Annotated in this window: 36 protein-coding genes; 12 read left to right on the top strand and 24 right to left on the bottom strand. The window is 71.2% G+C overall.

Features of this window, described 5'->3' with window-relative positions; all coding sequences use genetic code 11:
- Positions 1-314: 314 nt before the first annotated feature.
- Entirely contained in the window at positions 315-584 is a 270-nt protein-coding gene (locus tag AC07F0_RS39015; protein WP_478984993.1) for a helix-turn-helix domain-containing protein, read from the bottom strand.
- A 73-nt stretch (positions 585-657) separates the two neighbouring features.
- On the opposite strand from AC07F0_RS39015, the gene AC07F0_RS39010 reads away from it, so the two are divergent.
- Positions 658-1,041, top strand: a complete 384-nt coding sequence (locus AC07F0_RS39010) for a hypothetical protein (protein ID WP_478984992.1) — start codon at positions 658-660, stop codon at positions 1,039-1,041.
- Between the two features lie 160 nt (positions 1,042-1,201).
- Positions 1,202-1,612, top strand: coding sequence for a VOC family protein (locus tag AC07F0_RS39005; RefSeq protein WP_436730286.1), 411 nt, complete (start codon positions 1,202-1,204; stop codon positions 1,610-1,612).
- Between the two features lie 47 nt (positions 1,613-1,659).
- Here the strand turns inward: AC07F0_RS39005 and AC07F0_RS39000 are convergent, their stop codons facing one another.
- Positions 1,660-3,018 carry an MFS transporter gene (locus AC07F0_RS39000; protein WP_478984990.1) on the bottom strand — a complete coding sequence of 453 codons (1,359 nt, stop codon included), beginning with the start codon at positions 3,016-3,018 and terminating at the stop codon, positions 1,660-1,662.
- Positions 3,019-3,211: 193 nt separating this feature from the next.
- Entirely contained in the window at positions 3,212-3,883 is a 672-nt protein-coding gene (locus AC07F0_RS38995) for a TetR/AcrR family transcriptional regulator (protein WP_478984988.1), read from the bottom strand.
- A 141-nt stretch (positions 3,884-4,024) separates the two neighbouring features.
- Between AC07F0_RS38995 and AC07F0_RS38990 the strand changes: the two genes are divergently transcribed.
- Together AC07F0_RS38990 and AC07F0_RS38985 are read left to right on the top strand one after the other, a co-directional pair.
- Entirely contained in the window at positions 4,025-4,900 is an 876-nt protein-coding gene (locus tag AC07F0_RS38990; RefSeq protein WP_478984987.1) for a shikimate dehydrogenase, read from the top strand.
- Positions 4,901-4,914: 14 nt separating this feature from the next.
- The gene (locus AC07F0_RS38985) at positions 4,915-6,711 is read left to right on the top strand and encodes a bifunctional sugar phosphate isomerase/epimerase/4-hydroxyphenylpyruvate dioxygenase family protein (RefSeq protein WP_478984985.1); all 1,797 of its coding nucleotides are present in this window, start codon (positions 4,915-4,917) and stop codon (positions 6,709-6,711) included.
- Here the strand turns inward: AC07F0_RS38985 and AC07F0_RS38980 are convergent.
- The 8 genes from AC07F0_RS38980 to tkt all read right to left on the bottom strand — a co-directional run bounded on the left by AC07F0_RS38980 (position 6,698) and on the right by tkt (position 17,208).
- The gene (locus AC07F0_RS38980) at positions 6,698-8,164 is read right to left on the bottom strand and encodes a membrane-associated oxidoreductase (RefSeq protein WP_478984983.1); all 1,467 of its coding nucleotides are present in this window, start codon (positions 8,162-8,164) and stop codon (positions 6,698-6,700) included. The two genes, AC07F0_RS38985 and AC07F0_RS38980, sit on opposite strands and share 14 nt — an antisense overlap.
- A gap of 73 nt (positions 8,165-8,237) precedes the next feature.
- A complete protein-coding gene (locus AC07F0_RS38975; RefSeq protein WP_478984981.1) occupies positions 8,238-8,825 on the bottom strand; it encodes a histidine phosphatase family protein in 588 nt (195 codons plus the stop codon).
- A 3-nt stretch (positions 8,826-8,828) separates the two neighbouring features.
- The gene (gene gnd, locus AC07F0_RS38970; protein WP_436730279.1) at positions 8,829-9,713 is read right to left on the bottom strand and encodes a phosphogluconate dehydrogenase (NAD(+)-dependent, decarboxylating); all 885 of its coding nucleotides are present in this window, start codon (positions 9,711-9,713) and stop codon (positions 8,829-8,831) included.
- A gap of 1 nt (position 9,714) precedes the next feature.
- Positions 9,715-11,379: a glucose-6-phosphate isomerase gene (gene pgi, locus AC07F0_RS38965; RefSeq protein ID WP_478984980.1), complete on the bottom strand. Its 1,665-nt coding sequence runs from the start codon at positions 11,377-11,379 to the stop codon at positions 9,715-9,717.
- Positions 11,372-12,307, bottom strand: a complete 936-nt coding sequence (opcA, locus tag AC07F0_RS38960) for a glucose-6-phosphate dehydrogenase assembly protein OpcA (RefSeq protein ID WP_354744699.1) — start codon at positions 12,305-12,307, stop codon at positions 11,372-11,374. Before opcA ends, pgi begins: the two co-directional genes overlap by 8 nt.
- A complete protein-coding gene (gene zwf / locus AC07F0_RS38955; RefSeq protein ID WP_478984979.1) occupies positions 12,304-13,971 on the bottom strand; it encodes a glucose-6-phosphate dehydrogenase in 1,668 nt (555 codons plus the stop codon). Before zwf ends, opcA begins: the two co-directional genes overlap by 4 nt.
- Positions 13,968-15,113, bottom strand: a complete 1,146-nt coding sequence (gene tal, locus AC07F0_RS38950) for a transaldolase (protein WP_478984978.1) — start codon at positions 15,111-15,113, stop codon at positions 13,968-13,970. Before tal ends, zwf begins: the two co-directional genes overlap by 4 nt.
- Before the next feature lie 19 nt (positions 15,114-15,132).
- Positions 15,133-17,208 carry a transketolase gene (gene tkt, locus AC07F0_RS38945; RefSeq protein WP_478984977.1) on the bottom strand — a complete coding sequence of 692 codons (2,076 nt, stop codon included), beginning with the start codon at positions 17,206-17,208 and terminating at the stop codon, positions 15,133-15,135.
- Positions 17,209-17,374: 166 nt separating this feature from the next.
- Between tkt and AC07F0_RS38940 the strand changes: the two genes are divergently transcribed.
- Positions 17,375-18,262 carry a helix-turn-helix domain-containing protein gene (locus tag AC07F0_RS38940; protein WP_478984976.1) on the top strand — a complete coding sequence of 296 codons (888 nt, stop codon included), beginning with the start codon at positions 17,375-17,377 and terminating at the stop codon, positions 18,260-18,262.
- A gap of 62 nt (positions 18,263-18,324) precedes the next feature.
- On the opposite strand, the gene AC07F0_RS38935 is transcribed toward AC07F0_RS38940, so the two are convergent.
- Entirely contained in the window at positions 18,325-19,719 is a 1,395-nt protein-coding gene (locus tag AC07F0_RS38935; protein WP_478984974.1) for a glycoside hydrolase family 16 protein, read from the bottom strand.
- 474 nt (positions 19,720-20,193) lie between these two features.
- On the opposite strand from AC07F0_RS38935, the gene AC07F0_RS38930 reads away from it, so the two are divergent.
- The 3 genes from AC07F0_RS38930 (at position 20,194) to AC07F0_RS38920 (ending at position 21,934) form a co-directional block, all read left to right on the top strand.
- Positions 20,194-20,751 (top strand): DUF3291 domain-containing protein, encoded by a 558-nt coding sequence (locus tag AC07F0_RS38930; RefSeq protein ID WP_478984972.1) that lies wholly within the window; start codon positions 20,194-20,196, stop codon positions 20,749-20,751.
- A gap of 41 nt (positions 20,752-20,792) precedes the next feature.
- Entirely contained in the window at positions 20,793-21,320 is a 528-nt protein-coding gene (locus AC07F0_RS38925; RefSeq protein WP_478984970.1) for a hypothetical protein, read from the top strand.
- Between the two features lie 158 nt (positions 21,321-21,478).
- Positions 21,479-21,934, top strand: a complete 456-nt coding sequence (locus AC07F0_RS38920) for a VOC family protein (protein WP_478984969.1) — start codon at positions 21,479-21,481, stop codon at positions 21,932-21,934.
- A 57-nt stretch (positions 21,935-21,991) separates the two neighbouring features.
- Here the strand turns inward: AC07F0_RS38920 and AC07F0_RS38915 are convergent, their stop codons facing one another.
- The 4 genes from AC07F0_RS38915 to AC07F0_RS38900 form a co-directional block, all read right to left on the bottom strand.
- Entirely contained in the window at positions 21,992-22,783 is a 792-nt protein-coding gene (locus tag AC07F0_RS38915; RefSeq protein ID WP_478984966.1) for an IclR family transcriptional regulator, read from the bottom strand.
- Complete coding sequence (locus AC07F0_RS38910) at positions 22,780-24,150, bottom strand: alpha/beta hydrolase family protein (protein ID WP_478984965.1); 1,371 nt, start codon at positions 24,148-24,150, stop codon at positions 22,780-22,782. The genes AC07F0_RS38915 and AC07F0_RS38910 overlap by 4 nt, the downstream gene beginning before the upstream one ends.
- Positions 24,147-25,496, bottom strand: a complete 1,350-nt coding sequence (locus AC07F0_RS38905; protein WP_478984963.1) for an MFS transporter — start codon at positions 25,494-25,496, stop codon at positions 24,147-24,149. The genes AC07F0_RS38910 and AC07F0_RS38905 overlap by 4 nt, the downstream gene beginning before the upstream one ends.
- A gap of 79 nt (positions 25,497-25,575) precedes the next feature.
- Positions 25,576-26,001 (bottom strand): MarR family winged helix-turn-helix transcriptional regulator, encoded by a 426-nt coding sequence (locus AC07F0_RS38900; RefSeq protein ID WP_478984994.1) that lies wholly within the window; start codon positions 25,999-26,001, stop codon positions 25,576-25,578.
- A gap of 230 nt (positions 26,002-26,231) precedes the next feature.
- Between AC07F0_RS38900 and AC07F0_RS38895 the strand changes: the two genes are divergently transcribed.
- From AC07F0_RS38895 to AC07F0_RS38880, 4 genes are read left to right on the top strand one after another with little or no spacing between them, the layout of a single operon-like run.
- Entirely contained in the window at positions 26,232-27,149 is a 918-nt protein-coding gene (locus AC07F0_RS38895) for an SDR family NAD(P)-dependent oxidoreductase (protein WP_478984961.1), read from the top strand.
- Positions 27,149-28,024, top strand: coding sequence for an amidohydrolase family protein (locus tag AC07F0_RS38890; RefSeq protein WP_306961402.1), 876 nt, complete (start codon positions 27,149-27,151; stop codon positions 28,022-28,024). The genes AC07F0_RS38895 and AC07F0_RS38890 overlap by 1 nt, the downstream gene beginning before the upstream one ends.
- Before the next feature lie 10 nt (positions 28,025-28,034).
- Complete coding sequence (locus tag AC07F0_RS38885) at positions 28,035-29,543, top strand: acyl-CoA synthetase (protein WP_478984959.1); 1,509 nt, start codon at positions 28,035-28,037, stop codon at positions 29,541-29,543.
- A gap of 11 nt (positions 29,544-29,554) precedes the next feature.
- On the top strand, positions 29,555-30,010 hold the full coding sequence (locus tag AC07F0_RS38880; protein ID WP_010043036.1) for a MaoC family dehydratase: 456 nt from the start codon (positions 29,555-29,557) through the stop codon (positions 30,008-30,010).
- Between the two features lie 16 nt (positions 30,011-30,026).
- On the opposite strand, the gene AC07F0_RS38875 is transcribed toward AC07F0_RS38880, so the two are convergent.
- From AC07F0_RS38875 to AC07F0_RS38840, 8 genes are all read right to left on the bottom strand, one after another.
- On the bottom strand, positions 30,027-30,866 hold the full coding sequence (locus tag AC07F0_RS38875) for a PaaX family transcriptional regulator (protein ID WP_478984958.1): 840 nt from the start codon (positions 30,864-30,866) through the stop codon (positions 30,027-30,029).
- Positions 30,867-30,890: 24 nt separating this feature from the next.
- Positions 30,891-31,739 (bottom strand): hypothetical protein, encoded by an 849-nt coding sequence (locus tag AC07F0_RS38870; protein ID WP_478984957.1) that lies wholly within the window; start codon positions 31,737-31,739, stop codon positions 30,891-30,893.
- Between the two features lie 4 nt (positions 31,740-31,743).
- Entirely contained in the window at positions 31,744-33,444 is a 1,701-nt protein-coding gene (locus AC07F0_RS38865) for a PHP domain-containing protein (protein ID WP_478984955.1), read from the bottom strand.
- A gap of 17 nt (positions 33,445-33,461) precedes the next feature.
- On the bottom strand, positions 33,462-35,297 hold the full coding sequence (locus tag AC07F0_RS38860; RefSeq protein ID WP_478984953.1) for a LamG-like jellyroll fold domain-containing protein: 1,836 nt from the start codon (positions 35,295-35,297) through the stop codon (positions 33,462-33,464).
- Positions 35,298-35,392: 95 nt separating this feature from the next.
- Positions 35,393-38,326 (bottom strand): glycoside hydrolase family 2 TIM barrel-domain containing protein, encoded by a 2,934-nt coding sequence (locus AC07F0_RS38855; protein WP_478984952.1) that lies wholly within the window; start codon positions 38,324-38,326, stop codon positions 35,393-35,395.
- Positions 38,323-39,231: an alkaline phosphatase family protein gene (locus tag AC07F0_RS38850; RefSeq protein WP_478984951.1), complete on the bottom strand. Its 909-nt coding sequence runs from the start codon at positions 39,229-39,231 to the stop codon at positions 38,323-38,325. Before AC07F0_RS38850 ends, AC07F0_RS38855 begins: the two co-directional genes overlap by 4 nt.
- A 155-nt stretch (positions 39,232-39,386) precedes the next feature.
- The gene (locus tag AC07F0_RS38845) at positions 39,387-40,256 is read right to left on the bottom strand and encodes a carbohydrate ABC transporter permease (protein ID WP_478984949.1); all 870 of its coding nucleotides are present in this window, start codon (positions 40,254-40,256) and stop codon (positions 39,387-39,389) included.
- A complete protein-coding gene (locus AC07F0_RS38840) occupies positions 40,253-41,137 on the bottom strand; it encodes a carbohydrate ABC transporter permease (protein WP_478984948.1) in 885 nt (294 codons plus the stop codon). Before AC07F0_RS38840 ends, AC07F0_RS38845 begins: the two co-directional genes overlap by 4 nt.
- Between the last annotated feature and the right edge of the window lie 130 nt (positions 41,138-41,267).

The following is a 41,267-nucleotide window of genomic DNA, read 5'->3' as shown; positions in this document are numbered from 1 at the left end:
GCCCTGAAACTTTCCCTGCCTCCGAAGAGATGCACGGGAAATTTTCCGCAAACCGGGCGGACATATGGGGGTGATCTACGGCAATCTGGGCGGCGTGCAAAGCAAACCGGACTGGCGACTACCGCCACCCCGAAACCTCAAGTTCCGCTCAGCTCCCGCGGAACCGCATTGGATCGGCTCTGCCGGTGACAGCGTGCAGGCACGTGAAAACGTCACACCGGTCAGTCCTGAGCCTCCCTGGGGCGGTCGAGACCGGTACGGATGTGCGATGTCCGGGACCTGGACCATCCACCCCAGGGCTGAGGATCGCTCCTTCACGCCGCCCACCGCAAGGTCCGCGCGCACACGGTCGCCGGTGAGACGCCGAACAGCGGGGCGAGTTGGCGCATTGTGAGGTTGGTACGCCAGTACGCCGCGACCCGTAGGGCCCGGTCCTCCAGCGGCAGGCTCCAGGGTCGGCCCTTGCGGACCGGGTCCGCGCTTTCGCGCCGTAACGCGGTGATCAGCTTGTTGAACTGCCGCGGGCTCAGCCCGCTGAACGGGGCTATCCAGGACGGCTCCGACGCCGTGATGACACCAGCCACGGCGAGATCATTTCAGTTGCCGTCGCTCTTTCCTGAGGCCGATCCTAGGCGCTCGGTCAACGAGGAGGACATCGTGGGGCTCGTTGTGTTCCCAGGAGACGACGACAGCAGCAGCCCGGACGTGTCCTGGTCCTACACCGGCTTCGGAGTGTTCCGGCGGTGGCTGGCCCAGGCCGAGGGGTTGGCACTCGACGAGATGCACGGCTTCGGTGGACAGCGCCCCTGGAACGACGTCTCCACCACCCTGGCACCACTCCTCAATCATCCCGACGACGACGGCCCTGACCTCACGCCGCTCCAGTGCGCTGCAATCCTGCCCCGCCTGCAGGAGATCGCCGACCAGCCTCAAGAGGGAAGCATCGACCCGCCCTTCCAGCGGAACATCAACAACGCCCGCCAATTGGTGGTCGTCCTGCAGCTCTGCATCGACAAGGACGTCGACCTCCTCTTCGGCTGACGTCGGCCAGGGTCAATGGCTCACTGTGACAGCAGTTACGGGACAGCCCTTAGGTTCCGGGTCGCAGGACCGATGGCCGATGTCAGGCGGCGGCCGGCTTCCTAGGCTGCGAGGCGGGTCGCCGCCGCAACAGACCTGGACGCCACGAGAAGAGGTCGCCATGCCCGTGAACGGTCGCAGTCACATCCGGATCGCCCGTCCCTCCCGCGACCTCGCGGCGGCCGAGCGGTTCTGGCGCGAGGGGCTCGGGCTGAGTGTCGTGTGGCGGTCCGAGGGCGGATCCGCACCGGGCCACCACGACCTGCTGATGCTCGGCTGGCCCGACGCCGACTGGCATCTGGAGCTCGTGCACGAGCCGGCCCGGCCGGTGGAGCCCCGCCCCACCGAGGAGGATCTGCTGGTCGTCTACGCCGACGACCCGGTCCCGGACGACCTGATCGCCCGCCTGGAGCGGCACGGCGGCAAGCGGGTCGAATCCCCCAACCCCTACTGGAACGAATGGGGCGTCACCATCGAGGACCCCGACGGCTATCGCCTGGTGCTGTGCCGTCGGGCCTGGTCCAACAGCTGACGGGACCCCGCCGGGCCCGTGAGGGCCCGGCGGGGAGTGGCCCGGGATCAGGCCGTCACCTTCTCCGGCTCCGTGGCCGCCCGGGCCGGGCGCACGCCCAGCGCCTGGGTCGGAACCCGGTGCGTCTCGCGGGCCGACAGCGCGGCGATGACCGGCGGCACGCACAGGGCCGCCGTGAACAGGGCCACGGCCGACCAGTCGTCGCCGCCCGGCCCGGCGATCCGCGCGGCGAACGTCACCGCGAAGCCGGCCGCCGCGAAGCCGATCTGCGTGCCGATGGCCACCCCGGACAGCCGGACCCGGGTCGTGAACATCTCGCCGTAGAAGGCGGGCCACACGCCGTTCGCGGCGCTGTAGACCACGCCGAAGCAGACGATGCCCAGCACGAACGTCAGCGCGTACGAGCCCGTGGAGACGGCCCACAGGTACAGGAACATCGTCACCGCGCTGCCGGCCGCGCCGATCAGGAACACCGGGCGGCGGCCGATCCGGTCGGACAGGGTGGCCCACAGCGGGATCGCGGCGAGTGCGACGAGGTTGGCCAGGGCGCCCACCCACAGCATGGCCGTGCGTGACATGTTGACCGCGTCGCTCGTGGCGTACGCCAGCGCCCACACCGTGAAGATGGTGCTGACCGAGGCGATGAGCGCGCCCCCGATCACCCGCAGTACGTCCGCCCAGTGCTCGCGCAGCAGCACCACCAGCGGCAGTTTGACGACGCCCTGCTCGGCGGCCTGCCGGGCGAAGGCCGGGGTCTCGTCCAGCCTGCGCCGGATGACCCAGCCGACGACGGCGACCGCGACGCTCAGCCAGAACGGCACCCGCCAGCCCCAGGACAGCAACTGGTCCTCGGGCATCGCGGCGACCGGGATGAAGACCAGCGTGGCCAGCAACTGGCCGCCCTGCGTGCCGCTGAGGGTGAAGCTGGTGAAGAAGCCGCGCCGGCCCGGCGGCGCGTGTTCCAGTGTCATGGAGTTGGCGCTGGCCTGTTCGCCCGCCGCCGAGATGCCCTGGAGCACCCGGCACAGCACCAGCAGGACCGGGGCGAGCGTGCCGACCTGGTCCCTGGTCGGCAGACAGCCGATGAGGAACGTCGACAGGCCCATCAGCATCAGCGTGAAGACCATGATCTTCTTGCGGCCGAGCTTGTCGCCGAAGTGCCCGAGGACCAGGGCGCCGACCGGGCGGGCGGCGTACGCGACGCCGAACGTGGCCAGCGACAGCAGGGTCGCGGTGGCCGGGTCCGACTCGTCGAAGAACACCTCGGGGAAGATCAGCGCGGCGGCGCTGCCGTAGATGAAGAAGTCGTAGTACTCCAGCGCGCTGCCGATCCAGGCGGCGGTCGCGGCTTTCCTGGGCTGACCGGGCGGGGCTGCGGCCCCTGGGGGCGTGGCGGGGACGGACACGGCGGCTCCTTTGGCGGCTCCACCATAGGCGGAGTGAACAGAAGGACGAGGTGAACAGAAGGACGAGCGAAGGGGGAGGTGCCGGATCGCGGCTAATTAACCCACTGGGTAGTTAGTAGGCGGTGGCTAGGGATGCTGCGCCGGTGTGCCGTCAGTGTCAAGGGGTCGTGCGCCGGGTCTTCGGCGCCGGTCTTCAGCCGGCCGCGCGTTCCGCCGTCAGATAGGCGATCACCATGTCGCCCAGCATGGTGCGGTAGTGCGCGCGCTGCGCCGGGTCGACGAGGTCGCGGCCGAACAGCGCGCCGAAGGTGTGCCGGTTGGAGACCCGGAAGAAGCAGAAGGAGGAGATCATCGCGTGCAGGTCGACGGCGTCGACCTCCGCCGTGAACAGCCCTGACCTGCGGCCTTCCTCCAGGATGCGGCGGATCACGTCCAGGGCGGGGGAGCCGATCCTCGCCAGCTTCTCGGAAGCGGCGATGTGCTGGGCCTCGTGGATGTTCTCGATGCTGACCAGGCGGATGAAGTCCGGGTGCTGCTCGTGGTGGTCGAAGGTCACCTCGGCCAGCCGGCGGATGGCCGCCACCGGATCCAGGTGCTCGACGTCGAGCCGCTGCTCGGCCTCCCGGATCACGCCGTAGGCCCGTTCCAGCACGGCCGTGAACAGCTGTTCCTTGCCGCCGAAGTAGTAGTAGATCATCCGCTTCGTGGTGCGGGTGCGGGCGGCGATCTCGTCCACGCGGGCCCCGTCGTAGCCGGCCCGGGCGAACTCCTGCGTGGCGACGTCGAGGATCTCGGCCTGGGTGCGGGCGGCGTCACGGACACGCTCGCGCTCGCCAGGACGGGCCGGTTCGTCGACGCTTGTCATCAGGTTCCTTCGGGCGGAGGGGCCGGTGCCGGTGATTCTAGGAGCAGGGGCCGGATCCCACCGGGGTCTTCCTGTGGTCGAGCGCGGCTGATATAGCTAACGTACTAGTTCGTACATTAGAGAGCCGCTCGGGAGGCCCGTGTGCCCAAGGACTCGTATCTCGTCGGACTGATCGGTTCCGGTATCGGCCCGTCGCTCAGCCCGGCACTCCACGAGCGGGAGGGCGACCGGCAGGGCCTGCGCCTGCTGTACCGGCTGATCGACATCGACCCGCTCGGGGTGCCGCCCGAGGCGGTGGGCGATCTGGTGCGGGCCGCCCGTGACCTGGGGTTCGACGGGCTCAACATCACGCACCCCTGCAAACAGCTCGTCATCGAGCACCTGGACGCGCTCGCCCCGCAGGCCGAGGCGCTGGGCGCGGTCAACACCGTCGTCTTCGAGGACGGCCGCGCCGTCGGCCACAACACGGACGTCACCGGATTCGCCGCGTCCTTCGCGCGCGGGCTGCCCGACGCCCCGCTGGAGCGGGTCGTGCAGCTGGGCGCCGGTGGCGCGGGTGCGGCCGTCGCGCACGCCCTGCTCACCCTCGGCGCCGAGCGGGTCACCGTCGTCGACGCCCTGCCCGAACGGGCCGCCGCCCTGGCCGCCGTCCTGAACCGCGCCTTCGGCCAGGAACGTGCCGCCGCCGCGGCCCCGGACCGGCAGGCGCGGCTGCTCGCGCAGGCCGACGGCATCGTCCACGCCACGCCCACCGGCATGGCGTCCCACCCCGGCCTGCCGCTGCCCGCCGGACTGCTCCACCCCCGGTTGTGGGTCGCCGAGGTCGTCTACCGCCCGCTGGAGACCGAACTGCTGCGCACCGCCCGCGCGCTGGGCTGCGCCACCCTCGACGGCGGCGGCATGGCCGCCTTCCAGGCCGCCGACGCGTTCCGCCTGTTCACCGGACGGGAACCCGACGCCGCGCGGATGCTGGCGGACCTGACCGAACTGGCCGGAGCCGTAGGGGCATCGAACTGAAGAGAGGAACCGACGTGCGTACGTCCATCGCCACCGTCTCCCTCAGCGGATCCCTCACCGAGAAGCTCACGGCCGCCGCCCGGGCCGGCTTCGACGGGGTGGAGATCTTCGAGAACGACCTGCTGGCCAGTCCCCTCACCCCCGAGGAGATCCGCGCCCGCTGCGCCGACCTCGGCCTCGCCATCGACCTGTACCAGCCGATGCGGGACATCGAGGCCGTCCCCGAGGACGAGTTCGCCCGGAACCTGCGGCGGGCCCGGCACAAGTTCGAGCTGATGCGCAGGCTCGGCACCGACACCGTCCTCGTCTGCTCCAGCGTCTCCCCGCGGGCGGTGGACGACGACGCCCTCGCCGCCGAGCAGCTGAGCCGGCTCGCCGGCACGGCCCAGGAGTTCGGCATCCGGGTGGCCTACGAGGCCCTGGCCTGGGGGCGGCACGTCAGCACGTACGACCACGCCTGGCGCATCGTCGAGTCGGCCGGGCATCCCGCCCTCGGTACCTGCCTGGACAGCTTCCACATCCTCTCGCGTGGCTCGGACCCCAAGGGCATCGAGGACATCCCCGGCGAGAAGATCTTCTTCCTCCAGCTCGCCGACGCCCCGCTGCTCGCCATGGACGTCCTCCAGTGGAGCCGCCACTACCGCTGCTTCCCCGGCCAGGGCGGCTTCGACGTCGCCGGCCTGCTGCGGCACGTGCTGCACACCGGCTACGACGGCCCGCTCTCCCTGGAGGTCTTCAACGACGTCTTCCGGCAGGCCGAGGCCGGCCCGACCGCCGTCGACGCCCGGCGTTCCCTGCTGGTCCTCCAGGAGTCGGTGGGCCGGGCCGCCCTGCCCGAGCCCGTCGTCCCCACCGGCGTCGCCTTCGCCGAGCTGGTCACGCCCGACGCCGAACCCCTCACCGCCCTGCTCGGCGCCCTCGGCTTCACCCGCACCGCCCGCCATCGCGGCAAGCCCGTCGCCCTGTGGGAGCAGGGGGACGCCCGGATCCTCGTCAACACCGGGCCGATGGTCCGCCGCGACGGCACCCAGCTCGCCGCCGTCGGGCTGGAGTCACCGGACCCGGCCGCGGCGGCCCGGCGTGCCGAGGCGCTGCTGGCCCCCGTCCTGCCGCGCCGCCGGGCACCCGAGGACGCCCCGCTCGACGCGGTCGCCGCTCCCGACGGCACGGAGCTCTTCTTCTGCGCCACCGGCCGTGCGGGCCTGCCCGACTGGCGGGCCGACTTCGAGGACACCGCCCCGGCACCCGCGCCCGCGACCGTCCGCGGCATCGACCATCTCGCCCTCACCCAGCCCTGGCACCACTTCGACGAGGCGGCCCTCTTCCACCACGGTGTGCTCGGCCTGCACGCCCAGGAGAGCGTGGACGTCGCCGACCCCTACGGCCTGCTCCGCAGCCGCGCCGTCACCAACACCGACGGCAGCGTCCGGATCGCCCTCACCGTCGGCCCCGCGCCCACGGACGACACCGTCCACGCCCAGCACATCGCCCTGGCCACCGACGACGTGGTCGCCTCGGCCCGCCGCTTCCGGGACGCCGGCGGCGCTCTGCTGCCCGTCCCGGCGAACTACCACGACGATCTCGCCGCCCGCTTCGAGTTCGCCGACGGCGAGCTGGAGACCTACCGCGACCTCGGCATCCTCTACGACCGCGACGCCCACGGCGCCTTCCGCCACTGCTACACCCGCACCGTCGGCCGCGTCTTCTTCGAACTGGTCCAGCGCGACGACGGCTACCGGGGCTACGGCGCCCCGAACGCCCCCGTCCGGCTGGCCGCCCAGCACGCGGCACGGGCACTCACTGGCGGCTGACCGAGCGGGTGATGCCGGTGACGACCGTCGTGGCCAGGATCCAGCCCGTGAGCACCAGGGTGTAGGAGAGCCACTGGTACCCGCCGGTCGGTGCGAACGCGCCCTCCTGCCCGAAGGAGATCACCGGCAGCAGCAGGTCGAGCGTGTAGAAGACCGGGTTGAACTGCGGGGCCTCGTCCGCCTTCAGCGGCTGGGGGTGGTGCAGCGCGTAGGTCAAGGAGCCGATCACCAGCAGCGACACCAGCCAGCCGGCGGCGCGCAGGGGCCGGAAGCCGTAGCCGACGGCCGCGTCCTGGACGTAGCCCCACAGCCGGCCGTACCACGGCAGGGTTGCGCGGCGGCGGCGCTGCTTGGCGAGCTGGACGACGCGGGCGGCGTCGTCGTCGCCGATCCGGCGGTAGGCCGCGGTCAACTGCTCGTAGGCGTGCGGGACATAGCCCTCGCGGTCCCGCTCCAGCATCGCCAGGCGCCGCTCGGCGGGTTCGTGCGGGGTGAGGGAGGCGTAGACGAGGCTGTTGAGCAGGACCTCGTCGGGGACCACGTCCGGTTCGAGGAACAGGACCTCCAGCTGGGCGCGGCGCAGGTTGAGGGCGCCCGTCATGGGCGGGCTCCTGCGCAGCCAGAGTTCCCCGACGGTGCAGCTGCTGGCGCGCAGTGCCGTGTCACCGGGGTTCGCCAGGCGGGCGTGGGAGAGGTCGAGGCGGCCCGCGATCCGGGCGCCGCGCAGGCCGATCCAGCCGAGGACGTCCACGTCGCGCAGCAGGACGTCGCCCTCCACCGTGAGCGTCTCCGCGTCAAGGGCGGCCGCACCGGTACCGGCCTCCAGCCGCGCCCCGTTCAGATCGATCGTCCCGGCGACCGAGGCACCCGTCAGGCGCACTTCGCCGCGGGTGCGCAGGTCCTGCGCCGACAGGCCGTCGCCGATGGTCACGTGGTTGAGCTGGAGCGCGGGCTGATCGATGGGCCGCTCGTCGATCTCGGCCCTGTCCATGAACAGCGCCCCGGAGATCTGTGCCCCGCCGAGCCGGACGGGCCCCTCGAACAGGCAGTCCGACAGGCGCAGCACGCCGTCCACGCGGAGGGTGGCTGCGTCCAGCCCGGGCAGGGCGGATTCGCGCAGGTTCAGCTGCCGCAGCCGCGCCCCGTACAGGACGGGGACGTCCTCGAAGTAGCAGCCGCTGAGGCGCACGGCGCGGTCGACCTCTGAGTACTTGAGGTCCAGCACGCCCGTGATCCGCGCGCCCGCCAGCCGGAGGGCGGCCGTCTCCCCGTCCTCCTGCGGTGCGCCCAGCAGCAGGGCCCGCACCACGGCCGCCCGTACGGTCCGTTCGGGTCCCCAGTCCGCGCCCCGCGCCGGGTCCTCGTCCGCCGAGCCCCGGAAGTCCACGTCGTCCCCGCGCGGAAAGGCCCGCCACACCCGCTCCTCGGCGGGTGTCATGTCCTCGATCTCCATCAGCGGGGACTCTGACGGGCCCGGCCGGAGGCTGTCAACTCACCTCCGGCCGGGGCTGGTTACGCGGTGCTGTTCACGCCCTGGTGTTCCACTCCGCGATCACGGGCCGCCCGTGCTCGGTCGACAGCCGGCAGACCGTGCCCGTCTCCAGCCGGAACAGCCGGCCCTCCGACGGCGGCAGGCCCAGCCGGCGGGCCGTCAGGACGCGGAGGAAGTGGCCGTGCGCCACCAGCAGTACATCGCCCTCGGGCAGCGCGTCGGCCACCCGGGACAGCACCCGGTCGGCGCGCTCGCCGACCTCCTCGGGGGACTCGCCCGGCTTGCCGTCGGGGCCGGGCGGACCCCCGTCCGTCCACAGGTCCCAGTCGGGCCGGGTGCGGCGTATCTCCTCGGTGGTGACACCCTCGTAGGCGCCGTAGTACCACTCGTGCAGGTCCGCGTCCCGCACGGTCCCCGTCAGGCCCGCGAGTTCGGCGGTGCGCACCGCGCGGCCCAGCGGGCTGGTGAGGACCAGCGCGAAGGAACGGCCCGCCAGGAGCGGAGCCAGCGACTTGGCCTGCTCCTCGCCGTGCGGGGTGAGGGGCAGGTCGGTGAAGCTGGTGTGCTGTCCGCTCCGGCTCCACTCCGTCTCGCCGTGGCGGACCAGCAGCAGATCTCCCACGTCCTACGCCTTCTTCGCGGACTCGACGGCGTGGCCGCCGAACTGGTTGCGCAGCGCCGCGATCATCTTCATCTGCGGAGAGTCGTCCTGCCGGGAGGCGAACCGGGAGAACAGGGAGGCGGTGATCGCGGGCAGCGGCACGGAGTTGTCGATCGCGGCCTCCACGGTCCAGCGTCCCTCGCCGGAGTCCTGGGCATAGCCCCGCAGGCCCTCCAGGTGCTCGTCCTCGTCGAGCGCGTTGACCGCGAGGTCCAGCAGCCAGGACCGGATGACGGTGCCGTCCTGCCAGGAGCGGAACACCTCGCGGACGTTGTCCACGGAGTCGACGGCCTCCAGCAGCTCCCAGCCCTCGGCGTAGGCCTGCATCATCGCGTACTCGATGCCGTTGTGGACCATCTTCGCGAAGTGCCCGGCGCCCACGCTGCCCGCGTGGACGAAGCCGTACGGGCCCTCCGGCTTGAGCGCCTCGAAGATCGGCCGGAGCCGGTCGACGTACTCCTTCTCGCCGCCGACCATCAGGGCGTAGCCGTTCTTCAGGCCCCACACGCCGCCGGAGACGCCCGCGTCGACGAAGCCGATGCCGCGCTTGCTCAGCTCCTCGGCGTGCTTCTCGTCGTCCGTCCAGCGGGAGTTGCCGCCGTCGACCACCGTGTCGTACGGCTTGAGGAGGTCCGCCAGACGGTCGATGACGTGCTGGGTGGGGTCGCCGGCCGGGACCATGACCCAGACCGTGCGCGGGGCCTCCAACTCGTTGACGAGGTCGGCCAGGCTGGCGACGTCGGACTTGTCCGGGTTGGTGTCGTAGCCGATGACGGTGTGGCCGGCGTTGCGCAGGCGCTCGCGCATGTTGCCGCCCATCTTGCCGAGACCCACAAGACCGATCTGCATGTCAGTTCACTTCCCGAAGATTGCGGTAGGCGGCCACCAGCGCGGCCGTGGACGGATCGAGACCGGGGACGTCTGCGCCCTCGGTCAGGGCGGGCTCGACGCGCTTGGCGAGTACCTTGCCGAGCTCGACGCCCCACTGGTCGAAGGAGTCGATGTTCCACACCGCGCCCTGCACGAACACCTTGTGTTCGTAGAGGGCGACCAGCTGGCCGAGGACCGACGGGGTCAGTTCGGTGGCCAGGATCGTCGTGGTGGGGCGGTTGCCCTGGAACGTGCGGTGCGGCACCTGCTCCTCGGGCACACCCTCGGCCCGCACCTCGTCGGCGGTCTTGCCGAAGGCGAGCGCCTGCCCCTGAGCGAACAGGTTGGCCATCAGCAGGTCGTGCTGTGCCTTCAGTTCGTCGCCCAGCTCGGCGACGGGCTGCGCGAAGCCGATCAGGTCGGCCGGGATCAGCTTGGTGCCCTGGTGGATCAACTGGTAGTAGGCGTGCTGCCCGTTGGTGCCGGGCGTGCCCCACACGACGGGCCCTGTCTGCCACTGCACGGGACGGCCGTCGCGGTCCACCGACTTGCCGTTGGACTCCATGTCGAGCTGCTGGAGGTAGGCGGTGAACTTCGACAGGTAGTGGCTGTACGGCAGCACCGCGTGCGACTGGGCGCCGTGGAAGTTGCCGTACCAGATGCCGAGCAGGCCCATGATGAGCGGCGCGTTGGCCTCGGCGGGGGCGTTGCGGAAGTGCTCGTCGACGATGCGGAAGCCGTCGAGCATCTCCCGGAAGCGGTCCGGGCCGATCGCGATCATCAGGGACAGGCCGATCGCGGAGTCGTACGAGTAGCGGCCGCCGACCCAGTCCCAGAACTCGAACATGTTGTCGACGTCGATACCGAAGTCGGTGACCTTCCGGGCGTTCGTGGACAGCGCCACGAAGTGCTTGGCGACCGCCTTCTCGTCACCGCCCAGCCCTGCCAGCAGCCAGGAGCGCGCCGAGGTCGCGTTCGTGATGGTCTCGATCGTGGTGAAGGTCTTGGACGCGACGATGAACAGCGTCTCGGCCGGGTCCAGGTCGCGGGTGGCCTCGTGGAGGTCGGCGCCGTCCACGTTCGACACGAAGCGGAACGTCAGCTCCCGGGCGGTGAACGGCCGCAGCGCGTCGTAGGCCATCGCCGGGCCCAGGTCCGAGCCGCCGATGCCGATGTTGACGACGTTGCGGATCCGTTTGCCGGTGTGCCCGGTCCACTCACCCGAGCGCACCCGGTCCGCGAAGGCGGCCATCTTGTCGAGCACGGCGTGCACACCCGGGACGACGTTCTCGCCGTCGACCTCGATGACGGCGTCCCGCGGGGCGCGCAGCGCGGTGTGCAGTACGGCCCGGTTCTCGGTGACGTTGATCTTCTCGCCGCGGAACATGGCGTCGCGCTGCCCGAACACGTCGGTGGCGGTGGCCAGCTCCTGGAGCAGGGCCAGCGTCTCGTCGGTGACCAGATGCTTGGAGTAGTCGATGCGCAGGTCGCCGACGTGCACGACGTAGCGCTCGGCGCGTCCCGGATCCGCGGCGAACAGCTCTCGCAGGTCCGGCTGCGGCAGGGCGTCCGCGCGGTGGTCCTCCAGAGCGGTCCACTCGGGCCGCCGCGTGAGGCGGGGGGAGCCGGAGGGGGAGTCAGACATGAGCAGGGGTCTCCTCGGTTGCCTCGCCGTTCAGGGCGATGGCGTACATCTCGTCCGCGTCGAGGCGCCGCAGCTCCTCGGCGATGAGCTCGGAGGTGGCACGGACCTTCAGGGCGAGGGTGCGGGAGGGCTGGCCCGGCAGGGTCAGCGTGGCCAGCGGTCCCTCGGGGCGGTCGATGACGATCTCACCGTTCTCCGTGCCCAGCCGGACCGCCGTCACGACCGGCCCGGCGGTGACCACCCGGTCGACCCGGACGTGCAGCCGCGCCTCCAGCCAGCGGGCCAGCAGCTCGGCGGCCGGGTTCTCGGCCTCGGCCTCGACGGCCGCCGAGATCACCTTCGCGCGGGCCTGGTCCAGCGCCGCCGCCAGCATCGAACGCCAGGGCGTCAGCCGGGTCCAGGCGAGGTCGGTGTCACCGGGCGCGTAGGAGCGGACCCGGGTCTCCAGCATCTCCAGGGGGTTCTCCACCGCGTACAGGTCGGTGATGCGCCGCTGGGCCAGCGCCCCGAGCGGGTCCTTCGAGGGCACCTCCGGCGCCTCCATCGGCCACCACACCACCACCGGCGCGTCCGGCAGCAGCAGCGGCAGCACCACCGAGTCGGCGTGCTCGGACACCTCGCCGTAGGTCCGCAGCACCACCGTCTCGCCGGTGCCCGCGTCGGCGCCGACCCGGACCTCGGCGTCCAGCCGGGACTGGGTGCGGTCGCGCGGCGTGCGGGCGTGCCGCTTGATGACGACCAGGGTGCGCGAGGGGTGCTCGTGCGAGGCCTCCTCGGCCGCCTTGATCGCGTCGTAGGCGTTCTCCTCGTCCGTGACGATCACCATCGTCAGGACCATGCCCACGGCGGGCGTGCCGATGGCGCGGCGGCCCTGCACCAGCGCCTTGTTGATCTTGCTTGCCGTGGTGTCGGTCAGGTCGATCTTCATGGCCTGCGCCAGCTCCGTCCGTCTCGTGCGAGCATCTCGTCGGCTTCCGCGGGTCCCCAACTGCCCGAGGCGTACTGCGCGGGCCGGCCGTGCTTGGCCCAGTACTGCTCGATCGGGTCGAGGATCTTCCAGGACTCTTCCACTTCCTGGTGACGGGGGAACAGGTTGGCGTCGCCCAGGAGGACGTCCAGGATCAGCCGTTCGTACGCCTCGGGGCTCGATTCGGTGAACGACTCGCCGTAGGCGAAGTCCATCGTCACGTCGCGGATCTCCATCGACGTACCCGGCACCTTGGAGCCGAACCGCACCGTCATGCCCTCGTCCGGCTGGACGCGGATGACGATCGCGTTGGAGCCCAGCTCCTCGGTGGCGGTGGAGTCGAAGGGGGAGTGCGGAGCCCGCTGGAACACCACCGCGATCTCCGTCACCCTGCGGCCCAGGCGCTTGCCGGTGCGCAGATAGAACGGCACACCCGCCCAGCGGCGGTTGTCCACCTGGAGCTTGATCGCGGCGTAGGTGTCGGTCGAGGAGGCCTGGTCGATGCCCTCCTCCTCCAGATAGCCGCGGACCTTCGTGCCGCCCTGCCAGGCCGCCGCGTACTGCCCGCGCACGGTGTGCCGGCCCAGGTCCTCCGGCAGCCGTACGGCCCGCAGCACCTTCAGCTTCTCGGTGAGCAGCGACGCCGCGTCGAAGGCGGCGGGTTCCTCCATCGCGGTGAGCGCCATCAGCTGGAGGAGGTGGTTCTGGATGACGTCACGGGCGGCACCGATGCCGTCGTAGTACCCCGCGCGGCCGCCGATGCCGATGTCCTCGGCCATGGTGATCTGCACATGGTCGACATACGACCGGTTCCAGATCGGTTCGAACATCTGGTTGGCGAAGCGCAGCGCCAGGATGTTCTGGACGGTCTCCTTGCCCAGGTAGTGGTCGATACGGAAGACCTGCTCCGGGTCGAACACGTCGTGCACGATCGCGTTCAGCTCGCAGGCGCTGTCGAGGTCGTGTCCGAACGGCTTCTCGATGACCGCACGGCGCCAGGAGCCCCCCTGGGCGTCGGCCAGCTTGTGCTTCTTCAGCTGCTGGACGACCTTGGGGAAGAACTTCGGCGGCACCGAGAGGTAGAAGGCGTAGTTGCCGCTGGTGCCCCGGGAGGCGTCCAGCTCCTCGACGGCGGAGCGCAGCTGCTTGAACGCCGTGTCGTCGTCGAAGTCACCCGGGATGAACCGCATGCCCTCGGCGAGCTGCTGCCAGACCTCCTCGCGGAAGGGGGTCCGCGCGTGCTCCCGGACCGCGTCGTGCACCACCTGCGCGAAGTCCTGGTCCTCCCAGTCCCGGCGGGCGAAACCCACCAGCGAGAAGCCCGGCGGCAGCAGGCCGCGGTTGGCCAGGTCGTACACGGCCGGCATCAGCTTCTTGCGGGACAGGTCACCGGTCACACCGAAGATGACGAGCCCGGACGGGCCCGCGATCCTGGGCAGACGACGGTCGCGCGGATCGCGCAGGGGATTGGCGAAGTCGGTGCCGGCGTACCGCGGGCGCGGCACGGCCCGGCCGCTCACCCCGGTCTGCTCCACCCCGGCGGACTCCTGCGCCGCCCGGGCCTCCTTGTCCTCCTTGGTGCCGATGGTCTCCTGCTCGGCCGTCTGGGGGATTCCCTCAGTCATTCCGCGTCAACTCCCTTGCTGTTCAAGGACTTGGTGACCGCGTCCAGCAGGTCCTGCCAGGCCACCTCGAACTTGGCGACGCCCTCGTCCTCCAGTTGCCGCACCACCTCGTCGTAGGAAATGCCGAGCCGCTCGACGGCCGCCAGGTCGGCACGCGCCTGGGCGTAACCGCCGGTGACGGTGTCGCCCTGGACGTCACCGTGGTCGGCGACGGCGTTCAGCGTGGCCTCCGGCATGGTGTTGACCGTGCCGGGGGCGACCAGTTCGTCCACGTACAGGGTGTCCTTGTAAGCGGGGTCCTTCACACCGGTGGAGGCCCAAAGGGGGCGCTGCCGGTTCGCGCGGGCACCGCCCAGGGCCTGCCAGCGCGGCCCGGCGAATACCTGTTCGTACGCCTCGTAGGCGAGCCGCGCGTTGGCCAGGGCCGCCCTGCCCTTCAGGGCGAGGGCCTCGTCCGTGCCCAGCAGCGTCAGCCGCTTGTCGATCTCGGAGTCGACCCGGGAGACGAAGAAGGACGCGACCGAGTGGATGGCCGCCAGGTCGTAACCGGCCGCCTGTGCCTGCTCCAGGCCGGCGAGGTAGGCGTCCATCACCTCGCGGTAGCGCTCCAGCGAGAAGATCAGCGTCACGTTCACGCTGATGCCCGCGCCGATCACCTCGGTGATCGCCGGCAGGCCGGCCTTCGTCGCCGGGATCTTGATCATCACGTTGGGGCGGTCCACCAGCCAGGCCAGCTGCCGGGCCTCGGCGACGGTCGCCGCCGTGTCGTGGGCCAGTCGCGGGTCGACCTCGATGGACACCCGGCCGTCCCGCCCGCCGGTGGCGTCGTACACCGGCCGCAGGACATCGGCGGCGGCCCGGACGTCGGCCGTCGTCATCATCCGGACGGCCTCGTCGACGGTGACGCCCCGCACCGCCAGGTCGGCGAGCTGCTCCTCGTAGCCCGCGCCGGAGCCGATGGCGGCCTGGAAGATGGACGGGTTGGTGGTGACGCCGACGACGTTCCCCGTCGCCACGAGCCCGGCCAGGCTGCCGGACTCGATCCGCCGGCGGGACAGGTCGTCCAGCCAGATCGACACGCCCTCGTCGGACAGGCGCTTGAGTGCTCCCGCGTTCGCGGTCGCTTCGGTCACAGTGATCATCTTCTTTCGGGCGGTCGGATCAGCCACGAGCCGCGGTCAGGGACTCGCGGGCGGCGGCGACGACGTTCTCGGGGGTGAAGCCGTACTCGGCGAAAAGGATCTTCGCGTCGGCGGAGGCGCCGAAGTGCTCCAGGGAGACGATGCGTCCCGCGTCCCCCACGAACCGGTGCCAGGTCAGGCCGATACCGGCCTCGACCGCGACCCGGGCCTTCACGGCCGGCGGCAGGACGCTGTCCCGGTAGGCGCGGGGCTGCTCCTCGAACCACTCCACGGACGGCATGGACACGACCCGCGTGGGCACGCCCGCCGCCTGGAGCCGCTCACGGGCCTCGACGGCGATGTGCACCTCGGAACCGGTGGCGATCAGGATCACCTGCGGCTCGCCGCCTTCCGCCTCGGCCCGCACGTAACCGCCGCGGGCCACGTCCGGGTCCGGCTCGTACGTGGGCACGCCCTGGCGGGTGAGCGCGAGACCGTGCGGGGCCGGGTCGGTGGTGTGCCGCCGGAGGATCTCGGCCCAGGCGAGCGCGGTCTCGTTGGCGTCGGCCGGGCGTACGACGTTCAGGCCGGGGATGGCCCGCAGCGCGGCCAGGTGCTCCACCGGCTGGTGGGTCGGGCCGTCCTCGCCCAGGCCGATGGAGTCGTGCGTCCACACGTACGTCACGGGCAGCTGCATCAGGGCCGACATCCGGACGGCGTTGCGCATGTAGTCGGAGAACACCAGGAAGGTGCCGCCGTAGACGCGCGTGTTGCCGTGCAGCGCGATGCCGTTCATCTCCGCGGCCATGGAGAACTCGCGGATGCCGAAGTGGATCGTCCGGCCGTACGGGTCGGCCTCCGGCAGCGGGTTGCCCCCGGGCAGGAAGGACGACGTCTTGTCGATCGTCGTGTTGTTCGAACCGGCCAGGTCGGCCGAGCCGCCCCACAGCTCGGGGACGACCGCGCCGAGGGCCTGGAGCACCTTGCCGGACGCGGCACGGGTGGCGATCGCCTTGCCCGGCTCGAACACCGGCAGGGCGTCCTCCCAGCCCGCGGGCAGCTCGCCCTTGCTGACCCGGTCGAACGTGGCGGCGCGCTCCGGGTTGTCACCGCGCCAGGCGGCGATCCGCTTGTCCCAGGCGGCGTGCGCCTCGGCGCCCCGGTCCAGGGCCCTGCGGGTGTGCGCCAGCACCTCGTCGGCGACCTCGAAGGTCTTGTCCGGGTCGAAGCCGAGGAGGCGCTTGGTGGCGGCGACCTCGTCCTCCCCGAGCGCCGAGCCGTGGGAGGCCTCGGTGTTGCGCGCGTTCGGGGCGGGCCAGGCGATGATGGTGCGCATGGCGATGATCGAGGGGCGCCCGGTCTCGGCCTGAGCCTCCTTCAGCGCCGCGTACAGCGCGTGCACGTCGACGTCGCCGTCCTCCCGCGGCTCGATCCGCTGCACGTGCCAGCCGTACGCCTCGTACCGCTTCAGCACGTCCTCGGAGAACGCGGTCGCGGTGTCGCCCTCGATGGAGATGTGATTGTCGTCGTAGAGGAAGACCAGGTTGCCGAGCTTCTGGTGGCCGGCCAGCGAGGAGGCCTCGGCGGAGACGCCCTCCTGGAGGTCGCCGTCGGAGACGATCGCCCAGACGGTGTGGTCGAAGGGGGACTCGCCCTCGAGTGCGTCCGGGTCGAACAGGCCGCGCTCGTAGCGGGCCGCCATCGCCATGCCGACGGCGTTCGCGACGCCCTGGCCGAGCGGGCCCGTGGTGGTCTCCACGCCCGCCGTGTGCCCGTACTCGGGGTGCCCGGGCGTCTTCGAGCCGTGCGTGCGGAACGCCTTCAGGTCGTCCAGCCCCAGCTCGTAGCCCGCGAGGTACAGCTGCGTGTAGAGGGTCAGCGACGTGTGGCCGGGGGAGAGGACGAAGCGGTCACGGCCGGTCCACTCCGGATCGGCCGGGTCGTGCCGCATCACCTTCTGAAAGATCGTGTAGGCGGCCGGAGCCAGGCTCATCGCGGTGCCGGGATGGCCGTTTCCGACCCGCTGGACGGCATCGGCCGCCAGCAGACGGGCGGTGTCGACGGCACGCCGGTCGAGTTCGGTCCATTCGAAGCTGTCCGCTGTCTGCGTGCTCATCTTCAAGAAGTCCTCGATAGGAGCGAAGTGGCTGGTCTGACGTCTTCAAAGTTAAAAGTCTGACTTTTTCGAGGGAAGGTCGCCGTGTGCCAGCCTGTGGTGAAAGTGGGACACCCGGAGGCAACGCGGCGCGCGAACGCCGTGGCACGAGGCGGACATGGCGGATATGGCAGACAGAAGCGCCCAAGGCGGCGACGGGATCAGAACGTTCCCCTTCCCGGTCGAGCTGAGTGTCGGCGGCGTCGGCATGCAGGTCGGCCCGATGGGCACCGGCCGCACCTGGCACGCCGACGCGCCCCTGGAGCGCGTGCATCGCATCGACTTCCACGTCGTGCTGCTCTTCGGCGAGGGCCCGGTCCGGCACATGGTCGACTTCACCGAGTACGAGGCCACGGCCGGGGACCTGCTGTGGATCCGCCCGGGGCAGGTCCACCGCTTCTCCCGCACGAGCGAGTACCGCGGAACCGTGCTGACCATGCAGCCGGGCTTCCTGCCCCGCGCGACCGTCGAGGCCACCGGCCTGTACCGCTACGACCTGCCGCCGCTGCTGCGCCCCGACGCGGCCCAACTCGCCGGTCTGCGCGACTCGCTCGGCCAGCTGCGACGCGAGTACGAGGACACGGACACGCTGCCGCTGAGCCTGCACACCGCCGTCCTGCGCCACTCGCTGACGGCGTTCCTGCTGCGGCTGGCCCATCTCGCCGCCAGTACGGCGGAGTCGGTACGGCAGACGTCCGACTCCACCTTCACCCTCTTCCGGGACGCCGTGGAGAAGGACTTCGCCACCAACCACAGCGTCAGCGCCTACGCCGACGCACTCGGCTACTCCCGCCGCACCCTGGTCCGCGCGGTCCGCGGCGCGACCGGCGACACGCCGAAGGGCTTCATCGACAAGCGCGTGGTCCTGGAGGCCAAACGGCTCCTCGCCCACACCGACCTGCCGATCGGCCGGGTCGGCGCGGCGGTCGGTTTCCCCGACGCCGCGAACTTCTCCAAGTTCTTCCACCAGCACACGGACCAGACGCCGGCGGCGTTCCGGGCGGAACTGCGCTAGAACACGAAGACCGGGCAGCGAAAAGGGGCTCCACGCGCGCGTGGAGCCCCTGCCGGGGATCGTCAGTGTCCGAAGGTGAACCAGTTGACGTTCACGAAGTCGGCCGGCTGTCCGCTGGTGAAGGTCAGATACACATCGTGCGTGCCCGTCACGGAGGCGATGTTCGCCGGAACGGTCCGCCACGCCTGCCAGCCGCCGGTGCTGCCCACCGCGAAACTCCCGATGGGCGCGTTGCTCCGGCTGTCCAGCCGCACCTCCACCAGTCCGCTGACGCCGCCCGGCGCGCCGCTCGCGACCCGGGCGCTGAACTGCCGGGCCGCGGTGGAGCCGAAGTTCACGCCCTTGAAGTGCAGCCAGTCGCCGTTGGCCAGTGAGCCGACGTTCTGGCCGCCGCCCGAGTCGGACGTCGTCTCGGTCATCACACCGGACTGGCCGTCGTAGGACTCGGCCTCGATGGTGGAGTAGGCGTCGCGGTTGCCGGTCGGGGGAGGCGTGGTGCCGCCGCCGGACGACAGCACCTGGACGTAGTCGACGACCATCGCGTGACCGGGCTGCGTCCCGGCGTCCGGGCCGCCGCCGAACGCGTCCGGGAAGCCGCCGCCCATCGCGACGTTCAGGATGATGAAGAAGCCGTGGTCCGTGGCGTTGCGCCAGGTCGTCGCGTCGACCTGGTCGGCGCGCACCGTGTGGAAGGTGACGCCGTCGAGGTAGAAGCGGATCTCCTCGACGCTCGTCGAGCGGTCCCACTCCATCCGGTAGGTGTGGAAGCCGGCCTGGCATGTGGTGCCCTGGCAGGTGGTCGAACTGCCGATGCCGCTCGTCTCGTTGCAGGGGCCGCCCGGCGAGGTGCCGCAGTGCATCGTCGCGAACACCGTGTTCTGGCCCTGGGTGTTCTCCATGATGTCCAGCTCGCCGACGGCCGGCCAGTTCCAGTAGTTGCCGCGGTAGGGGGAGCCCAGCATCCAGAACGCGGGCCAGTAGCCCTTGGCCGCGGCTCCGGTGACGTTCGGCACCTGGATGCGCGACTCCACGCGGAGCTTGCCGCCGGCCGGGGGCTGGAAGTCGGTGCGGTTGGTCTCGATGCGGCCGGAGGTCCAGGTGCCGGCGCCGTCGCGCCGGGGGGTGATGCGGAGGTTGCCGTTGCCGTCGAGGGAGACGTTGTCGGTGCTGCTCGTCATCGTCTCGATCTCGCCGGTGCCCCAGTTGGCGGGGCCGCCCGGGTAGCCCTTGCCGGTCGCGTACTGCCAGTTGGACGTGTTGACGCCGCTGCCGGCCGGGCCGTTGAAGTCGTCGAGGAAGACCTGGTTCCAGCCCGACGGGGGCGGCGGCGCGGAGGCGCTCGCGGAGGGCGTCGCGGCGGTGGCGGCGACCGCGGCGAGGCCGAGTGTGCTGATGACGGCGACGAGCGCCCGCCGCAAGGGGCGCCGTGCGCGGGGTCTGCCGGAGGTGTCACTCATGTGGGGATGCCTCTCGGGTACGGATACGGGTGCGGGGAGGATGAGAGCGCTCTCAAAGTGCCGCCAATGTGCTCCACGCCACGGGGGCCGTCAAGAGTTGACGTGCTCCCTGGCTTGAAGTCCTGGTATTCCGGCCTGGGTCGTCCGACCCTTCCGGGGACTTCCTGCTTCACCGGCGATCGGCCGAAGCGGATCACTGGTGCCCCGCAGCCTGCCCAGCTCGTCACCGTCCCAGCCCCCGGTAACGACCTGTGCAAGAGGCCACTTGGACAGGGAAATTGCAACTTCGACAGGGCCCGCGGAGGCAGCTACCTTCATCTGGTCTTCGGTGGTCGCCACGATCGTCACAGGGGTTCCATCAGGCTGGGCCGGCCGCGACGGGACGAGTTGGCCACGCCCCAGGAATCCTCGCCCCCCGCCGCGTAAGCCACCGAACCGGGTCCACGCCAGGCACCCCCAACCAGGGAGAGACGCATGCCCCATCTTGCTCTGTACACATTCGGCGTCCTGAAGTCACCTCTCGCCGATCCCGCACCTCTCACGCGCGAGTTCTACGACATGGGCGAGGCCGTCTACCGGAAGATCAGTCAGCACCCCGGGTACCTCGCTCATGCCGAAGCGGCAGACGGTGACCGGGGCATGCTCTTCGAGGCGGACTGGGGTGCATGGGGAGAGTTCGCCGTACCGACCTGGTACGGCAAGGGCCGTACGGTGGAAACCACCGCCCTGGCCGCGACCCTCTCACTCTGGACCGACCTGCGCCCCGCCTTCGACGCCGTCTACACCGGTCTGCACCGTGAGGCGCTGAACAGGCGTTACGACTGGTTCGAGAGGACAGGGCACCCGAACTACGTGTTCTGGTGGGTCTCCGACGGCGTGATACCCACCTGGCGGGACGGGGTTTCCAGGCTGGAGCACCTCCACGGCCACGGCTCCGCGCCGCACGCCTTCACCTTCCACGACTCGTTCGCCCCGGAGGGAACCCCGACCGTGATCAAAGGCATCGGGCCGCGGAGCGACCAGGTTCGCTGAGGATACGCTGCTCCGCTCCACCCTGACTGGAGGTCACCTGAGTGTTCCCCGCACGGCTGCTTGCCGGTGTTTCGTCGGCTCTGGTGATTCTCGCCCTGTCCGGTTGCTCTTCCCACTGGGGCTGCACCGACACGACGGCGAAGCGCGGTGAGGCCAGTGTCAGGGTGCAGGTCGAGGACACGTCCGGGCGGCCTCTCGGCGTCACCGCCGAGGTCGTCGACTGGCGCCTTGAGCCTCACCCGCAGGTGCCCTCCGAAGGTGACCAGGTCCACTTCCACTACCGCTTCGACGGCGCCGACGAGATGTCCGGCCCTGCGGTGGACGCCTGCGCGGTCGACAAGGAGCGCGTGGCGTTGGGGTGTCAGACGGTCCATTCGTCCGAGGCGTTCGGACCGGACGGTGACCTCACGGGCGACGACTGGCTCGCCGTCGAGCACCCTGAGCAGGTTGCCGGAGTGTTATTGATCCCCAATGACCAGTCCTACGACGGACGAACCTGCGAGCAGGACGTCAAGGACGGTGGCGGGCCACATCCCCCGGAACGAGCCCGCATGGGGGACCAACTGTAAGCCGTCATTCAGTTGGTGAGCCGGCGGTGGCACATGGGTCGTGGCGATGGCGGTCCTGAACGGGCTCTGCCCGCCGGGGTGTTGCGGCACCGACGTCCGGCTGGGGCGCGACGGTTGCCCCAGGGGCCGTTGTCAGACCCTGCTGCGATGCTCACGGCATGGATGTCACCTTGCAGCTGACCATCGACTGCGCCGACCCGGCGAAGCTCGTGACCTTCTGGACCGAGGCCCTCGGATACGTGCCGGAACCGCCCCCCGGAGGGCACCCCACCTGGCGGGCCTACTGGGAGGACATGGGAGTGCCCGCGGAGGAAATGCCCGAGGGGGCGGGGGAGACCCCCGAGTCGATCGTCGACCCGGAGGGGCACGGGCCCCGCGTCTGGTTCCAGCAAGTGCCGGAGGGCAAGTCCGTCAAGAACCGGGTGCATCTCGACCTCAAGGTCGGCGGTGGCAGAGGCGTTCCCCTGCCGGAGCGCACCCGGAGGATCAGGGCCAAGGTGGACCGGCTGACCACGGCCGGCGCGACCGTGCTGCGGATCATGGACGAGCCGGACATGGACTACTACGGCGTCGTGCTGCGGGACCCGGAGGGCAATGAGTTCTGCGTGGCCTGAGTGTCACCGAGCGCTCCGCCGGAGAGCCGATGCCGGTCAAGTGCCGGACCCCTCGCCTCAGGCCCGCTCCGGCCGCCACCCCAGAGCCCGGGAGATCCCGCGGGCCGCCACCCGCACCGCCGGGACCAGCACCGGCACCTGGGCGTCGGCCTGCGGCACCACGATGGACACGGCGGCGGCCACCGAGCCGTCCGCCGTGCGTACCGGCGCGGCCACCGACAGGGCGTCCTCCGTGACCTGGCGGTCGCTCACCGCCACGCCCGTCCGGCGCACTCCGGCGAGCTCCCGCCGCAGCCGCGCCGGGTCGGTGATCGTGTACGGCGTGAAGGACGCGAGTGTGCCCGCGCAGTACTCCTCCTGGAACTCCGGATCGCCGTGCGCCAGCAGGGCGAGCCCGACGCCGGTGGCGTGCAGCGGCCAGCGCGCGCCGACGCGGATGTGCACGCCGACCGCGGAGCGTCCCGACAGCCACTCGATGTAGACGACGTCCGATCCGTCCCGCACCGCCAGCTGCACGTTCTCGTGCGTCGCCTCGTACAGGTCCTCCAGGTACGGCAGCGCGATCTGCCGCAGGGCGAGGCCGCGCGGCGCCAGCGCGGCGATCTCCCACAGCCGGAGCCCGACGTGGTAGGTGCCGGACTCGTCCCGTTCCAGGGCACCCCATGCGGTGAGCGCGCCCACCAGCCGGTGCGCGGTGGTCAGGCTCAGCCCGGCCCGCCGGCTGATGTCCGTCAGGCACAAGGCCGGATGCTCGTGGTCGAAGGCCGCGAGGACGGACAGCAGCCGGTCGGTCGCGGTGGGGGCGCCCCCGGTGCGAGCGGAGTCGAGGACTCGGGGCAGAGCGGTCATGGCCGGGAGTCTCCCGGGTGGGCGAGGTCGTAGGGGCGGGGGTAGGCGGCCGGGCGGTACGGGACGTAGCGGGGTTCCGCCGTCGGATCCGCCGCTGTGGCACGGGTGTTGAGGGCAGCGGGCGAGGTGTCCCAGCGGCCCGTGTCCAGGCGGTGTTCCAGGGTGCGCAGGGCGGCCAGGGTCTCGCCTGGGGTGAACGTGCAGTGGCCGGGTGCGTCGACGTAGGCCTGGCGGAACAGCGGACCGGAGCCGGCCGCGCCGGCCGCCCTCCGGTAGGCGCTCTCCGACTGCACCGGTATCAGCGCGTCACCGGTCGTGTGGATGTTCAGCTGCGGGTCGGCCAGCCGGCCGGAGAGCACGCTGGTGTTCCGCATCCACCGCACGGCCGGCGGATCGGCGGAAATCCGGGGTGCCCGGCCCAGGGCCGAGAGGTCGGTACGCAAGGACAGTCCCGCCTTCTTGTAGAGCTCCGTCACCTCTTTGTACAGCGGGGAGCGGCCGAGCATGGCGGTGTAGTCGACACCGGTGTTCCACGACGGGTTGCCGCCCGCCCGGCTCTCGGCCTCCTGGCGCCAGCTGAACGCGGGCATCTGGAGCAGGCCCCGGACGGCGGTGTACTGGTTGGCCTGCTGGGTCTCCCAGTCCGTGGGGCCCGGCTCGGTCTGCGAGGCGTCGTTGTAGCCGGGGATGTCGTGCAGGGCGGCGGCGAGGGCGATCCGGGCCCGGCCCTCGGGGGTCCGCTGGGCGGCGTCGACCTTCGAGGTGAGCGCCTTCCCGGCGGCGACCGCCTCCGTCTGGCCGGTGAAGCCCGTGAGCCGGATCCCGGAGCCGGGCGCGAGGAGCGTGCGCAGCGCGAAGACCGGGTCCAGGGTGCTGTTCCAGTTGGCGACGCCGCCCTGTACCAGCCCGCACATCGACAGCGAGCCGTCGAACCGGCCGGAGTGGCGCTCGGCGAGCATGGTGGTGACGAAACCGCCGTACGAGGTGCCCCAGGCCAGGGTCCGCCGGGCCGCCCCGAACTTCTCGGTGAACAGGTCCAGCGTGGCGAGCTGGTCGGGCACCGCCTCGGTGACGGCCCAGCCGTTCGTCGCGTACGAGGAGCCGATCAGGGCGTAGCCCTCGGCCAGCAGCTTGTCCCGGGCGGCCGTGCTCGGCGTGTTCTCGGCCCGCTTGGGGGATCCGGCCGGGGCGTAGCCGTGGCTGTACAGCAGCACCGTCCCGTTCCAGGACGCGGGGACGTCCATCACGTACGCGGCGCCGGAAGCAAGCTCGCCCTCCAGGTGGGTGCCGGTGGCGGCGGCGGCCTGCGCCGGCAGTGCGGTCGCCACCGACAGGCAAGCGGTCAGCAGAGCGAGGCGGATCCTCAACGGGGGGTCCCTTCCAGGGTGGCGGTGGAGACGGCGGGGGAGTCCAGGGCGTCGGTGTGCGTCTCGCGCAGTCGCCACACGGTGACGGCGGTGATCGCCGCGCCCGCGCACAGCAGCAGCGAGACGGGCGTGCTCCCGCCCCCGTACGAGGCGAGGAGGCTGCCGGCGATGAGCGGGGAGAAGCCGGCGCCGATCAGGGTGGCCGCCTGGTAGCCGAGGGAGGCGCCGGTGTAGCGGACGCGAGTGCCGAACATCTCGGTGAGCAGGGCGCCGAGCGGCCCGTACATCGTGGACTGGGCGACACCGTGGCCGAGGGCGAGGGCAAGGATCAGCAGTCCGGGCGAGCCGGAGTCGACCAGCGCCAGAACGGGGAAGGCGAGCGCGGCGGAGGCGACCGCTCCGGCGAGCACGACGGGCCGGCGGCCGACCCGGTCCGACAGCGCGGACGCGGCGGGCAGGACGACGAGGGCCACGCAGGAGGCGACGGTCACCGCGGTCAGCACCTGCGGGCGGGTGTACCCCTCGTCGACGGCGTAGGAGATCATGAAGCTCGTCAGCAGCGACTGGGCGGTGAACGCACCGATGCCGACGCATGCGGCCAGCAGCACGGGCTTCGGGCGGCGCAGCACCTCCACGATCGGCGGCTTGTCCACGGGCTCCCGCTTGACCTGGGCGAACAGCGGGCTCTCGGCGACCTTGAGGCGCACGAACAGCCCGACGGCCAGCAGCAGGATGCTCAGCAGGAACGGCACGCGCCAGCCCCAGGAGCGGAACTCGTCGTCGGGCAGGCCGGCGACGAGCGTGACCACACCGGCCGACAGCACGGAACCGAGCGGGGCGCCGAGCTGGGTGAAGCTGGACCACAGGCCACGCCGGGAACCCTGCGTCCGCTCGGCGTGCTCGACGACCATCAGCATCGCGCCGCCCCACTCGCCGCCGATCGCGATGCCCTGCACCACGCGCAGGGCGACCAGCAGGATCGGGGCCCAGACGCCGATCGCGTCGTAGGTGGGCAGCAGGCCGATGAGGAAGCTGCCCGAGCCCATCAGGACCATGGTCAGCAGCATCATCGACTTGCGGCCGATCCGGTCGCCGAAGTGGCCGAAGACGATGCCGCCGAGCGGGCGGGCGAGATAGCCGGCGGCGAAGGTGCCGAACGCCGCGATGGTGCCGACCGCCGGATCGGCCCGGGGGAAGAACAGCTCGCCGAAGACGAGCGCGGCGACCGTGCCGTAGACGAGGAAGTCGTAGAACTCGACGGCCGTGCCGAGCAGGCCGGAGACGGCGACGCGGCGCAACTGCCGCGAATCGGGGGCGGGTTGAGCGGCAGAAGGGGATGGCTGCACGGGAGCTCCCTGGGGACGGGTCTCGGTTGGCCGATGAAGTTATGCATCCATCGTGCAGCCGTCAATCATTTGCACAACATCAGTTCAGTCCGTCCTCGGCGATCCGCAGCAGCAGCGCGTGCAGTGCGTCCCGCTCGGCCGGGTCCAGCGGGCCCAAGAGCTCGTTCGTCACCCGCTGGCCGGCCTCGTCGGTGTCGCGCAGGAACGCGCGGCCCTTCTCGGTCAGCGCGACGATCCGGCTGCGGCGGTCGTCGGGGGAGGGGCGGCGCTCGGCGAAGCCCTGCTTCTCCAGGTCGTCGACCAGGCCGACGATCGCGCTCGGGTCGTAGCCGAGCCGGGTGCTCAGCTCGCGCTGGAGGGCGCCCCCGGAGGTGGCGAGGAAGCGCAGCACCGCGTAGTGGCGCAGGCGCAGGCCCGACTCCTGGAGGCAGGCGTTGAAGAGCTGTCCCGAGCGCAGGCCCAGGCGGTACAGCAGGTAGCCCGTGTCGGCGTGCAGCCCGCGCATCCACGGCTCGTGCGCGTCGATGGGCTTCGGGGTGACGTTCTGGCGTGTGATGACGGGCTCCCTGTGCTCGGTGCTTCCTGGGGAATCCAGCATCTCGCACCCATGGGTCATCAACAACTATTGACGTCAACAATTATTGCTCTTAGCTTCGATCTCGCAGTCGCACCCCATGCGACTCGCAGTCGCACCCCGTGCCACTCGTAGCCGCACCCATGCGAAGGGACTCACCCGTGCCCACCATCGATCTCACCGGCAAGACCGCCGTCGTCACCGGAAGCGGCCGGGGCCTCGGCCTCGCCTACGCCCACTCCCTGGCCGCCCACGGCGCCTCCGTGGTCGTCAACGACGTCGACGAGGCGGTGGCCGAGGCGGCCGTGAAGTCCATCACCGAGGCGGGCGGCAAGGCCGTGGCGGAGGTGGTCCCGGTCGGTACGGCCGAGGCGGCGGACCGGCTGGTCGCCCGCGCGGTCGAGGAGTTCGGCCGGCTGGACGTCCTCGTCACCAACGCCGGCATCCTCCGCGACAAGGTGCTGTGGAAGATGACCGACGAGGACTTCGACGCGGTGATCACCACCCATCTCAAGGGCACGTTCACCTGCGCCCGGGCCGCCGCCGTCCGGATGCGCGAGCAGGGCGAGGGCGGCTCGCTGATCCTGGTCGGCTCCCCGGCCGGCCAGCGCGGCAACTTCGGCCAGACGAACTACGCCGCCGCCAAGGCCGGCATCGCGGCGATGGCCCGCACCTGGTCCATGGAGCTGGGCCGCGCGAACATCACCGTCAACGCGATCGTGCCGGTCGCCGCGACCGCGATGACCGAGACGATCCCGGCCTTCGCCCCGTACATCGAGGCCATGAGGAACGGCGAGCCGCTTCCGGACTTCCTGCGCAAGGGGGAGGGCTTCGGCACCCCCGAGGACTGCGCCGCCCTGGTCCCGTTCCTGGCCTCCGAGGCCGCGCGCGGCGTGACCGGCCAGTGCATCGGCATCGGCGGCGACAAGGTGGCACTCTGGTCGCATCCGCAGGAGATCAGGGCGGCCTACGCCGACGGCGGCTGGACCCCCGCCACCCTCGCGGACGCCTGGCCCACCTCGGTCGGTGCCGAACTCCAGTCGGTCGGCATCCCGGCGCCGAAGTTCCCGGAGGCGTGATGGACCTGAACGACCTCGTCGCGATCGACGTCCACACCCACGCGGAGGTCTCCTCCAAGGGCCACTCCTCCCTGGACGACGACCTGCACGACGCCTCCTCCGCCTACTTCAAGGTCGAGGGCAAGCGGAAGCCGACCCTGGAGGAGACCGCCGCGTACTACCGCGAGCGCAAGATGGCCGCCGTGATCTTCACGGTCGACGCCGAGTCCGCCACCGGCACGGCGCCCGTCCCCAACGAGGAGGTCGCCGAGGCCGCCGCCGCCAACGCCGACGTGCTCATCCCCTTCGCCTCCATCGACCCCTTCCGGGGCAAGGCCGGGGTCAAGCAGGCCCGTCGCCTGGTCGAGGAGTACGGGGTGAGGGGCTTCAAGTTCCACCCCAGCATCCAGGGCTTCTTCCCCAACGACCGGTCGGTGGCCTACGACCTCTACGAGGTGATCGAGGAGACCGGCACGATCGCCCTGTTCCACACCGGCCAGACCGGCATCGGCGCCGGCGTGCCCGGCGGGGGCGGCATCAGGCTCAAGTACTCCAACCCGCTGCACGTGGACGACGTCGCCGCCGACTTCCCGCACCTGAAGATCATCCTGGCGCACCCGTCGTTCCCCTGGCAGGACGAGGCCCTGGCCGTCGCCACGCACAAGCCGGGCGTGCACATCGACCTGTCCGGCTGGTCGCCGAAGTACTTCCCGCCGCAGCTCGTGCAGTACGCGAACACGCTGCTGAAGGACAAGGTGCTCTTCGGCTCCGACTTCCCCGTCCTCACCCCCGACCGCTGGCTCGCCGACTTCGACAAGCTGACGATCAAGGAAGAGGTCCGGCCGAAGATCCTCAAGGAGAACGCCGCCCGTCTGCTCGGGCTGACGAAACCGTAAGGGGCGTGACATGCGCAACGAGGGACTGGGGTCATGGCCCGCACGCCGGGCCCGCAAGACCCCGCACCGCACCGCCCTGATCCACGGCGACACCACCCGCACCTACGCCGGCCTGTACGACCGCACCACCCGCCTCGCCCACGCCCTGCGTGAGCGGGGTGTGCGCCGCGGCGACCGCGTCGCCTACCTCGGCCCGAACCACCCCTCCTACCTGGAGACCATGTTCGCGGCCGGCACCCTCGGCGCGGTCTTCGTCCCCCTCAACATCCGGCTGGCCGGCCCCGAGATCGCCTACCAGCTCGCCGACTCCGGCGCCAAGGCCCTCGTCTACGGCCCCTCGCACGCCGGCCTGGTCGCGGGACTGCCGGGCAGCACGGACGTCCGTACGTACGTCGAAGTGGGCGCCGAGTACGAGGAGGCGCTGGCCTCGGCCACCCGGGAGCCCATCGACACACCGGTCACCCCGGACGACACCTGCATCATCATGTACACCTCGGGGACGACCGGCCGCCCCAAGGGCGCGATGCTCACCCACGGCAACCTCACCTGGAACGCGATCAACGTCCTCATCGACCACGACCTGGTCGCCGACGAACGCGCCCTGGTCTCCGCCCCGCTGTTCCACACCGCGGGGCTGAACATGCTGACCCTCCCGGTCCTGCTCAAGGGCGGCACCTGCGTCCTGGTCGAGGCCTTCGACCCGGACGCCACCTTCGACCTGATCGAACGGCACCGGATCACCTTCATGTTCGGCGTGCCCACGATGTTCGACCAGGTGGCCCGGCACCCACGCTGGGCGGACGCCGACCTGTCGTCGCTGCGCATCCTGACCTGCGGCGGCTCCCCGGTCCCGACCCCGCTGATCGCGGCGTACCAGAGGCGTGGCCTGACCTTCCTCCAGGGCTACGGCATGACCGAGGCCGCCCCCGGCACGCTGTTCCTGGACGCCGAGCACGCCGTCGGCAAGGCGGGGTCGGCGGGCGTGCCGCACTTCTTCAGCGACGTACGCGTCGTACGGCCCGACCTCGCGCCGGTCGACGTCGGCGAGGTCGGTGAGGTCGTGGTGCGCGGGCCGCACGTCATGCCCGGCTACTGGGGGCTGCCCGAGGAGACGGCCGCGTCCTTCGCGGACGGCTGGTTCCGCAGCGGCGACGCCGCCCAGGTCGACGAGGACGGCTACGTCTACATCGTCGACCGCATCAAGGACATGATCATCTCCGGTGGCGAGAACATCTACCCCGCCGAGATCGAGGACCAGCTCCTCGCCCACCCGGACATCGTCGAATGCGCGGTGATCGGGGTGCCGGACGACAAGTGGGGCGAGGTGCCCCGCGCGGTCGTCGTGCCCCGCGAGGGCGCCGCCCTCGACCCCGACGAGGTGCTCGCGTCGCTCGCCGGCCGCCTCGCCAAGTACAAGATCCCGAAGTCGGTCGTGGTGGCGGACGAACTGCCCCGCACCGCCTCCGGGAAGCTCCTGAAATCCCGTGTGCGCAAGCGCTACGGCACCGACTCCCAGTGAAGGACGGCTCCATGAGCATCACCGTCAACGGCCTCGACGAACTGAAGAAACTCGCGGGCAGCGACCTCGGCACCAGCGAGTGGATCGAGGTCACGCAGGAGCGGATCGACACCTTCGCCGACGCGACAGGGGACCACCAGTGGATCCACGTGGACCCCGAGAAGGCCAAGGAGGGCCCCTTCGGCGCCCCCATCGCGCACGGCTACCTCACGCTCTCCCTCTTCATCCCGCTGTTCACCGAGCTGCTGGACGTCCAGGGCGTGACGACGAAGGTGAACTACGGCCTCAACAAGGTACGTTTCCCCTCCCCGGTGAAGGTCGGCTCCCGCATCCGGCTGACGGCGAAGCTCGCCGAGGTCGAGGAGGTGCCGGGCGGCGTGCAGATCACGGTCGACGGCGCCATCGAGATCGAGGGCGGCGGCAAGCCGGCCGCCGTGCTCCAGAGCCTGTCGCGGTTCTACGCCTGAGGCCGCGTTCCGGTCCTCAGGACGCGTTCTGGGCCTGAGGCCGCGCGGGCACCAGGTCGAGCAGGCGTTCCGAGGCGTCACGCGCGAGCGGTGAGAGCCGGTCGTGCACGGCCCGGAACGTCTTCTCGGCTTGTTCCGCCGGCCAGTCGTCCGGCAGGTGCTTGACCGGCAGGCGCGGATCGCGCCGGACGATCCGCAGCCACTCGGTCTGGAGCCGCAGCCGCAGCACGAGCCCGTCGTCGGCGTCCGGCAGCTCGTCTTCCCAGGACTGCCAGCGCCGTACGAACGCCTCGTAGCGCCCGGCCAGGTCGGACAGCTCCCACGTCTCCTCGATCATCTGGCCGATGTCCATCCCGGTGTCGGCGTGCGCCCGGAAGACCTTCACATGGGCGGACAGGCCGAGCTCGGCGACCAGCGCGGACACGTCGACCTCGCCCGGCGCGATCCACAGGCCGTTGAACAGCGGGCCGAAGCCGCTCCAGGTCAGCTGGGAGCGCAGGTCGTGGCGCTGGCGTTGCCAGGACTCGGGCAGGGAGAAGCCGAGCAGGGTCCAGGTGCCGTCCCAGTGCCGGTTGACGGCGCCGTCCTGCCAGATGCGTCGCTCGCCGTCGCGCAGCACGGCCTCCGAGCGCTCGGTCAGCCCGAAGTACATCCGGCGGCCCTCGCGCTGGCGGCGCAGCAGGTCGCGGTTGACCATCCGGGTCAGTGTCGAGCGGGTCGCCTGCTCGCCGATCCCGGCGCGGGCGAACACGTCGATGACACTGCCGGAGTACACGCACACGTCGCGACCGAGCACCTGGTCGCCCAGGAACGTCAGCATGAGGGACTGGGGCCGCAGCGACTCTTCACCGGTCACGCGGCCCACCGTACCTCCGCCCGATCAGTCCGTGACCTGCCGGTACGCGTGCACGGCCGTCGTCACCGCGCACACGCCCGGCGGGATCACCTGCGTCCGCAGGGTGCCGCTGTTCGTGTCGTAGTCGACGCCCTCCGTCTCGAAGGTGCCCGTGCACACGCTGTGCTGCGGCAGCGCGAAGAGGCTCGTCACCGTGCCGGTGACCGGCTGCCCGTCCGGCCTGTGGGCCAGGTCGATCTGGAGCAGCGGCCGGATCTCCGGGAAGAGGGTGCCCGAGGCGTCGTTCGAGGCGCACAGCAGGCGGGTGTCGGTGACGAAGTCGCAGCCCTGGATGTCACGCACCGGCTTGTCCAGGGTGATCTGCCCGGCCTCCTTCAGCTCACCGCCGGTGGGCGGCGTGGAGGGGTTCAGCAGGGGCGCCGGGAAGACCTGGAGCCGGTTCTGCGTGCCCCACTCGCCCGAGACCAGCCACTGACCGTCGGGCGAGACGGCGGCGAAGGAGTTGTTCAGCTTCTCGCCCGGGTTCAGCGGGTGGACGTACTCGTAGCGCTTCCCGGCCGGGGTGGTGACCGCGAACATCTTGGACGTTGCCGTGTCCGATCCCTGGTAGGCGTCGAAGACATGGCCGCGCGCGATGTCCGGGTCGCCGATGTGGTTCCAGCCCTTGACCCGCAGGTTCAGCGGGATGGAGGCCAGCCCGCGGTACAGCAGGGAGCCGTCCGCGCGGCTGGCCAGGCCCTGCCCGCCGCCGAGGGTGTCGGTGTACGCCGTGCCGGTCTGAGTCCACTGCGGGGCACCGGCGGCCGAGGCCGTGCCGGCACCCAGCGCGAATGCACCCAATAAGGCGGTGGTGGCGAGCAGTTGACGTCTCATCGGGTCAGGCACCTTCCACGTCGACGAATACCGGGTTCGCATAGAACCACGTATCCGCCCACGGGTCACCGTCCCCGGGCGCGTGCGGAACCGGCCCGTGCGGATCGACCGAGGCACCGAGGTAGCCGGGGCCGTTCCGGTTGCCGTCGCTGCCGCGGAGCCGGACGTAGAAGGACTCCTCGCCCGCGGTCAGCGGGATACGCAGCGTGTAGGTGCCCGTGCGGCCGGAGACGTCCTGCGAGCGGACGACGCGGGTGTCGGGGGCCTTCCAGGTGTCGCGGTCGGCGACCGGGCCGCGCACCGCGCCCCGGATGACGTCCACGTGCGCCAACTCCGGCAGGATCCCCCGCGGGTTGGGCCGGGAGGCGGTCGTCACGGTGACGTCCAGGGTGAGCTTGTCGCCCTTGCGGACCCGCAGCCGGCCGCCCAGCGTCACGCCCCGGCCCCGGTCGGCGTCCCGCTTCAGCCGGACGTCGAGCCCGTCGAGCAGATGCCCGTGGTCGAGCCAGACCCGGCCCGCCCGCAAACCCGCCATGACCGCGCGGTAGCCGTAGCGGGTCACGCCCACGTGCGTACGGCTGAACTGGCCGGGCCAGAAGTCGCTGCCGGGCTGCGGGGTGTCCGTGTTCACCGGGTCGGGCAGCTTCCCGGTGCTGTCGAAGGTCTGGCCCGGCTGCCAGTCACCGTTCTTCCAGGTGTCGAAGACGATCCGGTGGGCGTCGGAGTTGGTGGTGACGGAGAACAGCCGCCCCTCGGCGAGCATCGAGTCCCACAGGCCGCCGACGGTGGCGGTCGCCCAGTCGAAACCGCCGTACGTCACATAGGCGTCCGCCGGGTAGCCGGGCCAGGACTGCGCGGACGGCTTGTTCTCGTACTCGCCGCGGATCGAGGCGGCGCCGCGCCAGCCGGGAATGGCGGCGCCCTGCGCACCCGGCGCGCCCTCCATGCCGATCATGATCCCGGGCGCCGCGTCCCGCCAGGCGCGCATCTCGTGCGGGGAGTCGATGCCGAGCCGCAAAGGGTGGTTGGCGATGACCAGCACATCGTCGACGTAGCCCGAACGGCGCTGCTGGGCCAGCCACTTGAGGGCCTTGACGGCGTGTGCCTCGTTGCGGGCGGTGTCCGCGTCGGCGGGGCCGCCCTTGTCGTAGCCGAGGAGCTTGCCGTCGTAGGCGCGTTCGAACCGGGTGAGGAGGTCGACCTCGTTCCTGCCGGGCGAAGTGAACACCGTGCAGTGCTCGGCCGCCGGGATGTACCACTCCAGGCCCTGGAAGATCAGCTGACGCGGGTTCTCGGCCCGCGCCTCGAGGATCTCCTGGTGCTCCATGACCGCCCCGAAGTCGGCGTGCCCGAAGTTGGAGTGCTCGGTGAACACCATCCAGTCCAGGCCGTACTTCGCGCCCGCGGCGGCCAGCTGGGAGAACGTGTACTTGGCGTCGTGGCTGTAGACGGAGTGGATGTGGTGGTCGCCGACGAGGTAGGCGAGGCGGGGGTCCTCGCCGCCCGGCCGTTCGCCGTCGCCGTGGCCGTCGCCGTCGCCGTCGCCGTCGGCGGCCAGGGCCGGGGCCGCCGCCGAGCCCAGGGCGAACGCGGCGCCGAACAGGCCCGCCCGGCGCAGGAGCCCGCGGCGGGAGACGCCCTGGGCGTCGAGGGCGGCGGGGGAGACGGACGGGTCGGCCCAGGCGGGCAGTTGCTGCTCTGTCATGAGAGTTCCCTGGGAGGTCAGTGGTTCATGAAGGAGGTGACGGGCAGCGCCCGCGCGACGATCCGGACGTCACCGAGGCGGCCGTGGAAGATCTGGTCGATCGTGCCGCCGTACTCGTAGCCGCCGAGCAGCCACGGCAGGCCGACGGAGGTGATGCCGACGGAGGGCGCCTTGGGGTTGCGGACGACCGGGCAGCCCTCGACGTACAGCGTGGTGTGCCTGCCGTCGTTGACGACCGCGAGGTGCCACCAGGTCTCCAGCGGGGTCTCCTGGCCCCAGTTGGTGGCGATGCCCTGCAGGTTGAGCGGGCGCATCGCCCACTGCGGTTCGCGGTCGTTGGACAGGGACAGCGTGGCCAGCGGCTCGTCGGGGTCGTCGGCGGTCTTGCCGGCGGCGCCGCCCGTGCCCGTGCGGCCGACCAGGCCCGACCAGGCGTTGTGGTCCGGGTCCCAGTCGGCGGGCAGCCGGTAGAACGCCTCGATGGTGTAGCCGTCCCGGAACGTGGCCGAGTTGAGCGGGGCCCCGTCGACCGTGCGCAGGTAGGCGCCCTTCAGCGGTGACTTGAAGCCCTGGAACTCCAGGCTGCCGTGGCCCGGCTGGTCGGGGTGGTGGTCCGCCGACCAGCCCAGCGCGCCGCCGCCCACCGTGACGAGCGAGAGGTCGTTGCCCCGCCCGGTCAGGTCCCGGACCGTGCCGGCCGTGCCGTCGACGGGTTTCTCGAATCGCCAGTACGCCGCGGTGCCCGGGATCAGCATCTTCGAGGCGGGCCGCGCCGGACGGGCGGGCACGGGCGCGAAGCCGGAGAAGCGCTCCTCGAAGTCGATCTCGACGGAGAACCGGTCGGCGTCGCCGCTCAGCTCCATCTCCTGCCGCTCCAGCTCGTTGAGCCCCTTCCCGGCTCGGCCCAGGATCCACGGGGAGACCGTCTCCACGTCGATGACGTTCCGGTCCAGGTCGAACCGGTAGAGGCGGATCATCGCCGCGCCGCCGAAATAGCGGTTCTGATAGTTCGTCAGATGCAGGTGGACGTCATGCCCGGCCGCGTTCTTGCGCGTCGCGCGGGCGGCGGGCCAGTAGTGCCCGTTGAGGGTGAGGAAGATCTGGTCGTGGTCCTCGACCAGCTGGTCCCACAGCTGCCGGCCGTAGTCCGACAACGAGTCGTCCTCGACGACCAGTTCGTGCGTCGTGAGGATCACGGGCGTCTTCGGGTGCCGCGCCAGGACGTCCTTCGCCCACGCGTACCCCTGCGGCGACAGCCGCCAGTCCAGCGCGAGCACCATCCACTCCCGGGCGCCCGCCGTGAACAGGTGGAAGGTGTTGTAGCCGTCCGGGGAGGCGCCGCCGAACGTCCGCTGTCCCTCGAACCGCTCGGGCCCGAAGGCGTCCAGATACGGCGTCGCACCGCGCTGGTCGGTCGTCGACGACTTCACGTCGTGGTTGCCGGCCAGGACGCTGTAGCCGACGCCCCGCCGGTCCAGCAGCCCGAACGCCTCGCCGATCGCCGCGAATTCCTCCTTCGCGCCGTTCTGCGTGAGGTCCCCCAGGTGGGACAGGAAGACGAGGTTCTCCTCCCCGCCGTGCTCCAGCAGATAGCGCAGCGACGCCTCGACCGGCGCCCTGTCGATGCTCGGCCCGTCGAAGAGGTACTGCGTGTCCGGCATCACGGCGAGCGTGAAGCGACGGCTGCGCGGGTCGGGGCGCCAACTCGCCGGAGCCGCCCGGGCGGTGACGGCCGGCAGCGCGGCCACCGCCGTGGCGGTCGCGCCGAGCAGGGCGGTGGCGCGCAGGAAACCGCGTCTTCCGGCGCCGGCCTGGGGGGCCTCGCCCAGGTCGTGATCATGTGAAGTGCACACGGGGGCTCCATGAAGGGTGACAGGGAGGGAGTCTCGGAGGGCGTGAGGCGGAGGGAGAGGGAGTCTCGGCGGAGGTGACGGGGGAGGGGGAGAACTCAGAGAACGCGCAGGGTCCAGCTCCAGCGATGGACGCCGGCCGGGACGAGATAGGTGGCGAAGGTGTCGGGCCCGCAGGAGGCCGTGCCGAGACCGCGGTGCGCCGCGTCGACGTGCACCACGCACCCCGCCCGCGGCACCAGTTCGTCGTGATGCGCGGCCGAGGCGAGGTCGGCCGCGCGATGGCGGGTCACGCAGACCTGGCGGGGCCGGTCCAGCCGCACCGCGATCCCGGTTGCGTCGGGCGCGGACAGCGTGAACCGTCGCACGCCGTGCCGCCCGCCGCTCTCCTGAGGCCGCAGGTACGGCGTGAACAGCTCGTCCACCGGCAGCGAGTGGTGGCCGACGGGCGCCCCCGCGCCCCGGTCCGGATACGACTCCCAGGGGCCCTTCCCGAACCACTCCAGCAGGTTCAGCCCGGCGGCCGTCTCGAAGACGGATCCGACTCGGGGCACGTCGTCCAGCGCCTCGGGCAGCTCGGCGCACTCCTCCACGAGGAGCCCGCCCTCGACCGCCGTGAACACCTGCTCGTGCCGGACGGTGCCGCCCGGGCCGAGGTGGTCGGTGACCACGGACACCCGCCCCGGGTCACGCCGTACGGCGACGACCTCGCGGGCGAGCGCGTCGAGACCCCAGTCCCGCCAGCGGGCCGCCATGCCACCCAGTTCGTCGTTGTCGGTGGGCGCCCGCCACAGCGACAGCGTGGGCCCGGCCGTGAGCAGCGGATGGACGAGCAGCCCGTCCTCGTCGACCTCGACGGGGCGGTTCCTGACCGGGGTGTGCCGCACCGGTTCCGCCGCCCGCAGCCGCACCTGCGGCAGGCACACGACCGTGCCACGCGGTGCCCACGGCTCGTCCCCGGCCGTCGTGACCCGCAGCGTCAGCCACGCCTCGCCGCCGTCCTCCGGCAGCTCGAACGGCAGCGGCACGGCCGCCGTCTCGCCCGGCCGCAGCCCGGGCAGCTCGGCGGGGGCGGTCCGGGTGCCGCCGTCGGCGAGGGACAGCTCCCACTCGCCGGACAGCCAGTCCAGGCCCCGGAAGTGCTGGTGGTTGCCCAGGACGACACCCTCGTGCCGGGAGCACTCGATACGTACCGGCGCGGCGATCTCCCGGTGTTCGGACATCACGGGCTTGGGGGTGCGGTCGGGGAAGACGACCCCGTCGGCGATGAAGGCGCCGTCGTGGTCGGTCTCCCCGAAGTCGCCGCCGTACGCCCAGCGATGCCCGGGCGCGGCGACACCGTTGTCATGGAGCCCGGCGCCCCCACGCCCGGCCGGTCTGCCGTCGTTCACACGCTGGAGGATGCCGTGGTCCCAGAACTCCCAGATGAACCCGCCCTGAAGACCCGGGGTGGCCTCGATGGCGGCCCAATGGTCCGCGAGCGTGCCGTTGCTGTTGCCCATGGCGTGCGAGTACTCGCACTGGATGAGCGGCTTGGTCTGCGTCCCGGACATGGCGTGCGCCAGGCACTCCTGAAGCGGGGCGTACATGGGGCAGGCGATGTCGGAGGCCAGGTCCGGGTCGGCCCAGCCGCGCTTGGCCGCGCCTTCGTACTGCACCGGCCGGGTCGGATCGTGCCGGCGGACCCAGCCCGCCGCCGCGTCGTGGTTCGCGCCGTAGTCGGACTCGTTGCCCAGCGACCAGATGATGACGGACGGGTGGTTCTTGTCCCGGAGCACCATGCGCGCCACCCGGTCCACGAAGGCGCCCAGATAGCGGGGGTCGTCGGCGATCTCGTGCGCGTGGTCGTGGGACTCGATGTCGGCCTCGTCGACGACGTAGAAGCCGAGCTCGTCGGCCAGGTCGTACAGGGCCGGGTCGTTCGGGTAGTGCGCGGTGCGGATCGCGTTGAAGCCGAACCGCTTCAGCAGGACGAGGTCCGCGCGCATGTCGTCGTACGACACGGTCCGGCCGGTCAGCGGATGGAAGTCGTGCCGGTTGACGCCCCGGATGAACACGCGCTCGCCGTTGACCAGCAGGTCCCGGCCGGCGATCTCGACGTCACGGAAGCCGATCCGGTGGTGCGAGATGTCGGCGACCGTGCCGTCGGCGCGGTGCAGCCGGACGGTCAGGCCGTACAGCTCGGGTGTCTCGGCGGTCCAGGTGCGCACGTCCGGTACGGCGGCCCGCAGCCGGGCCTCGCCGAGGAAGGCGGAGACGCGCTCGTCCTCGGCGTTGGCCCGGTCGAACTCCGCGTCCTGCGTGAGCAGCTGCCCGTCCAGCTCCCCGCTGACGTACCACCCCTCGGGCAGGGCGCCACCCGCGTCCCGCACCAGGCAGTCCACCCGCAGGTCACCGACCCGCCGGGCCCGTACGGTCACGTCCGCGAGATACAGCGGGTCGGTGGCGTACAGCAGCACCGAGCGGGTGAGGCCGCCGTGCCACCACTGGTCCTGGTCCTCGATGTGCGAGGCGTCCGACCACTTCACCACGGTCAGCCGCAGGGCGGCCCGCTCCCCGGGGCGCACCACGTCCGTCAGATCGAATTCGGCGGCCAGGTGGGAATCCTTGGAGATCCCGGCCGGCCGCCCGTCCACGTGCACCAGCAGCACGCTCTCCGCCGCCCCGACCTGGAGCACGATCCGCCGCCCGGCCCACTCGGCCGGCACGTCCACCGCACGCTCGTACACGCCCGTCGGATTGGCGGCGGGCACGCCCGGCGGGAACTCGGCGAACGGCATACGGACGTTGAGGTACCGCGGAAGATCGTCCGTGCGCTGCATGGTCCACACGCCGGGCACGTACGACGACGACCAGGCCTCCCCGAGCGGGGCGTCCGGCGCGGGCAGCAGCTGGAAGCGCCAGTCGCCGTCCAGGGAGACGGCCCCGGGCCGCCGGTCGACGGCGTTCATCGGCAGCCGCCGCCAGGAGGTCACCTCGGGTGCCTCCCAGGGGCGCAGGGCGGTCAGGGGGTCGGGGTGTGCGTCGGTCATGACCATTCCGAAGTCGGTGCGGTGGACCGGGGCAGGGCGCACCCTTGCAGGCCCCAGCCGGGGTCGACGGGGATGCCGAGACGGTCCAGGACGGTGGGGGCGATGTCGATGAGGCGGGGCGTGCCGAGCCTGGTGCCTCCGGGCATCCCGGGCTCGGCGAGGATGACGAAGACCTCCCGTTCGGCCCGTGTGTCGCCGCCGTGGCCGCCGGTGTCGAGGTGACCGTGATCCGTGGTGACCAGCACGGTCCAGCGCTCGTGGGCGCGCCGCGCCTCGATCGCCTCCAGGAGCCGCCCGAGGTGGGCGTCCTGGGTAAGCAGGGCCCGGTCGTACGCGGTGGAGAAGGGGCCCGTGGCGTGGCCGGCCTCGTCGGTGGCGCCGAAGTACACGAACACGACGTCCGGGTCGTCCTCGGTGAGCCATCGTGCGGCGGTGCGGGCGACGAGGCGGTCCGCGGTCCCGTAGCCGTCGGACTCGCCGTCGTGGACCGCGCGCCGGCCGATGGCCGGGCTGAGGGTGCCGCGGTGGACCAGCTCCGGCCAGGACACCACCGCCGCCGTGCGCAGACCGGGCCGGGAGGTGGCGGCGCGGCTGAGGAAGTCGGGGTAGCGGGCGTAGTCGGCGCCGAGGAAGTCGTTGCCGGTCACCCCGTGGCGGTCCGGCCACACCCCGGTCAGCACGCTCGACCAGCCGGGGCCGGAGTCCGTGTACGCCGTGCCGGCCGACGGCCCTTCCCCGGCCCGGCCGTAGGGCAGCATGCTGGTGCCGTGGGCGCCGGTGGCCATCAGGCGGTGCAGCACGGGCGAGGTGGCGGGGGACCGGGTCAGCCGGTCGTGGCGGAGCCCGTCCATGCCGACGACGAGCACCTTGGCGCGTGCGCGGCTCTCGGCGTCGATGTCCGTCACTGCTTGCCTCCCTCGTCGCTCGTGTGTGCTGCACCGGCCCGATCGACCACGAGCTCGGGCGGCTTGTCCGTTGTCGGCTGCCCGGACGCTGTGGCCGGTCGCGCCCACGCGGCGGAGCCGCATATCGACACGGCCCCGCGCCCCTTTGGGACGCGTCAGCTGCCCTGGACCGCTCCCTCGGTCGCGCCCGCGATGAAGCCGCGCGCGAAGATGGCGAAGACCACGACCAGCGGCAGGGCCGCCATGAGGACACCGGCCATGACCATGCTGTAGTCGGTGGTGTGGCCGACATGGAGCTGGGCGAGCTCCACCTGGAGCGTGACGTGGCTGGGGTCGGTGAGCACGATGAGCGGCCAGACGTAGTCGTTCCAGGCGTTGACGAAGGCGTAGATGGCGAGGAAGGACAGCGCGGGCTTGATCATCGGCAGCGCGATGTTCCAGTACTGGCGGAAGAACCCGGCGCCGTCGATGCGCGCGGCGTCGAGCAGTTCGTCGGGCACGCCGTTCTGTATGTACTGGTTCAGCCAGAAGATGCCGAAGGCGTTGGCCAGGGCGGGCAGGGCCAGCGCCTTGAGCATGCCCACCCAGCCGATCTCCGACATGAGGATGAACTGCGGCAGGACGGCCAGCTGGAGCGGCAGCATCATGAACACCAGCAGCGTGCCGAAGAGCACCTTGCGCCCGGGGAAGTCGAACTTGGCGAAGGCGAAGGCCGCCAGCGAGTCGATGAACAGCACCAGGGCGGTGGTGACGCTCGCGACGACGATCGTGTTGAGCATCGACCCGAAGAAGTCGATGGTGTTCAGCACGTGCCGGATGTTCTCCAGCAGGTGGGAGCCGAAGGTCAGTTTCGGCGGGCTCTTGTAGATGTCCTCGGTGGTGTTGGTCGCCATGACGATCGTCCACACGAACGGGAAGACCGAGATGAGGACGGCCAGAGCGAGGAGGATGTGCGCGGTCAGGCCCCTGGGGCGGCGCAGCCGCCGCGTGACCGTGGCCGGCCGTGTCGTGTCCGCTGTCGTCATGCCTTCCTCCCCCGTTGCACGAGGCGCCAGTTGATGGCGACGAGCACCATGATCAGTACGAAGAAGGCCCAGACGATGGCCGCGCCGTAGCCGTAGTCGTTGTTGAGGAAGGCCGACTGGTAGAAGTACAGCAGCGTGGTCAGGCCCGCCTGGCCCGGGCCGCCGAGGTTCTGGTTCGCGGCGTTGCTGGCGAAGAGGACCTGGGGTTCGCTGAAGCTCTGCAGGCCGTTGATGGTCGAGATGATGACGGTGAACAGGATGATCGGCCGCATGATCGGAATGGTGATCTGGAAGAACGTGCGGACGGGGCCGGCGCCGTCCATCTTCGCCGCCTCGTAGATCGAGGTCGGGATCGCCTGGAGACCGGCCAGGTAGATGATCATGTTGTAGCCGGTCCACATCCAGGTCATCAGCAGGGCGATGACCAGCTTGATCAGCCACGGGTTGCTCAGCCACGGGACGGGCGGGATGCCGACCGTGCCCAGGATCGCGTTGACCAGGCCGAAGTTGTTGCTGAACACCGCGCCGAAGAAGATCGCCACGGCGACGATCGAGGTGACGTTCGGCACGTAGAGGGCGATGCGGTAGAAGCCCTTGAAGCGGCGCACCGAATGCAGCAGCGTCGCCAGGACCAGGGCGCCGAAGAGCGTGGGCACGGTGGACAGCACCCAGATCACCAGGGTGTTGCGGATCGACAGCCAGAAGATGGGGTCGTTCCAGAGGAACTCGAACTGCTGGAGGCCCACGAACTGCTTGGTGCCCAGGCCGTCGTAGCGCTGGAAGGCCAGATACAGCGAGTAGAAGACGGGGAAGAAGGAGAAGGCGATGAAGATCAGGTAGAACGGCGAGATCGCCAGGTACTGGCGCCAGTGCGACAGCACCCCGCGCCGGCTCGGCCGGACCCTGCCCGCGGGCGGGGTGCGCCGCGGGCGGAACCGGGCCGGGCCCGGCCCGGAACAGTGGTTGGGGACACTCGGGGGGACTGTGGAAGGGGGGGGGGAGAAACCCGTC

The sequence above is a fragment of the Streptomyces sp. NPDC045955 genome, from assembly GCF_056430805.1.
The sequence above is the reverse complement of the archived record's forward strand: the minus strand, read 5'-3'. Positions and strand labels throughout refer to the sequence as shown.

What these genes read in the sequence shown, in the direction of transcription:
- AC07F0_RS38885 (WP_478984959.1), top strand. Translation starts at nt 28,035, where the DNA reads ATGCGCAACGAGGGACTGGGGTCATGGCCCGCACGCCGGGCCCGCAAG.
- AC07F0_RS39005 (WP_436730286.1), top strand. Translation starts at nt 1,202, where the DNA reads ATGCCCGTGAACGGTCGCAGTCACATCCGGATCGCCCGTCCCTCCCGC.
- AC07F0_RS38855 (WP_478984952.1), bottom strand. Translation starts at nt 38,326, where the DNA reads ATGACCGACGCACACCCCGACCCCCTGACCGCCCTGCGCCCCTGGGAG.
- tkt (WP_478984977.1), bottom strand. Translation starts at nt 17,208, where the DNA reads ATGAGCACGCAGACAGCGGACAGCTTCGAATGGACCGAACTCGACCGG.
- pgi (WP_478984980.1), bottom strand. Translation starts at nt 11,379, where the DNA reads ATGTCTGACTCCCCCTCCGGCTCCCCCCGCCTCACGCGGCGGCCCGAG.
- AC07F0_RS38870 (WP_478984957.1), bottom strand. Translation starts at nt 31,739, where the DNA reads ATGAGACGTCAACTGCTCGCCACCACCGCCTTATTGGGTGCATTCGCG.
- opcA (WP_354744699.1), bottom strand. Translation starts at nt 12,307, where the DNA reads ATGAAGATCGACCTGACCGACACCACGGCAAGCAAGATCAACAAGGCG.
- gnd (WP_436730279.1), bottom strand. Translation starts at nt 9,713, where the DNA reads ATGCAGATCGGTCTTGTGGGTCTCGGCAAGATGGGCGGCAACATGCGC.
- AC07F0_RS38890 (WP_306961402.1), top strand. Translation starts at nt 27,149, where the DNA reads ATGGACCTGAACGACCTCGTCGCGATCGACGTCCACACCCACGCGGAG.
- AC07F0_RS38880 (WP_010043036.1), top strand. Translation starts at nt 29,555, where the DNA reads ATGAGCATCACCGTCAACGGCCTCGACGAACTGAAGAAACTCGCGGGC.
- tal (WP_478984978.1), bottom strand. Translation starts at nt 15,113, where the DNA reads ATGATCACTGTGACCGAAGCGACCGCGAACGCGGGAGCACTCAAGCGC.
- zwf (WP_478984979.1), bottom strand. Translation starts at nt 13,971, where the DNA reads ATGACTGAGGGAATCCCCCAGACGGCCGAGCAGGAGACCATCGGCACC.
- AC07F0_RS38915 (WP_478984966.1), bottom strand. Translation starts at nt 22,783, where the DNA reads ATGACCGCTCTGCCCCGAGTCCTCGACTCCGCTCGCACCGGGGGCGCC.
- AC07F0_RS38940 (WP_478984976.1), top strand. Translation starts at nt 17,375, where the DNA reads ATGGCAGACAGAAGCGCCCAAGGCGGCGACGGGATCAGAACGTTCCCC.
- AC07F0_RS38935 (WP_478984974.1), bottom strand. Translation starts at nt 19,719, where the DNA reads ATGAGTGACACCTCCGGCAGACCCCGCGCACGGCGCCCCTTGCGGCGG.
- AC07F0_RS38980 (WP_478984983.1), bottom strand. Translation starts at nt 8,164, where the DNA reads ATGGAGATCGAGGACATGACACCCGCCGAGGAGCGGGTGTGGCGGGCC.
- AC07F0_RS38865 (WP_478984955.1), bottom strand. Translation starts at nt 33,444, where the DNA reads ATGACAGAGCAGCAACTGCCCGCCTGGGCCGACCCGTCCGTCTCCCCC.
- AC07F0_RS38845 (WP_478984949.1), bottom strand. Translation starts at nt 40,256, where the DNA reads ATGACGACAGCGGACACGACACGGCCGGCCACGGTCACGCGGCGGCTG.
- AC07F0_RS38930 (WP_478984972.1), top strand. Translation starts at nt 20,194, where the DNA reads ATGCCCCATCTTGCTCTGTACACATTCGGCGTCCTGAAGTCACCTCTC.
- AC07F0_RS38900 (WP_478984994.1), bottom strand. Translation starts at nt 26,001, where the DNA reads ATGCGCGGGCTGCACGCCGACACGGGCTACCTGCTGTACCGCCTGGGC.
- AC07F0_RS38920 (WP_478984969.1), top strand. Translation starts at nt 21,479, where the DNA reads ATGGATGTCACCTTGCAGCTGACCATCGACTGCGCCGACCCGGCGAAG.
- AC07F0_RS38995 (WP_478984988.1), bottom strand. Translation starts at nt 3,883, where the DNA reads ATGACAAGCGTCGACGAACCGGCCCGTCCTGGCGAGCGCGAGCGTGTC.